Consider the following 55949-nt stretch of genomic DNA (forward strand, 5'->3'; position numbering starts at 1 on the left):
TCTCCAGTTCCAGCAGCCCGAGCAGGGTGTGCATGCGGTTGGCGTGCTCGTGGTCCTGGGCGCGCAGGGCGTCGATCAGCCCGCGCGTGGAGTCCAGTTCGCGCCCCAGCTGCTCCAGTTCGGTGCGGTCGCGCAGGGTCGCGACGGCGCCGCCGTCATCGGTGGGCATGCGGTTGGCGACCAGCACGCGCTGGCCGCGCACGGTGAGCAGGTCGGTGCCGGTCGCCCGGCCGGCCAGGACGTCCGTCGTACGGCCCGTGCCGAGCGCCTCGTCGGGGGTCTGCCCGACGGCCTCGTCGCCGATGCCGAGCAGCCGCCGCGCCTCGTCGTTGAGCAGGCGGATACGGCCGCCACGGTCGAGGGCGACCACGCCCTCGCGGATGCCGTGCAGCATCGCCTCGCGCTCCGCGAGCAGCGCCGAGATGTCGGAGAAGGCCAGGTCCCGGGTCTGCCGCTGGACTCGCCGGGAGATCAGCCAGGCGGCCAGCGCGCCCACCGCGAGAGCGCCGCCGGCGTACGCGAACAGGCCCGGGATCGCGCTGATCAGCCGCGCCCGCACGCTGTCGTAGGCGATACCGACCGAGACCGCCCCGATGATGCGGTGGTGCGGGTCGTACAGCGGTACCTTGCCGCGGGCGGAGCGGCCCAGGGTGCCCTTGTCGATCTCCATGACCTCGTGACCGGCCAGGGCGTCCCTAGGGCTCGTGGAGACGTGGTGACCGATCTCCTCGGGGGTCGGATGCGACCAGCGCATGCCGCGGTGGTCCATCACCACGATGTACTCGGCGTGCGTGGCGTGCCGGATCCGCTCCGCCTCCCGTTGCACCGGGCCGCTCGTGCTCGGCGGGGTGGTCAGGACACCCTCGGCGATCTGCGGATCCTGGGCCGTGGTCTCGGCGATGGCGAGCGCGCGGCGCATCGCCTCCTGGTCCAGCTGCTTGCTCAGCGGCGCCAGGAACAGCCCGGTCGCGAGCACCGCGACCCCCGCGGCGATCACCACCTGCATCAGCAGCACCTGTGAGAACACCCGCCGCGGCAGACCGAGGCGCAGACGGCGTGCGGGGGGAGTGGGACTCATACCCACGACGGTACGTGCGGTGGCCCGACGCGCCCCAGGGGGTGTGGTGGGGATCTCTTGACCCGTTCTTGAAAGAGGCGGTCACCGAAGGAAGGCGGTCGCTCAGCTCGCCAGCGCCGTCGGCCTCAGCTCGCGGACGGACACGACGTCCATCCGGGCCGGCGTGCCGAGCACCGCCGCGCCGCAGCTCTCCGGACGGGGCGGCAGCGCCGCACCCTGCGCCACGGTCACCCGCCAGCGGCGGCCGTCGGCGTGCCCGACGGTGACCTCCCAGCGCGGCGCGGCCCCGTCGGTCCGTACGACGCTCAGCAGCCCCGCCCGGTACTCGCCCGCCACCGACCGGACGGCCAGCTCGGCCGCCTGACCGGGCCGTTCCCAGGCGGAGCAGCCGCGGCACCCCTCGACCACCACGCGCCCCTCCTGCGCGCCGTGCAGCGCCTCCTTGATGGTGTGCGCCTCGGCGCGGCCGTAGGCGTAGCCGTACGGCAGGACGAGCACGGTCGGCGAGAAGCGATGTCCACCCAGATGGGTGACCTCCCAGACGCCGCGCACCCCGGAGGCGCACAGTTCGGCGGCGAGGGGACGGCCCAGAAGGGCGCAGCAGCGGTCGCGCTTGCCGTTGGTGCACACGAGCGCGAGCGGGTCGCCGCGGTACGGGCGCCCGTCGAGCGCGGTGCCGAAGGAGTGGTGGTCACCCGCTCCGAGGGCGGCGAAGTCGAGGTCGAGCAGGCGGCGCGGATCGCGGGTCGTGGCGCCGTGCAGCCACACGCGGCCGGGCACGGTGTGGGCGGCGTACACCTGCCGGACGGCGGGTGTGCCGGGGTCGGCGTGGCGCCCGGGGCGCCGGATGAGCGCGAGGCGTACGCCGGTGCCCTCGGCGGCCGCCTCCAGCGCCCGCCCCACCGCCGGGTCCAGGTGGCTCGAAGTGAGCGCCTTGGCGCCCCACGGACCGGGCTGTTCCAGCAGCAGCCACGTCGTTGCCGTGGCCGCCGTACCGGAGACGGGCTCGTCGAGGCTCCGGGAGACGGTCGCACACGTACTCACAGAGGTGAGCCTAACCTGACTCTCCCCGGGGCGACTTCCGGCCGTGGTCGTGTCCTACTCCGGGAGGGTGTCGGGGCCGGGCTGCTCCGGCAGCGGCAGCGGCTGCGGAGGCCGCGGGCCGACGTACTGGCCCACGGGGCGCATGCGCAGCGGGCGCTCGCCGTACTCCTCCATGGCGTGTGCGATCCAGCCCGCCGTCCGGGCGACGGCGAAGATCGTCTCGCCGGCGGTGGCGGGCATGCCGCTGGACGCGGTGAACACCGCCAGGGCCAGGTCGACGTTGGCGTGCAGCGGGGTGTGCCGGGCGGTCGTGGCGACGACGTCCCGGGCGGCGAGCAGGGCGGACTCCGCGCGCGGGACCTGTTCCAGCAGGCCGAAGAGCACGCTCGCCCGCGGGTCCTCGCCGGTGTACAGCCGGTGGCCGAGCCCCGGGACCCGGCGGCCCGCGCGCAGTTCGTCGGCGATCACCGGGACCGCCGTGCCCTGGTCGAGCACGTCGAGCAGCATGCGGTGGGCGGTGCCGCTCGCGGCGCCGTGCAGCGGGCCCTCCAGGACGCCGAGCCCGGCCGAGACGGCCGCGTAGGCGTGCGCGCGGGCCGAGGCGGCGACCCGGACCGCGAGCGTGGAGGCGGCCAGATCGTGGTCGGCGAGGAGGGCGAGAGCGGTGTCCAGGACGCGCAGGGACGCCTCGTCGGCGGGGCGGCCGGTCAGCCGGCCCCAGAGCCGCCGGGCGAGCGGGCCGTCGTCCTTGTGGTCGCGCCGGACCGGCGGCAGCGCGTCGACGAGCGTGGGGATCAGGATCCGCGCGGTGTTCAGCACTGCGTCCTCGGACAGGTCGAAGCGCAGCGGGTCCTCGGCCGCCGCGGCGACGGCCGCCACCCGCAGCCGGTCGGTGGGGGAGGCGTGCTCGGACAGCGCGTCCACCGCTCGGCGCGCGACGTCGACGGTGGGGCGGGGTGCGGAGAGGGTCACGCCAGGGGTGAGCCGGCCGGTCCACAGCCACTCCGCGACCTCCTCGTAGGAGTGACGGAGCGCCAGCTCGACGGCGTCCACGCCCCGGAAGTAGTACCGGTCCTGCTCGATCAGCGTGATGCGGGTGCGGACGGACAGGTCCCCGCCGGAGCCCGGGGTGCCGGCCGCCTCCCGGCGGTGGCGCCGGGCGAGGGCCTCGACCTCCTTCGCCTCGAAGGTGCTGGCACGGCCGCCGGGCTCGCGCCTGCTGCTGAGCAGGCCGCGGCTGACGTACGCGTACACCGTCTCCGGCTTCACGCCGAGCAGTTCGGCGGTCTCCTTGGTGGTCAACCTGCGCCCGGGACGGCCGGGAGCGGGTTCGTGATCGCGCATGGGGGTCACCGTAGCCGCCTCTGCACATGTTGAGCGGATCGAGTTGATTCAATCAATATTGACAAGCAAATAGTCAAGCATGGACAGTCGGATCAAGTCCAGGGAGGAGAACCATGACCATCGACAGGACCGCGACCCCGCTCATCGACGCACCGCGCGGACTCGCCGGCGTCGTCGTCACCGAGACCGAGATCGGTGACGTCCGGGGGCGCGAGGGCTTCTACCACTACCGCCAGTACTCGGCCGTCGAACTCGCGCGGACCCGCGGCTTCGAGGACGTCTGGCATCTCCTGGTCCACGGCACGCTCCCCGACGCGGAGCGCCGCGCCGCCTTCACCGCCGAGACCGCGGCGCTGCGGCGGCTGCCCGAGGAGGTCCGCGCTGTGCTTCCCGCGATCGCCGCGGCGAGCCGCGTCTCCGGCCCGCTGGCCGGGCTGCGCACGGCCCTGTCCCTGCTGGGCTCGGCACGGGGACTGCGACCGGTGTACGACATAGACGCCGACCGGCGCCGCGCCGACACCCTGGCCGTGTGCGCGGCCGTACCCACGCTGCTCACCGCGCTGTACCGGCTGGGGGAGGGCCTCGACCCCGTCGAGCCGCGCGAGGACCTGCCGTACGCGGCCAACTACCTGTACATGCTCACGGGTGAGGAGCCCGAGCCGCGGCGGGCGCGTGCGGTCGAGCAATACTTGATCTCAACCGTTGATCATGGATTCAATGCATCAACCTTCACGGCCCGCGTCATCGCCTCCACCGGAGCCGACGTGGCCGCTTGCCTGACCGGAGCCGTGGGTGCCCTGTCCGGGCCGCTGCACGGAGGCGCGCCCAGCCGGGCCCTGGACACCCTGGACGCCATCGGCACGCCGGACAGGATCGACCCCTGGATCCGCGAGCGGGTGCTCGCCGGCGACCGGATCATGGGCTTCGGACACGCCGTCTACCGCACGGAGGACCCCCGTTCGCGGATGCTGCGGGAGATCGCGCAGAGCTTCGGCGGTCCGCGCGTGGATTTCGCGGTGGAGGTCGAACGCCGGGTCGAGGCGATCCTCGCCGAGCTGAAGCCCGGCCGCGAACTCCACACCAACGTCGAGTTCTACGCCGGCGTGGTCATGGAACTCTGCGGACTGCCCCGCGAGATGTTCACCCCCACCTTCGCCGAGGCGCGCGTGGTGGGCTGGAGCGCCAACATCCTGGAACAGGCGGCCGACTCGAAGATCATCCGTCCGGTCGCGCGGTACGTGGGGCCGACGCCGCCGGTCGCGGTGCCGGCCGCCGGCTGACGCACCCGCCCCAGGGGCCCCTCCTATCCTGGACCGGCAGTCGGTCCGCACGAGAGAGGTCGCCCGTTGGGGAACAGCCCGGTGAACAGCCCGGACAGCAGTCGTAGCCCGCAGCAGATCCCGGTCGTCGTGCTCGCCGGTTTCCTCGGCTCCGGGAAGACCACGCTCCTCAACCACCTGCTGCACCGCAGCGGAGGCAGCCGGATCGGGGCGATCGTCAACGACTTCGGGGCCATCGAGATCGACGCCATGGCCGTCGCGGGAGCCCTCGGCGACTCGACCGTCTCGCTCGGCAACGGCTGCCTGTGCTGTGCCGTCGACGCGAGCGAGCTCGACCTCTACCTGGACCGGCTCGCCGACCCCGGCACCGGCATCGACGTGATCGTCATCGAGGCCAGCGGGCTCGCCGAGCCGCAGGAACTCGTGCGGATGGTGCTGGCCGCCGAGCACCCGAGGGTTGTCTACGGCGGCCTGGTGGAGGTCGTGGACGCCGCCGAGTTCGACGACACGCGCGCGAAGCACCCCGAGATCGACCGGCATCTGGCCCTCGCCGACCTCGTCGTCGTCAACAAGCTCGACCGCGTGGACGACGCCGACCGGGTGCTGGACCTCGTCCGCGCGCTCACCGACCGCGCCGCCGTCGTCCCCGCCACCTACGGCCGTATCGACCCCGAGTTCCTCTTCGACTGCAAGCCGAGCGAGGAGCGCATCGGGCAGCTGTCCTTCGACGACCTCCACGAGCACACCGGGGGCGAGGAACACGCCGGTCATCTGCACACCGGCTACGACAGCCTGTCCTTCATCTCCGAGGTCCCCCTGGAACCCCGCCGGCTCATGCGGTTCCTGGACAGCCGCCCCGAGGGGCTGTACCGCATCAAGGGGTACGTCGACTTCGGGCCGTACGACACCCTCAACCGGTACGCCGTGCACGCCGTCGGCCGGTTCCTGCGCTTCTACCCGGAGCCCTGGGGCGCCGCCGGCGACCGTCTGACCCAGCTCGTGCTGATCGGCTCCGGCATCGACACCGAGGCCCTCGGCCAGGAGCTCAAGGGGTGCCGGAACGACGCCCCACACGCCGACGAACACGGCATGTGGGGCGTCCTGCGCTACGTACCCGGCCCGCACGGGACGGACCTGGAGGATCCGCCCGCCTAGAGCACCGGTCCCGCGACCACCGCCACCGTCTTCGGCAGCGACGTGCCCGAACCGTCCCGGCGCGGGTCCAGCTCCGGCAGCTCCGCCGGGGTGCCGTTCTTCTGTGCCGCGCGCGCGGGAACCACGCCCGCCCAGGCCAGCGACAGGCAGTCCTCGCCCTTCAGGAACCGCTGGCAGCGCACGCCGCCCGTGGCCCGGCCCTTGCGCGGGTACTGGTCGAACGGGGTCAGCTTGGCGGTCGTCTGCACCGAGTCGTCCAGCGTGCCGCGCGAGCCCGCGACCGTGAACACCACCGCGTCGGCAGCCGGGTCGACCGCCGTGAAGGAGATGACCTTCGCGCCCTCGGAGAGCTTGATGCCCGCCATACCGCCCGCCGGGCGGCCCTGCGGGCGCACGATGGACGCCTGGAAGCGCAGCAGCTGGGCGTCGTCGGTGATGAAGACCAGGTCCTCCTCGCCGGTGCGCAGCTCCACCGCGCCGACGATCCGGTCACCCTCCTTCAGTGTGATGACCTCCAACTCGTCCTTGTTGGACGGGTAGTCGGGCACCACGCGCTTGACGATCCCCTGCTCGGTGCCGAGCGCCAGGCCCGGGGACGACTCGTCCAGCGTGGTCAGGCAGACCACCGTCTCGTCGTCCTCCAGGGAGACGAACTCCGCCAGCGGCGCGCCTCCGGAGAGGTTCGGCGCGGCCGCCGTCTCCGGCAGCTGGGGCAGGTCGACCACGTTGATCCGCAGCAGCCGGCCCGCCGAGGTGACCGCGCCGATCTCGCCGCGCGCGGTCGCCGGGACCGCGGAGACGATCACGTCGTGCTTGACGCGCTTGGCGCCCTCCTGCTCCGGGAACGGCTCGGCGGTCGCCGTACGGGCCAGCAGGCCCGTCGAGGACAGCAGCACCCGGCACGGGTCGTCGGCGACCTGCAGCGGCACCGTGGCCACCGGGGCGCCCGCGGACTCCAGCAGGACCGTACGCCGGTCGGTGCCGAACTTCTTGGACACGGCGGCCAGTTCGGCCGAGACCAGCTTGCGCAGCTCCGCGTCGGACTCCAGGATCCGGGTCAGCTCCGCGATCTCCGCGGTGAGCCTGTCCTTCTCCGCCTCCAGCTCGATGCGGTCGTACTTGGTGAGGCGGCGCAGCGGCGTGTCGAGGATGTACTGCGTCTGGACCTCGCTCAGCGAGAAGCGCCGCATCAGGCGCTCCTTGGCCTGCGCGGAGTTCTCGCTGGAGCGGATCAGCCGGATGACCTCGTCGATGTCGACCAGCGCGGTCAGCAGACCCTCGACCAGGTGCAGCCGGTCGCGCCTCTTGCCGCGCCGGAACTCGCTGCGGCGCCGGACCACGTCGAAGCGGTGGTCGAGATAGACCTCCAGCAGCTCCTTCAGGCCCAGCGTGAGCGGCTGGCCGTCCACCAGCGCGACGTTGTTGATGCCGAAGGACTCCTCCATCGGGGTCAGCTTGTACAGCTGCTCCAGGATCGCCTCCGGCACGAAGCCGTTCTTGATCTCGATGACCAGGCGCAGGCCGTGCTCACGGTCGGTGAGGTCCTTGACGTCGGCGATGCCCTGGACCTTCTTGCCGTTGACCAGGTCCTTGATCTTCGCGATGACCTTCTCGGGGCCGACCGTGAAGGGCAGTTCGGTGACGACCAGGCCCTTGCGGCGGGCGGTCACCGTCTCGATCGAGACCGTCGCGCGCATCTTGAAGGTGCCGCGGCCCGTCGCGTACGCGTCCCGGATGCCGTCCAGGCCGACGATCCGGCCGCCGGTGGGCAGGTCCGGGCCCGGGACGTGCTTCATGAGCGCGTCCAGGTCCGCGTTCGGGTGCCTGATCAGGTGGCGGGCGGCGGCGATGACCTCGCGCAGGTTGTGCGGCGGCATGTTCGTCGCCATGCCGACCGCGATGCCCGAGGAGCCGTTGACCAGCAGGTTCGGGAAGGCGGCGGGCAGCGCCACCGGCTCCCGCTCCTGGCCGTCGTAGTTCGGCGCGAAGTCGACCGTGTCCTCGTCGATCGACTCGGTCATCAGGCTCGTCGCCTCGGCCTGCCGGCACTCGGTGTACCGCATGGCGGCGGGCGGGTCGTCGTTGCCCAGCGAGCCGAAGTTGCCGTGGCCGTCGACCAGCGGCACGCGCATGGAGAACGGCTGGGCCATGCGCACCAGGGCGTCGTAGATCGACGCGTCGCCGTGCGGGTGCAGCTTGCCCATGACCTCGCCGACGACACGCGCGCACTTCACATAGCCGCGGTCGGGGCGCAGGCCCATCTCGTTCATCTGGTACACGATCCGGCGGTGCACCGGCTTGAGGCCGTCACGGGCGTCCGGCAGGGCGCGCGAGTAGATGACCGAGTACGCGTACTCGAGGTAGGAGCCACGCATCTCGTCCACGACGTCGATGTCGAGGATCCTCTCCTCGAACGAATCGTCGGGCGGCGGGGTCTTCGTGCTGCGGCGGGCCATCGCTGCCGGCTCCTTGCTACTGAAGCGTTTGATGGATCTGACGCGGACCATTGTGGACCGCGGCACTGACAACCCGGGCCATGGCCCGGTCTTCCGCGGTCCGCCCGGCACCGCAAGGCACACCGGACCGGCACCGCACAGTGCCCGCCGGCCGTCCTGCGGGCACGCGAGTCGCAGGTTACGGGATCCGCTGTGGGCGTACGTCCCGCCGGAACTTCGCCGAGGCCCCGCACGGTTTGCATACAGTGGCAGGAACGGCAGGAAAACCGCGGTTTTCACAACCGCCTCCGCTCGCGAAGGGATGTACATGCCCATGGGTCACACGACCACAGCCGAGGCAGGCTCCGGGGGCCTGACAGCGACCGAGCATCGCCTGGCCAACGGTCTGCGCGTGGTGCTGTCCGAGGACCACCTGACCCCGGTGGCGGCGGTCTGCCTCTGGTACGACGTCGGCTCCCGCCACGAAGTCAAGGGGCGCACCGGCCTGGCTCACCTTTTCGAGCACCTGATGTTCCAGGGCTCGGCGCAGGTCAAGGGCAACGGTCACTTCGAGCTCGTACAGGGCGCCGGCGGCTCGCTCAACGGCACGACCAGCTTCGAGCGCACCAACTACTTCGAGACCATGCCCGCGCACCAGCTGGAGCTCGCCCTCTGGCTGGAGGCCGACCGGATGGGCTCGCTGCTGGCCGCCCTGGACGACGAGTCCATGGAGAACCAGCGGGACGTCGTCAAGAACGAGCGCCGCCAGCGCTACGACAACGTGCCCTACGGCACCGCCTTCGAGAGGCTGACCGCCCTGTCGTACCCGGAGGGCCACCCCTACCACCACACGCCGATCGGCTCGATGGCGGACCTGGACGCGGCCACCCTGGAGGACGCCCGCCGGTTCTTCCGCACCTACTACGCGCCCAACAACGCGGTGCTCTCCGTGGTCGGCGACATCGACCCCAAGCAGACCCTCGCCTGGATCGAGAAGTACTTCGGGTCGATCCCGTCCCACGACGGCAAGCCCGCACCCCGCGAGGGCTCCCTGCCGGACGTCATCGGCGAGCAGAAGCGCGAGGTCGTCGTCGAGGAGGTCCCGGCGCGCGCCCTGATGGCCGCCTACCGGCTGCCGCACGACGGCACGCGCGCGTGCGACGCCGCCGACCTCGCCCTGACCATCCTCGGCGGCGGCGAGTCCTCCCGCCTGTACAACCGGCTGGTGCGCCGCGACCGTACGGCCGTCACGGCCGGCTTCGGCCTGCTGCGCCTGGCCGGCGCTCCCTCCATGGGCTGGCTGGACGTGAAGACCTCCGGTGACGTCGAGGTGCCGGTCATCGAGACCGCCATCGACGAGGAGCTGGCCCGGTTCGCCGAGGAGGGCCCCACGCCCGAGGAGATGGAGCGGGCCCAGGCCCAGCTGGAGCGCGAGTGGCTGGACCGGCTGGGCACGGTCGCCGGCCGGGCCGACGAACTGTGCCGCTACGCCGTCCTGTTCGGCGACCCGCAGCTCGCCCTCACCGCCGTCAAGCGCGTCCTCGAGGTGACCGCGGAGGAGGTCCAGGAGGTCGCCAAGGCCCGCCTGCGTCCCGACAACCGCGCGGTCCTGGTCTACGAGCCGAAGTCCCCGGAGCAGGCCCCGGACGCCGACGTCCCCGAGGACCCGGAGCAGGAAGCCACCGTAGAGGCCGGTAACGAGAACAAGGAGACGGCCAAGTGACCGAGCTCGCCACCATGGACTTCCATCCCCAGCCGCAGGCCGGCGAAGCCAAGCCCTGGGCGTTTCCGGCCCCCGAGCGCGCCGCGCTCGACAACGGCCTGACGGTGCTGCGCTGCCACCGCCCCGGCCAGCAGGTCGTCGCCGTCGAGGTGCTGCTGGACGCGCCCCTGGACGCCGAGCCGGCCGGCCTGGACGGCGTCGCCACGATCATGGCGCGGGCCTTCTCCGAGGGCACCGACAAGCACTCCGCCGAGGAGTTCGCCGCCGAGCTGGAGCGCGCGGGTGCCACGCTGGACTCGCACGCCGACCACCCCGGCGTCCGGCTCAGCCTGGAGGTCCCGGCCTCCCGCCTGGCCAAGGGCCTCGGCCTGCTCGCCGACGCGCTGCGCGCGCCCGCATTCGCCGACAGCGAGGTGGAGCGGCTGGTCCGCAACCGCCTGGACGAGATCCCGCACGAGCTGGCCAACCCCTCCCGCCGGGCCGCCAAGGAGCTCTCCAAGGAGCTGTTCCCGCTGGTCTCGCGCATGTCGCGTCCCCGCCAGGGCACCGAGGAGACGGTCGAGAAGATCGACGCCGACGCCGTACGCGCCTTCTACGGCCGGCACGTACGCCCCGCCACGGCCAGCGCGGTCGTGGTCGGCGACCTCACCGGCGTCGACCTGGACGCGCTGCTCGGCGACACGCTGGGCGCCTGGACCGGCACCGCGGGCGAGCCGCGGCCCGTGCCTCCGGTGACCGCCGACGACACCGGGCGCGTGGTCATCGTGGACCGGCCCGGCGCCGTGCAGACACAGCTGCTCATCGGCCGCGTCGGTCCCGACCGGCACGACCGCGTGTGGCCCGCCCAGGTGCTCGGCACCTACTGCCTCGGCGGCACGCTCACCTCCCGCCTGGACCGCGTCCTGCGCGAGGAGAAGGGCTACACCTACGGTGTGCGCGCGTTCGGCCAGGTCCTCAGGTCCGCGCCGGACGGCACGGGCGCGTCGATGCTCGCCATCAGCGGTTCCGTGGACACCCCCAACACCGGCCCGGCGCTGGAGGACCTGTGGAAGGTGCTGCGCACCCTCGCGGCGGAGGGCCTGACCGACGCCGAGCGGGACGTGGCCGTGCAGAACCTCGTCGGGGTGGCGCCGCTGAAGTACGAGACCGCGGCGGCCGTGGCGAGCACGCTGGCCGACCAGGTCGAGCAGCACCTGCCCGACGACTTCCAGGCGACGCTGTATCAGCAGCTGGCCGCGACGGGCACGGTGGAGGCCACGGCGGCCGTCGTGAACGCCTTCCCGGTGGACCGCCTGGTGACCGTCCTCGTCGGCGACGCCTCCCAGATCAAGGCGCCGGTGGAGGCGCTCGGCATCGGTGAAGTGACCGTGGTGGCGGCCGAGTAGAGCGCGCCGTCGCGGCGGCCGGGTGCGCCCGGGAGGCCGCACGCGCGCGTGGGGCCCTGACGGTCTACGGACCGTCAGGGCCCCTGCCGTTTCCCAGCCCTACCCCAGATGCCCGATTTGAGGCGGAGGTTGCCTGTCTGCCCTGTGGCATGCGCTACAAAAGCCCGGATCGGTTTGGGGTTCCCAAGCTGGCTTACGTAGCGTCGCCCAGGCTGTTCGTCGGGCAGTGCGCCGCACCCGCGGCACCGGACAGTCATCGCCGAGTCCCCGTACGGCGCGAGCCAGGGGAGCCGGGGACCCACGCAGTCCCTGGGGTGAATCGGGCGCCAGCGCGAGCCGCGAGGGAGCCCGTAGGAGACCTTCCTGCTCCGAACCCGTCAGCTAACCCGGTAGGCGAGAGGGAAGGAAAGGACCAGCCACTCCATGGCGTTCATGTGCGCCACCGGGAAGCACCGCAAGCCCGGCCGGGTCAAGCGCACCACCGCTCAGGCGGCGGGCATCGCGGCCCTCACCACCACCGGTGTCATCGGCACCCTCGCCGCCTCCCCGGCGCTCGCCGCCGAGAACACCGTGGAGCAGACCGGCCTCACACCGGTCCTCACCCTGAGCGACGACGTGGCCGAGCACATCGCCGCGCAGGCCGCCGCGCAGCGGCAGGCCGCCGAGCAGAAGGCGGCCGAGGAGGCCGCCGCCAAGAAGGCGAAGGAGGAGCGCGAGGCCAGGGCCCGCGCCGCCCGGGAGGCCGAGCGCAAGCGCCTGCTGAACACCTTCGTCGCCCCGATCACGAACTCCTACGTCTCCACCGGCTACCGGGCCAGCAGCTCCCTGTGGTCCTCCGGCTCGCACACCGGCATCGACTTCCACGCGGCGAGCGGCACCCCCGTGCACGCGGTCGGCGCCGGCACCGTCGTCTCCACCGGCTGGGGCGGCGCGTACGGCAACCAGATCGTGATCAGGATGGCCGACGGCATGTACACCCAGTACGGCCACCTGTCGTCCATCGGCGTCTCGGTGGGCCAGCAGGTCACCCCGGGCCAGCAGATCGGCCTGTCCGGCGCGACCGGCAACACCACCGGCCCGCACCTGCACTTCGAGGCCCGTACGACCCCCGACTACGGCTCGGACGTCGACCCCGTCGCCTACCTCCGCAAGCACGGCGTGAACGTCTGACGCCCCCGCGCGCGGCATGCGAAGCCCCGGCTCACCGAGCCGGGGCTTTCGTCGTTTTTCACGGCCGCGACCCGGCCCGCTGACCAAAAAATATCCATGGATTCCGACCCGCCGTCGGAAATTCCGGCTCATTGGAATAGAGTCACGGAACACGCGTCCATCGTCGACGTTTCACGGGGATTAAGGCGGAGGTCGGTCATGCGTATTCCGGCGCACTCGGTGTGCACGGCCATCCGGGACGACATCGTCGCGGGTGTCTACGAGCGCGGCGGCCGGCTGACCGAGGAAGTCCTCGCCCGCCGCTACGGCGTCTCGCGCGTCCCCGTCCGCGAAGCCCTGCGCACCCTGGAGGCTGAGGGCTTCGTGGTGACCCGCCGGCACGCGGGCGCGTGCGTGGCCGAGCCGACCGAGCAGGAGGCCGCCGACCTGCTGGAGATGCGCCTGCTGCTGGAGCCGCTCGGGGCCGCCCGGGCCGCCCAGCGGCGCACCGAGGCCCATCTGAAAGTGCTGCGCGGCCTGGTCAGGCTGGGCCAGGAGCGGGCCAGACGGGGACACAGCGAGGATCTGCGCTCGCTGGGCGGCTGGTTCCACGAGACGCTCGCCCAGGCCTGTGGCAGCCCCTCGCTGACCACGATGCTCACCCAGCTGCGGCACAAGATCGCCTGGATGTACGCGGTGGAGGCGCCGCCGAGCCCGGTGGACTACTGGGCGGAACACGGCGCCATCGTCGACGCGGTGGCGCGCGGCGACGGCGAGCGTGCGCGGGCGCTCACGGCGCTGCACACCGAGCGCGCGACGGCCGTGCACCGGCTGCGCTTTTCCGGGGCCGGCGAGCGTGTGAGGACTTCGCAACACGCCGTAAACATGTCGGGCCTCCGGCATTAACACGGACGCCGTATACAAAGAAGAGTAATTCGGCTGCGCCGTATTTTCGCTGCCCTGATTCCGGTGTGCGCGCAATGAGCCCGGAAACACAGAGCCGCGCCGCCCGAAAAGGCGACGCGGCTCCGGCGTATCAGCGTGCTGCTGTTCAGACCGTCTCGGGCAGTTCCTCGAGGCCCTCGGCGACCAGCTTGGCCAGACGGTCCAGGGCGACGTCCGCGCCCTCGGCGTCGGAGGCCAGCACGATCTCTTCGCCGCCCTGGGCGCCCAGGCCCAGGACGGCCAGCATGGAGGCCGCGTTGACGGGGTTGCCGTCGGCCTTGGCGATCGTCACCGGGACGCCTGCGGCCGTGGCGGCTCGGACGAAGATGGAGGCGGGGCGGGCGTGGAGGCCCTCGGCCCAGCCGACGTTGACGCGGCGCTCAGCCATGTGTTGCTGCCCTTCAGTCTTCAGGGTTGTCTAGACCAGTTTCCCATATCGCGAAGCGTGCCCGGAGCGGACCTTCGTCCGCCCCGGTGTGGCGCCGGAACCGCGGCCTCGGTTCCGGCTTCCGTCCTCCACAGACTGCCCTGCGCCGTTGTCGGACGCGAGCCGTACTCTGGGGCCCATGCAGACCTCGGCGGACCGGCAGGACCGGCACCAGTACCCCGCCCACTGGGAGGCGGACGTGGTGCTGCGCGACGGTGGTACCGCGCGCATCAGGCCCATCACCGTTGATGACGCCGACCGCCTGGTCAGCTTCTACGAGCAGGTCTCGGACGAGTCGAAGTACTACCGCTTCTTCGCGCCGTACCCCAGGCTCTCCGCCAAGGACGTCCACCGCTTCACGCACCACGACTTTGTGGACCGGGTGGGACTCGCGGCCACCATCGGCGGCGAGTTCATCGCCACCGTACGCTATGACCGCATCGGCGCCGACGGCATGCCCGCCACCGCGCCCGCCGACGAGGCCGAGGTCGCCTTCCTGGTGCAGGACGCCCACCAGGGCCGCGGCGTCGCCTCCGCCCTGCTGGAGCACATCGCGGCCGTCGCCCGCGAGCGCGGCATCCGCCGCTTCGCCGCCGAGGTGCTGCCCGCCAACACCAAGATGATCAAGGTGTTCACGGACGCCGGCTACACCCAGAAGCGCAGCTTCGAGGACGGCGTCGTCCGTCTGGAGTTCGACCTCGAACCCACCGACCGCTCCCTCGCCGTGCAGCGCGCGCGGGAGCAGCGCGCCGAGGCCCGTTCGGTGCGGCGCCTGCTCATGCCCGGCTCGGTGGCGGTCGTCGGCGTCGGCCGCGCCCCCGGCGGCGTCGGCCGCAGCGTCCTCGGCAACATCCGGGACGCCGGCTACGGCGGCCTGCTGCACGCCGTGAACAAGGCCTTCCCGGAGGACCTCGGCGAGGTCGACGGGGTGCCGGCGTACCGGTGCGTGCGGGACATCGGCGGTCCGGTGGACCTCGCCGTGGTCGCCGTGCCGGCCGAGCACGTGCCCGCCGTGGTCGCCGAGTGCGGAGAGCACGGAGTGCAGGGGCTCGTCGTGCTCTCCGCCGGGTACGCCGAGAGCGGGCCCGAGGGGCGCGAGCGGCAGCGGGCCCTCGTGCGGCAGGCACGCGCGTACGGCATGCGGATCATCGGCCCGAACGCCTTCGGGATCATCAACACCGCGCCCGACGTCCGGCTGAACGCGTCCCTCGCCCCGGAGATGCCCCGCCCCGGCCGCATCGGCATGTTCGCCCAGTCCGGCGCCATCGGCATCGCCCTGCTGTCCCGGCTGCACCGGCGCGGGGGCGGGGTCACGGGGGTCACCGGCGTGTCCACCTTCGTCTCCGCCGGCAACCGCGCGGACGTCTCCGGCAACGACGTCCTCCAGTACTGGTACGACGACCCCGAGACCGACGTCGCCCTCATGTACCTGGAGTCCATCGGCAACCCCCGCAAGTTCACCCGCCTCGCGCGCCGGACGGCGGCGGCGAAGCCGCTGGTCGTGGTGCAGGGGGACGGTTCCGCGCCGCCGGGGCACGCGGTCCGCGCCACCCGGCTGCCGCACGCCACCGTCTCCGCCCTGCTGCGGCAGGCCGGGGTGATCCGGGTCGACACGATCACCGAGCTGGTGGACGCCGGACTGCTGCTCGCCCGGCAGCCGCTGCCGGCGGGGCCGAGGGTGGCGATCCTGGGGAACTCCGAGTCGCTGGGCGTGCTGACGTACGACCGGTGTCTGGCGGAGGGCCTGCGGCCTTCGCGTCCGCTGGACCTGACGACCGGGGCGACGGCGCAGGACTTCCATCGGGCGCTGGGCGCCGCGCTGGCCGACGAGACGTGCGACTCCGTCGTGGTGACGGCGATCCCCGCGATCGGGGAGGCGTCGCCGGGGGACGCGGAGCTGGCCGAGGCGTTGCGGTCGGCCGCGGCTGCCGTTCCGGGGAAGCCGGTGCTGGTGGTGCACGTGGAGCTCGGGGGGCTCGCGGAGGCGCTGTCGGCTGCGGCCAGTACCGCACCCGCGGCCGTTGAAAAGGCGCCCCGCACCGAGGGCGGTGCCCATCGCCCCGCGGATCGACCGCCCACCGCGACAGCGGAAGCGGCCAGCCCTCCGGAGGGCACGCACCTCATCCCCGCCTACCCCGCCGCCGAACGCGCGGTGCGGGCGTTGGCCGAAGCCGTCAGATACGGGCAGTGGCGGCGGGAGGCGGCCGATCCCGGGAAGGTGCCCGAGTACGACGACATCGACGAGAAGGGGGCCGCGCGGCTGATCGGCGAGCTGCTCGCGCGGGGGGAAGGGCTCACCATCTCCGACGCGGAGACCTGCGAGCTGCTCGGCAAGTACGGCATCCCCGTGCGGCGCGCGCTGCCCGCGCCCACCCCCGACACCGCCGCCGAAGCCGCCCGCACTCTCGGCTACCCCGTCGCCCTCAAGGCCACCGCCCCGCACCTCAGGCACCGCGCCGACCTGGGCGGCGTACGCCTGGACCTCGCGGACGAGGAGCAACTGCGCCGGGCGTACGCCGAGTTGGCCGAGCTGTTCGGCAAGCCGGAGGAGCTGCGCCCGGTGGTGCAGGGCATGGCACCGCGCGGCGTCGACACCGTCGTACGGGCCGTGATCGACCCGGCGGCCGGGGCCGTGCTGTCCTTCGGGCTGGCGGGGGCCGCCTCCCAGCTGCTCGGGGACATGGCGCACCGGCTCGTCCCGGTCACCGACCGGGAGGCGACCTCGCTGGTGCGGTCGATCCGTACGGCACCGCTGCTCTTCGGCTGGCGCGGCTCCACACCCGTCGACACCCCGGCGCTGGAGGAGCTGCTGCTGCGGGTGTCCCGGCTGGTCGACGATCACCCGGAGGTGGTCGCCGTCACCCTCGAACCGGTCGTCGTCGCCCCGCACGGCGTGAGCGTCCTCGGCGCCACGGTACGGCTCGCGCCCCCGCCCGCCCGCGACGACCTCGGGCCGCGCACGATGCCGGCCTACTGACCGGGGAGGGGGACCGGATGGAGATCGCCGGCCGGCGGCTGCCGGAGGGCAGCTGGTGGGACTGGGAAGTGATCGTCTGGGACGGCGGGCAGCTGCGGCCGGCCACCGGGTACGACCTCACCCATCAACACGGCCTGGAGATCGTCTTCACCGCCCCCGGCTTCGTCTCGTGCCCCTCCGCCTTCCAGGACCCCGTCTTCCGTCAGCCCGCCGCCGAGGAGACGGCACGGCTGCGGCGCGCGCTGGGCGAAACACCGCCCGTCGTGGTCGCGTTCGAGGCGGACGGCGGTGGACCCGATCCCGTCTCCTGCCTGATCGCCGCGGAAGGGCTGGACGTCCTGCCGGGGCTCGTCGCACGGCGCTCACGCGTGCGTGCCCAGGCCGCTCCCGGTCTGCGCGACTGGCCCGGACCCCCCTTGCCCACGGATTAGGATGGACGCCATGGCCAAGACCAGTACGACGACCCAGGGGCTGCGCGCGGCGATCGAGCGCAGCGGCTACTACCCGGCCCTCGTGGCCGAGGCGGTGGAGGCCGCTGTGGGCGGCGAGCCCATCCAGTCGTACCTGGTCCACCAGGAGACGACGTTCGACCAGAACGAGGTGCGGCGGCATGTGACCGTGCTCGTTCTCACCGGCAACCGCTTCATCGTCAGCCACACCGACGAGCAGGCCGCCGACAGCACCTCCCCGACGCCGTACGCCACCACCTCCACCGAGTCCGTGAAGCTCGGCCGGATTTCGTCGGTCGTGGTCAGCCGGGTGGTCGCCAACCCCGAGCAGTACACGCCGGGCACCCTGCCCCGCGAGGTCGTGCTGACCATCGGCTGGGGCGCTGTCAGCCGCATCGACCTGGAGCCCGCCGCCTGCGGCGACCCCAACTGCGACGCCGACCACGGCTACACGGGCAGCTCCACGGCGGACGACCTCAGCCTGCGCGTCAGCGAGGCCGGGGACGGCCCGGAGACGGTGCGCCAGGCGCTCGCCTTCGCCCAGGCCATCTCGGAGGCGACCGCGGACATCGCCCGCTGATGTCCCAGCTCTCCGCCTGGGACCACCCGGAACCGCTCGCCCTGCACACCGCGCCGCTGCCCGAGTACGGCACCGGCTCCCTCGCCGATCTGCTGCCCACCCTCGCCGCCGGCCTGGGCGTCCCCGGACTGACCGCCACGATTCCCGAGCTGACCGCGGCCGACCGGGTCTGCGTCCTGCTGATAGACGGGCTCGGCTGGGAGCAGCTGCGGGCGCACGCCGACGAGGCGCCCTTCCTGACCTCGCTGCTCGGCACCTCGCGCGGCGGCACCGGCCGGCCGCTCACCGCCGGCTACCCGGCGACCACCGCCGTCTCCCTCGCCTCCGTCGGCACCGGCCTGCCGCCCGGGGTCCACGGCCTGCCCGGCTACGCCGTGCGCAACCCGGGCACCGGCGAGCTGATGAACCAGCTCCGCTGGCAGCCGTACACCGATCCGCGCGCCTGGCAGCCGTACCCCACCGTCTTCCAGCTGGCCCAGGCGGCCGGGGTGCACGCCGCCCAGGTGACCTCGCCCATCTTCGAGCACACCCCGCTCACCAAGATCGCGCTCAGCGGCGGCAGCTTCCACGGACGGCTCAGCGGCGAGGAGCGCATGGACCTCGCGGCCGAGCAACTGGCCGCCGGGGACCGTTCGCTGGTCTACACGTACTACTCCGAGCTGGACGGCGCCGGACACCGCTACGGCGTCGCCTCCGACACCTGGCGCGGCCAGCTGATGTACGTCGACCGGCTCGCCCAGCGCCTCGCCGAGCAACTGCCGCCGCGCAGCGCGCTCTACGTCACCGCCGACCACGGCATGGTCGACGTCCCGTTCGACGACGAGCACCGCATCGACTTCGACACCGACTGGGAGCTGCGCGCCGGGGTCGCCCTGCTGGGCGGCGAGGGCCGGGCGCGGCACGTGTACGCGGTGCCGGGCGCCGAGAACGACGTGCTGACCGTGTGGCGCGAGGTGCTCGGCGAGCAGTTCTGGGTGGCCTCGCGGGACGAGGCGATCGCCGCGGGCTGGTTCGGGCCGCACGTCGACGAGCGGGTGTACCCACGGCTCGGGGACGTGGTCGCGGCCGCGCACGACGACGTCCTGATCATCGCGTCGGAGCGGGAGCCGAAGGAGTCGTCGCTGGTCGGCAACCACGGTTCGATGACGCCCGCCGAGCAGCTGGTCCCGCTGCTCGAAGTACGCTCCTGACGCCCCCCTTTGTGACTACTCGCCGAAAGGTGCTCAACTCCTCATGCCCGAGCTGGTGTTCTTCTCCGGAACGATGGACTGCGGGAAGTCGACGCTGGCTCTGCAGATCGAGCACAACCGCTCCGCGCGCGGTCTCGTCGGCATGATCTTCACCCGGAACGACCGCGCGGGCGAGGGCAAGCTGTCCTCCCGGCTCGGCCTGGTCACCGACGCGGTGGAGGTCGCCGACGACCAGGACCTGTACGCCTCCCTCGTGGACCACCTCTCGCAGGGCCGCCGGGCCGACTACGTGATCGCGGACGAGGCGCAGTTCCTCGCGCCCGAGCAGATCGACCAGCTCGCGCGCGTGGTGGACGATCTCGGCCTGGACGTGTACGCCTTCGGGATCACCACCGACTTCCGCTCCAAGCTCTTCCCCGGCTCGCAGCGGCTGGTGGAGCTGGCCGACCGCATCGAGGTGCTCCAGGTGGAGGCGCTGTGCTGGTGCGGCGCCCGGGCCACGCACAACGCCCGCACGATAGGCGGCGAGATGGTGGTGGAGGGCGCCCAGGTGGTCGTCGGCGACGTCAACCAGGCGGCCGGCGAGATCGGCTACGAGGTGCTGTGCCGGCGCCACCACCGCCGCCGGATGACCGCCGCGACGGCCCGCGCGGCGGCCCTGTCGCCGGACGTCCTGCCGGTCTCGTCCAGCTGACTCCGACGCGTGGCACCGGCTGACCGGAGTACTCAGCGCGGGCTCTCGATCACCGAGAACTCCGCGCCCTCCGGGTCCGCCACCGTCGCCACCCGGCCGTGCGGGCTGTTCTGCGGCTGTCTGATGACGCGGCCGCCGAGGTCCGCCACCTGCCGTACCGTCGCGTCGGCGTCGGCGACCTCGAAGTACGTCTGCCAGTGCGGTCCGCGGTCGCGGGGCAGGCCATGGCCCACGCCGTGCAGTCCGGCCACCGGGCGGCCCGCGAGAAGGAGGGTCACGTAGTCGAAGTCGGCGGAGACCATCGGCTCCCGCTCGTAACCGAACACGGTCGCGTAGAACTTGGAGACGCTCTCGGTCTCGAAGGTCACCAGCTCGTTCCACGAAGGTGTGCCGGGCACTCCCGTGAGCGCGGTGCCGAGGTGCGCGGAGCCCTGCCAGATGCCGAACACCGCCCCGGAGGGGTCCGAGGCGATGGCCATCCGTCCGGCCTCGGCGGCGTCCAGCGGCCCGACCGCCACGGTGCCGCCGCACTCCCGTACCGTGTCGGCCGTCTGGTCCACGTCGTCCGAGGCGAGGTAAGGCGTCCAGGCGATCGGCAGCCGCCGGTCCGGCGGCAGCTGTCCCATGCCCGCCACCTCGCACCCGTCGAGCAGCGCCCGCACGTACGGGCCGAGCTGCTGCGGGCCCGGCCGGAACTCCCAGCCGAACAGCTCGCCGTAGAACTCCTCGGTCGCGGTCAGTCCGTGCGCCATCAGGCTCACCCAGCAGGGCGTGCCGGGCGCACGCCGCGCGTGCGGGCCGGCCGGCTCCCGTGCCTCCGTCATCGATCACTCTCTCCCCGGCCCCTCGCGGTGGCCATGTCGCTTCCGCTCCCCGGAAGGGGTCTCCCACGCCGGCGGCGGGTACGCCCGTGCCGGTGCCCGCATCCTCCACGCCGCGACGGGACTTACTGCGCCGACGCTCGGCGACACCTCCGGGAGGATGCCCGGTCTGCCGTCTTTCGCCGCTTCCTGACGATGGCCGGCGGGTGTCCGCCGTCTCTACAGCACGTGCTCGATCCCATACGCCTTGTGACCAAGCCTGTCCGGCCGAGCAGAGTAGCCGGACCTGGACGCCGCGGCCACCCCTGGCGTATGCATGGCGCCATGACAGCCATCATCACCGCATCCGATCTCGCACATGAGCTCGCCGGGGACCGCCCTCCGGTGCTGCTGGACGTGCGCTGGCAGCTGAGCGTGGCGAAGGCGGCGGGCGCGCCGGCCTTCGACGGGCGGGCCGAGTACGCGGCCGGGCACATCCCGGGCGCGGTCTTCGTCGACCTGGACCGGGAACTGGCCGGAGAGCCCGGCAAGAGGGGCCGGCATCCGCTGCCGGACCTCGTGGAGTTCGGTGCCGCGATGCGCCGCGCGGGCGTGTCGGCCGGCCGGCCGGTCGTCGTGTACGACGGCGGCCAGGGCTGGGCGGCCGCGCGCGCCTGGTGGCTGCTGCGCTGGACGGGTCACCCGGACGTGCGGGTTCTCGACGGCGGATTGCCGTCCTGGCAGGGCGAGCTGTCCACCGAGGTGCCGGCCGTGGCCGAGGGCGACTTCCGGCCGGCGCCGGACGCCTCGGGTCTGCTGGACGCGGATGCCGCGGCGGCCCTGGCCCGCGCGGGCGTGCTGCTGGACGCGCGGGCGGGGGAGCGGTACCGCGGTGAGGTGGAGCCGATCGACCGGGTCGGCGGGCACATCCCGGGCGCGGTGTCGGCGCCGACGACGGAGAACGTGGGCCCCGACGGCCGCTTCCTGCCCGCGGCGGAGCTGCGGGACCGCTTCAAGGCCCTGGGCGTCTCCTCGGACGCCGAGGTGGGCGTGTACTGCGGTTCGGGCGTCTCCGGCGCGCACGAGGTCCTCGCGCTCGCGGTGGCCGGCATCCCGGCGGCCCTGTACGTCGGTTCCTGGTCGGAGTGGTCCTCGGACCCGTCCCGGCCGGTGGCGGTCGGCGCGGACCCGCAGTAGCGGCAGCCGGGCAGCGCGGCACGCGCGCGTGTGGCCGGAAGGCCGGGCACGCACGCGTGCAGCCGGAAGTGGGGGGCACGCACGCGTGCCCCCCCACTTTTCCGTTTCCCTACGGCGGGTTACTCCTGCTTCTTGCGGCGCGTGCCGAACACGATCTCGTCCCAGCTGGGCACGGCGGCGCGGCGGCCGGGGCGGACGCCGTCGGCCTCGGCCTGCCGGTCGGTGGCACCGATCAGCCGGTCGCGGTGGCTGCCCACGGAGCGGGGCATGAGGACGTCCGCGTAGGCCGAACCGGCCGAGGCGGCGGGGGCCGGCGGGTCCTCGGCGGCCGGTTCGCCGGCGGGTTCCTCCGGCGTCTCCGCCGGGCGCTCCGGGACCACCAGGTCACCCCGGAAGCTCGGTACCGCCTCCAGCAGGCTGGTCAGCGAGTCGCGTTCGCCCGTGCTCTCCTCGGGAGGCTCGGACGCCTGCGCGGGCAGGGTCGGCCGCTCCCGGTCGCCCCGGTCCAGCGCGCGGTCCATCGAACGCTCGCGTGGCAGGCGGGCGATGCGCGGCACGAACGGGAAGCTCGGCTCGGGCACGGCGAGGTCGTCGGACTCGCCGATCAGCGAGCGCGCCTCGTCGTCCACGGCCTGGACGAGCCGCCGGGGCGGGTCGTACGTCCAGCTCGCCGAGTGCGGTTCGCCCGCGACCCGGTAGACGAGGAGCACCTCCCACGTGCCGTCGTCGCGGCGCCAGGAGTCCCACTGCACGGTGTCCTTCTCGGCGCCGCGCAGCAGCAGCCGCTCCTGCACGGCCTCGCCGAGCAGCGGACCCGAGTTCTCGCCGGGGCGGCGGACCGGCGTCTTGCGGGCACGCTCGGCCATGAAGGCGCGCTCGGCGAGCACGGGGCCCTCGAAACGCCGGACCCGGTCCACGGGGATGCCGGCGAGTTGCGCGACCTCCTCCGCGGTGGCACCGGCACGTATACGCGCCTGGATGTCACGGGGGCGGAGATGGCTCTCGACCTCGATCTCGATCTGCCCGAGGCGCGGCCGGTCGCCGCGCACTGCGGCGCGCAGCCGTTCGTCGATCGGAAGGGTGTACTCCGTTGCGTCGGCAGCCTTGAGCACCAGCCGTGTGCCGTCATTCGAGACGGCCACGACACGCAGTTCGGGCATGGGGACCTCCCGGGTGGTGCCTGCCGACGTCACGTGCGTCGCTGCTTCCGCTAGTCGAGTGTGGCCTGCCCGGGTGCAGCCTGCCACAACCTTGCCGAGTTGCCCGGCGTGTCGGGCACGGGCCCTGGTCCGCCGTTATGGCACGGTTACCTGTTCGCAACGCTAAGTGACCAAATTCGTCACCCTGTGCAACTAGCCCCCTCCCGGCGGTCCTTCAAGGCCGCGGACACCCTGGTGGGGACCGGACCCAGGGCTCGCAACAGTACTCCATTTGGACCATGTGCGTGGATGGGCGCGCCGCCCAACTTATGGCAAGGCTTGCGACTTGGCCGTCGGCGACCGGTTCTGCCGATCATGAACGTGGCGAACTTCACGCAATCCCCAGAAACGGAACTAATGGTTTCCGCTGTACGTCCCCATCTCGTGCAGTCGGTAGCCCGATGTCGATCAAGTACGGGAAAGGCGGGCAGGTTCCGGGTATGCGTGAAACGCCCGATGCGGGTCGCAAGCGGATCGACCTGAGTGTCCCCCAGGTCGCGGGCAGTGCCCTTGCGGCCGTCGTGGCGGCCGGACTCGCGTCGTACTTCGGGGTGTAGGGCACGATCCTCGGGGCGGGAGTCGTCAGTGTCGTCGCCACCTGCGGGGGCACGCTGTTCCAGCACTTCTTCAAGCGGACCGGGGAGCAGCTGAGGGAGGCGACCGCCGTGGCGCGGCCGAGGGAGGCGACGGTCGCGGCCCGGCCCCGGGAAAAACTGCCACCGGCTCCGGGCGAGTTCACCGAGGGCACCGTCTACCGCGCGCGGGTGAAGAGCCGGCGTCGGCCGGTGATCGCGGCCGCCGTCGTGTTCGGGGTGACGATGGCCGGCATCACGACGTATGAACTGGCGTCCGGCAACAGCTTCAGCGGCGGCACGGGCACCACGGTCAGCGACGCGGTGACCGGTCGGGGCTCCTCCTCCGCCGGCACGTCCGGCTCTCCCGCCAAGTCCGACGAGGCACCGGTGCCTTCGGGCACTCCGTCCCGCGAGTACGCGCCCGATGCCGGTGGCGGTACGGCCCACAGCTCGACGCCGGCACCCGGCCACTCCCCGGGCGGGGAGACGAGCGACGGCCCGATCCCGTCCCCGACTCCCACGCCCAGCGGGTCCGTTGACACGCCTACGACCCCAGAACCCTCCGCAAGTAGTCGTTCTGGAACAGCCGTTCCGGGTCAAGGCGGTCCCTCAGCGCGGTGAACTCGTCGAAGCGCGGGTACACGCGCGCGAAGTACTCGGCGTCCCGCGTGTGCACCTTGCCCCAGTGCGGCCGGCCCTCGTGCGCGGTGAAGATCCGCTCGGCGGCGGTGAAGTAGGCCTGGTACGGCGTCCCCCGGAACATGTGGACGGCGATGTAGGCGCTGTCCCGGCCCGAGGCGGTGGACAGCGTGATGTCGTCGGCCGGAGCGGTGCGCACCTCGACGGGGAAGCTGACCCGCAGCCCCGAGCGTTCGACCATGGACTTCAGCTCGCGCAGCGTCTCCGCCAGGGCCGCGCGCGGGACGGCGTACTCCATCTCCGCGAAGCGCACCCGGCGCGGCGAGGTGAAGACCTTGTAAGGGATGTCCGTGTAGGTCCGCGCGGACAGGGCCTTGCTGGAGATCCGCGCGATGGCGGGAACGGTGGCGGGGGCGGCGCGGCCGACCCACTGGGCCACCTGGAAGACGCCGTTGGAGAGGAATTCGTCCTCGAACCAGCCGGCCAGCTGCCCCACGGGCTGCTCGGGACCGGCGCTGCGGTTGTTCCGCTTGGTGTTGGTGTTGCCGGTGTGCGGGAACCAGTAGAACTCGAAGTGCTCGTTCTCCGCCCAGAGTTGATCGAACTCGGCGAGGACCCGGTCGAGGGGCATCGGCTCCTCGCGCGCGGTGAGCAGGAAGACCGGCTCCACGGCGAAGGTGATCGCGGTGACGATGCCGAGGGCGCCGAGACCTATTCGGGCGGCCGCGAAGATCTCCGGGTTCTCCTTCTCGGAGCAGGTGAGCACCGAGCCGTCCGCCGTGACGAGTTCGAGTCCCTTGATCTGCGCGGCGATCGAGCCCGACTCGCGGCCCGTGCCGTGCGTGCCGGTGCTGGTGGCCCCGGAGACGGTCTGCTCCATGATGTCGCCCATGTTGGTGAGGGACAGCCCCTCGCGCGCCAGCGCCGCATTGAGTCTCTTGAGCGGGGTGCCGGCCTCGACCGTGACCGTCATGGATTCACGGTCAATCTTGCGAATGCCCGTCAACAGTTGAGGGCGGATCAAGACACCGTCGGTGGCGGCTATGGACGTGAAGGAGTGACCGGTCCCGACCGCCTTCACCTTCAGGCCGTCCTCGGCGGCCCGCCGCACCGCAGCGGCCAGCTCCGCCACCGACGCCGGCGCGACCTGCCGGGCGGGCCGGGCGGAGACGTTGCCGCCCCAGTTACGCCAGGTGCCGTTCTTCCCGCTCGCTGTGCTGCTCAACGGTGCCTCCCCGACCCGAGGCCGGCCTGCGCAGCCGGCGGTACCCGAGGAAACCGACCGCGACCGCGACGGCCCCGGACACGGCCGGAACCCCGTACCCGGCCCGCGCCCCGGCCGAGTCGATCACCGAGCCGGCCGCGGACGAGCCGAGCGCGACCCCGACCGCGAGGCCGGTGCTCACCCAGGTCATGCCCTCGGTGAGCTGCGCGCGAGGTACGTGCTCTTCGATGAGGGACATCGTCGTGATCATCGTCGGTGCGATGGACAGCCCCGAAACGAACAGCGCCACGGCCAGAAGCGGCAGGTTTCCGACCAGTAGGAGGGGGATCATACTCACGGCCATCGCCGCCACGCCCAGCAGCCAGCGGCGTTCCGGCGCCCCGGCGAACCGCACCAGCCCGAAGACCACCCCGGCCACGCAGGAACCGGCCGCGTACAGCGCCAGCACCACGCTCGCGGCGCCCTTGTGGCCGCGCTCGTCGGCGAAGGCGACGGTGACCACGTCCACCGACCCGAAGATCGCGCCGGTCGCCACGAAGGTGGCCACCAGGACCTGCAGCCCGGCCGAGCGCAGGGCCGTGCCGCCGCCGTGGTGCTCGCGCGGGTGCGGCTCCGGCTCGGTGGCGCGCTGGGCGGTGAGCCAGAAGACGCCGACGGCCAGGAAGCAGGCGGCGAGCAGCGGCCCGGCCTCCGGGAACCAGGTGGTCGACAGCCCGATGGAGATGATCGGGCCGAAGATGAAGCAGACCTCGTCGACGACCGACTCGAACGAGTACGCGGTGTGCAGCTTGTCGGTGCCCCGGTACAGCGCCGCCCAGCGGGCCCGGATCATCGCGCCGAGGCTCGGCACGGAGCCGATCCCGGCGGCGCAGGCGAACAGCACCCAGTCCGGCCACCGGAAGTGCGCGGCGAGCAGCAGCCCGGCCGCCGCCGTGAGCGCCACCAGGGTCGCGGGACGCAGCACCCGGCGCTGGCCGTGGCGGTCGACCAGCCGGGAGATCTGCGGCCCGATCGCCGCGGCGGACAGCGCGATGGTGGCCGACAGCGCCCCCGCGAGCCCGTACCGCCCGGTCAGCTGCGAGATCATCGTGACCACGCCGATGCCCATCATCGACAGCGGCATCCGGCCGAGGAATCCCGCGGCGGAGAACGCCTGGGTGCCGGGTTCGGCGAACAGGGCTCTGTAGGGGCTGGGCACGTGGTCTCCGAAGCGGCTCGGTAAGGCGCGAATGCGGCTGATACAGCTTACGAGTTAGGTGACCCTAATCGCACCTCGTTTGACCGCCGGAAAAACCGGCATAAACCGACTGGAATCCGACTCGTCACCCCGCTGTTTCCCGGCCGTCAGCAGCGGGTGGCAGGATCGAGACATGCCAGACGCGCTCGATGCCACCCCGTACGACGCCCTGCTCCTGCTCTCCTTCGGCGGCCCCGAAGGCCCGGACGACGTGGTCCCGTTCCTGGAGAACGTCACGCGCGGGCGCGGCATCCCGAAGGAACGCCTGAAGGAAGTCGGGCAGCACTACTTCCTGTTCGGCGGGGTCAGCCCCATCAACGACCAGAACCGCGCCCTGCTGGACGCCCTGCGCAAGGACTTCGCCGAGCACGGCCTTGACCTGCCGGTCTACTGGGGCAACCGCAACTGGGCGCCGTATCTGACGGACACTCTGCGCGAGATGGTCGCCGACGGCCGCCGCCGCATCCTGGTGCTCGCCACCAGCGCCTACGCCTCCTACTCGGGCTGCCGTCAGTACCGCGAGAACCTGGCCGACGCGCTGGCCGCCCTGGAGGCGGAGGGCCTGCCGCTGCCGAAGATCGACAAGCTGCGGCACTACTTCAACCATCCCGGCTTCGTCGAGCCCATGATCGACGGCGTCCTGCGCGCCCTCGAAGACCTCCCCGAGGACGTCCGCGCGGGCGCCCACATCGCCTTCACCACCCACTCCATCCCGACCTCCGCCGCCGACACCTCCGGCCCCGCCGAGACCCACGGCGAGGGCGGCGCCTACGTCGAGCAGCACCTGGACGTGGCCGAGCTGATCGCCGGCGCCGTCCGTGAGCGCACCGGCGTCGACCACCCCTGGCGGCTGGTCTACCAGTCGCGTTCCGGCGCCCCGCACATCCCGTGGCTGGAGCCGGACATCTGCGACCACCTCGAGGAACGGCACGCGGCGGGCGTCCCGGCCGTGGTCATGGCGCCCATCGGGTTCGTCTCCGACCACATGGAGGTCCTCTACGACCTCGACACCGAGGCCAAGGCCAAGGCCGAGGAGCTCGGCCTGCCGGTGCGCCGCTCGGCCACCGTGGGCGCCGACCCGCGGTTCGCCGCCGCCGTCCGTGACCTGATCACGGAGCGCGCCGCCGTGGAGCGCGGCCAGGACGTCACCCCGTGCGCCCTGGGTGCGCTGGGCGCGAGCCACAACCTCTGCCCGGTCGGCTGCTGCCCCGCCCGTGCGCCCCACCCGGCCGCCGCCGGCGCCGACAGCCCCTACGCGTGAGGAGACCCGTGACCGACCCCCTGCACCGGGAACTGCTGGAGCTGGCCCGGGAGGCCGCCCGCCGCGCCGGTGAGCTGCTGCGGGACGGCCGGCCGGCCGACCTGGCCGTGGCGAGGACCAAGTCCAGTCCGATCGACGTCGTCACCGAGATGGACATCGCGGCGGAGAAGCTGATCACCGATCTGATCTCCGGCAGCCGGCCCGACGACGGCTTCCTCGGTGAGGAGGGCGCCTCCGTGGCGGGCACCAGCGGCGTCCGCTGGGTGATCGACCCGCTCGACGGCACGGTGAACTACCTGTACGGGCTGCCGACCTGGGCGGTGTCCATCGCCGCCGAGCAGGACGGCGAGAGCGTCGTCGGGGTCGTCGCCGCTCCGATGCGCGGCGAGACGTACCACGCCGTGCGCGGGGGCGGGGCGTGGGCGACCGGCGCGTGGGAGGGCGAGCGGGCGCTCGCCTGCCGTCCCGCGCCTCCGCTGGACCAGGCGCTGGTCTCCACCGGCTTCAACTACGTCGCCGAGGTCCGCGCACACCAGGCCGAGGTGGCCGGCCGGCTGATCCCGCTGCTGCGGGACATCCGGCGCGGCGGCTCGGCTGCGGTCGACCTGTGCGATGTGGCCTGCGGCCGGCTCGACGGGTACTACGAGCGGGGTCTCAACGCGTGGGACTTCGCGGCGGGTGACCTGATCGCCCGGGAGGCGGGCGCGCTGGTCGGCGGGCGGCCCGGGGAGCGGCCGTCGCGAGAGCTCACCGTCGCCGGGTCGCCGGAGGTGTTCGAGCGGCTGCAGGGGCTGCTGGAGGAGTTCGGGGCCTGGCACGACTGAACCCGGCCGCCCCCGGCCGTTGAACGCAAAGGGACCCCGGCGCTGGATTCGCCGGGGTCCCTTCTTGCGCTTTCGGGCCGATCAGACGCGTGACGCGCCGACCTCCACACCGTGTTCGGCGGCGAGGCGTCGCAGGTCGTCGAGCTCTGCCTGCTCCACTTCGACGAGGAAGTCGTCACCCTCGTCACGAGCCCGCGACAGGTCGGACTCGGTCGCCCTTATGCGCTGCAGAAGTCCTGCGGTGAAAGCGTCCATGCTGCGCCCCCTCGTCCTGGGTCGTGGGTCGGTGGCACGGGGGTGTGCCTGTTGGGAAAGGGGCGATCACGTCTCTCACGGGTGCCCAGCGCTGCCCTGCTGGGCGGCGACGGTGCCGGACACCCGCGCCCACTCTGCGGAAGCGGATCGCGGAGTACCGCATGGTGCTGCGGCACATGCAGAGCGTGATCGCGGGGTGTAAAGCCGTCCTCCCCCCGCTCCCTCACCCGGAAACCTCAACCGGAGGAGAAAATCTCGTATTCCCGCCCCGGAGCGCGGATCTGTGCGGTCCACAACCCGCCTTACAGCCGACTTACGGCCGAAAAGGGCAGGATGGAGGTCACACCCCACGAACGCCCCTGCCCGCACGCGCCCACGGCGCGCTACGCGGGTGGACATGAGGAAGGACAAGCGACGTGCGCGTACTCGTCGTCGAGGACGAGCAACTGCTCGCCGATGCGGTGGCCACCGGACTGCGCCGGGAGGCCATGGCCGTCGACGTCGTGTACGACGGTGCGGCCGCCCTGGAGCGCATCGGCGTCAACGACTACGACGTGGTCGTCCTCGACCGCGACCTCCCGCTGGTGCACGGCGACGACGTCTGCCGCAAGATCGTCGAGCTGGGCATGCCCACACGCGTGCTCATGCTCACGGCCTCCGGTGACGTCAGCGACCGGGTCGAGGGCCTGGAGATCGGCGCCGACGACTATCTGCCCAAGCCCTTCGCGTTCAGCGAGCTGATCGCCCGCGTGCGCGCCCTCGGCCGTCGTACGAGCGTTCCCCTGCCGCCGGTCCTGGAGCGCGCCGGCATCAAGCTGGACCCGAACCGCCGCGAGGTCTTCCGCGAGGGCAAGGAGATCCAGCTCGCGCCCAAGGAGTTCGCGGTGCTGGAGGTGCTCATGCGCAGCGAGGGCGCGGTGGTCTCGGCCGAGCAGCTGCTGGAGAAGGCGTGGGACGAGAACACCGACCCGTTCACCAACGTCGTGCGGGTGACCGTGATGACCCTGCGGCGCAAGCTGGGCGAGCCGCCGGTGATCGTCACCGTCCCCGGCTCCGGCTACCGGATCTGATCCGCCATGGCCGCCACCCCCGCGCCGCCCCAGGCGCCACCGAAACCCACCTGGGACCCCAGGAGGCCGCAGCCCCCGTTCCCGTGGCTGCGCCCCACCATCCGCATACGGCTCACGCTGCTCTACGGCGGCATGTTCCTGATCGCCGGCATCCTGCTGCTGTCGATCATCTACCTGCTGGCCGCGCAGGCGATCAGTACGGGCAACCAGCCGCTGTTCAAGATCGTCAGCGGCACGAACATCCGGGTCACCAGCGACAACTGCCCCGCGATCACCGCGATCAACTCCAACCCGGTGCCGCTGTCGGACTTCAACGAAGTGATCGCCCACTGCGTGGACCAGCAGCGCCAGGCCGCCCTGGACGACCTGCTCAGCCGCTCGCTGCTGGCCCTGCTGGGCCTCGCCGTGATCGCGTTCGCGTTCGGTTACGCGATGGCCGGCCGCGTGCTGTCCCCGCTCGGCCGGATCACCCGCACCGCCCGCCAGGTGGCCGGTTCCGACCTGTCCCGCCGGATCGAGCTGGACGGCCCGGACGACGAGCTGAAGGAGCTGGCGGACACCTTCGACGACATGCTGGAGCGGCTGCAACGGGCCTTCACCGCCCAGCAGCGCTTCGTCGGCAACGCCTCCCACGAGCTGCGCACCCCGCTCGCGATCAACAGAACGCTTCTCGAGGTCCATCTGTCGGACCCGAACGCACCGGTGGAGCTGCAGCAGCTGGGCAAGACGCTGCTGGCCACGAACGAGCGCAGCGAGCAGCTGGTCGAGGGCCTGCTGCTGCTCGCCCGCAGCGACAACCAGATCGTCGAGCGGGGGCCCGTCGACCTGGCCGAGGTCGCGACCCAGGCCGTCGACCAGGTGCACGCCGAGGCCGAGGCCAAGGGCGTGAAGATCCGCGGCGAGCGCAGGCCGGCGGTGGTGCAGGGCAACGGCGTACTGCTGGAGCGGATCGCGCTGAACCTGGTGCAGAACGCCGTCCGGTACAACGTGGCCGAGGACGGGTGGGTCGAGGTGACTACCGAGGTCCAGCACGGGCAGGCGGTACTGACCGTCACGAACACCGGGCCGGTGGTGCCGGCGTACGAGATCGACAACCTCTTCGAGCCCTTCAGACGGCTCCGTACGGAGCGCACGGGCAGCGACAAGGGCGTCGGCCTCGGCCTGTCCATCGTCCGGTCCGTGGCCCGCGCGCACGGCGGCCACATCGTGGCGCAGCCCCGCGAGGGAGGCGGTCTGGTGATGCGGGTCACCATGCCGTTGTGATCCATGACGGGGTCACGGGGGCACGGAATCGACACACGCGGAGGATGTTCGCTTCACGCGGAATTTTTCATCCGCCGAATGAGCTTGCCCTTGTGTGATCGATCACATGCACGGATTTTCAGCCATGTACTCTCTGTGATCATGAAACATGGCGGAAAGCCGGGAAAGTCCCAGTTTTCAGGGCTCATGATCACGGGAAGTACACGGTGAGGCGCCTTTGAGGTGCGGCATTCGAACCGTGTACGGTCCTCACCGCCATCCAAGCCGATCACTCTTGAGGGGTCGGGTTGGGTGTCGATTGAGTAACAGACCTTGATGTGAGGCAAAATCTCCGCCTCAGGTCGGGCACAAGTCCGGCCTCTCACGCGTTACGTGCGCTGGAGACACCGCAGACACCCAGAGGGGGAGAGCGATATGGCAACCGATTACGACACTCCACGCAAGACCGACGACGACGTCGACTCGGACAGTCTGGAAGAGCTGAAGGCCCGGCGGAACGACAAGTCCACCTCGTCGGTGGACGTCGACGAGTTCGAGGCCGCCGAGGGCCTCGAACTGCCCGGCGCCGACCTCTCGAACGAGGAACTGGCCGTCCGGGTGCTGCCCAAGCAGCAGGACGAGTTCACCTGCATGAGCTGCTTCCTGGTGCACCACCGCAGCCAGCTGGCCCGTGAGAAGAACGGTCAGCCGATCTGCCGCGACTGCGACTGAGGTCGGGTCGGCCATGACTGGCTCGACCCCTCCTCGGAAGCGCCGCTTCCCCCTAGGGAAAGCGGACGAAGGGCCGTCCGACGGCCCGCACGGCGCGCGTGACGACGAGCGGGGCGCACCAGGAGTGGTGGCCCCGCTCGAACCGGCGACCGACCGGGCGGACCACCCGGCGCCGGAAGAACACCCCGCGCCCGTCGCCCGGCGACGGGCCGCGGTGATGGGTGAAAAGGCCCGTGACATGGCCCGGCAAGGGGTCCGTAGGGGCGGCAGCCGCGCCCGCGCGGGCCTGGCCTACCTCGCGGACCGGATCATCGAGATCGCCCCGCGTATCCCCGTACGCGACCTCGCGACCCTGCGCCGGCAGTTCCCGGGCCTCGGACCCGAAGAACTCGCCGACAAGCTGGTGGCGGGCGCGGCGGCCGGCACCTCGACGGTCGGAGCCGGGATCGGAGCGGCGGCGATGCTGCCGGTGCCGCCCGCGATGCCGACCGAACTGGCCGCGGAGATCACCGGGGTCGCCGCGATCGAGCTGAAGCTCGTCGCCGAACTGCACGAGGTCTACGGCGTACGACCGCCGGGGAACCTCAAGACCCGCAGCACCGCGTATCTGTCCTCCTGGTCGGGGGAGCGCGGGATCGACGTGATGAAGCCGTCGACGTACGACGCGGCCCTCAGCGTCCGCATGAAGCGCGAACTGCGCCAGCAGATCATGAAGCGGATGGTCCGCGACCTGCCCAACCTCATGCCGTTCATGGTGGGCGCCGCGGTCGGCGCGGTCATGAACCGCCGGGACACCAGGAGGCTCGCCGCCCACGTCCGGGCCGACCTGCGCAAGATCCAGGTCCCCTGGGAGGAGCTGGCCGGGCTGCCGCCGCTGGAGGAGCCGGCGGAACCGCTGAACCTGCGCGACCTTCCCGAAGAGCTCTAGGCGTTCGCCTTGCGCGCCGCCTCGATCGCCGCCGCCAGCCGCTCCGGCTCGCGCGTCGACAGATACAGGTACGGCGTCGGGTCCTCCGGGTCCGTGACCTCCACCCGCAGCGCCGTGGGGATGTAGGCGCGCAGCAGCAGGAAGGCGCGGGTGTCGGCCTTGTACGTCCGCCAGGCGCGGGCCTCCTCCGCGTCCAGCACCTCCGCCTCGCCCAGCGCCGCCACCGGGATCTTCGCCTCGCCCGCGATCAGCGAGTCGCCCACGATCCGGATGCGCTGGGAGCCGTACGCGCTGGCGACCACCGCCGCCGCGGCCGTGCCGCCGACCAGGCCGCCGAGCAGCGGCAGGGTGCCGAAGGGAAGCAGGATCAGGGCGAAGGAGACGCCCACCAGGAAGCTGATCAGCCACCACGAGCGGGGGGCGGTGAGGCGTTCTTCGTAGGGGGTGGCGGAGAGCTGCATGAAGCCAAGCTTGGCACGGCATCCGGTCAGGGCCGACGCGCGGGTAAGGTCTGCGCCTGTGAGTGGTAGTTCCGCAAGCCTTCAGCCCCCAGCCGACGCGGTGAAACCGGTACGGCACCCCGACGCGCCCGCGCCCGGAGACCTCCTCGGCGCCCACTACGAACACTGTTTCGGCTGTGGCCCCGGGCAGTCGCACGGACTGCACCTGGAGGCACGGGCCGGCGAGGGTGTCTCGCTGACCGCCGAGTTCACCGTCCAGCCCGCCCACCAGGGCGCCCCGGGCCTCGCGCACGGCGGAGTGCTGGCCACGGCCCTCGACGAGACCCTCGGCTCGCTGAACTGGCTGCTGCGGACCATCGCCGTGACCGGCCGGCTGGAGACCGACTTCGTGCGGCCCGTGCCCGTCGGCACCACGCTGTACCTGGAGGCCGAGGTCACCGCCGTCGCCGGGCGCAAGATCTACTCCACCGCCACCGGACGCATCGGCGGCCCCGACGGGCCCCTCGCGGTCCGCGCCGACGCCCTCTTCATCGAGGTCAAGGTCGACCACTTCATCGACCACGGCCGCGAGGAGGAGATCCGGGCCGCCATGAGCGACCCGGACCAGATCCGCCGCGCCCGCGCCTTCGAGGTGAACCCGTGAGCCGCGGCCCCCTGAACGTGCTGCTCCGGCGTGTCGACCCCGACGTACCGCTTCCGGCGTACGAGCACCCGGGGGACGCCGGAGCCGATCTGCGCACCACCGAGCCGTGCGAACTGGGGCCCGGGGAGCGCGCCGTTCTCCCCACGGGGGTGTCGATCGCCCTGCCCGAGGGGTACGCGGCCTTCGTGCACCCGCGCTCCGGTCTCGCCGCTCGCTGCGGTGTCGCCCTCGTCAATGCCCCGGGGACGGTTGATGCCGGGTACCGTGGGGAGATCAAGGTGATCGTGGTGAATCTCGACCCGCGTGAGAGTGTGCGGTTCGAGCGCTTCGACCGGATTGCCCAACTGGTCGTCCAGCAGGTCGAGAGGGTCCGCTTCCAGGAGGTCGCGGAGCTTCCCGATTCGACGCGGGCCGAAGGGGGCTTCGGGTCCACCGGCGGCCATGCCGCGGTGGGCGGCGAGAGCGGCACAAGCGGTCAGGCCGCCGAGGGCGGTCCGACGGGTGGGAATCGATACGCTTCGGTCGTATCCGACCGGGAAGGACAGTGACGTGTTCGGACGTCGCAAGAAGAAGGGTGCCGCCGAGGACGCGGCCGGCGAGGCCGAGCAGGTCGTCGACAGCGTCGACACCGAGGCGGACGAGGAAGTGGAGGCCGAGCGCGAGCGCGTCCGGCTGGAGCCCGGGCCCCGGCCCGACGGGCCGTGGGACAGCAGCGAGGTGCGCGAGCCGGGTGAGGGCCGCGTCGACCTCGGTGGTCTTTTCGTCCCGGGCGTCGACGGCATGGAGCTGCGGGTCGAGGTCGCCGGTGACGCGATCGTCGCCGCGACCGTCGTGCTGCGCGACAGCGCCATCCAGCTCCAGGCCTTCGCCGCGCCCAAGCGCGAGGGCATCTGGGGCGAGGTCCGCGAGGAGATCGCGTCCGGCATCACCCAGCAGGGCGGCATCGTCGACGAGGTCGAGGGCCCGCTGGGCTGGGAGCTGCGCGCTCAGGTGCCGGTGCAGCTGCCGGACGGCACGGGTGGTTTCCAGGTCGTGCGGTTCGTGGGTGTGGACGGCCCGCGCTGGTTCCTGCGCGGTGTGATCTCCGGGCAGGGCGCGGTGCAGCCGCAGGCCGCCGGGCTGCTGGAGCAGATCTTCCGTGACACCGTCGTGGTCCGTGGTGAGGGGCCGATGGCGCCCCGCGACCCGATCGTCCTGAAGCTGCCGAACGATGCGCAGATGGTGCCGGAGGGTGTCCAGCAGGACGAGTCCTCCCGGTTCTCGGGCGGGATGGGCCAGCTTCAGCGCGGGCCGGAGATCACCGAAGTCCGCTAGGCGCTCCGCCGGGTTCAGCGGGGATGCACGGGCCGTGCCTCTGAGGGGGTGCGGCCCGTTGTCGTGCGGTTCGTGGGTGTGGACGGCGGAGCAGATCTTCCGCGACACCGTCGTGGTCCGTGGTGAGGGGCCGATGGCGCCCCGCGACCCGATCGTCCTGAAGCTGCCGAACGACGCGCAGATGGTGCCGGAGGGTGTCCAGCACGACGAGTCCTCGCGGTTCTCGGGCGGGATGGGCCAGCTTCAGCGCGGGCCGGAGATCACCGAAGTCCGCTAGGCGCTCCGCCGGGTTCAGCGGGGATGCACGGGCCGTGCCTCTGAGGGGGTGCGGCCCGTTTGTTGCGGGGTCCCGCCGTTGTGGATTCGCCGCCGCTGCGGAGTGCGGGTTCGTCGTGGTTGCCCGCGCAGTTCCCCGCGCCCCTTTCGGGGCGCCATACTGGCGCCCGATCGATGGGGGAGGCGGTATGGGCGGTCGGGTGGTCACCGAGACCATGGTTCGGGTCGAGGACGTCCACAAGTCGTTCGGGCGGGGTGCGGCGGCCGTTCACGCCCTGCGCGGGGTCTCGCTGGAGGTGCGGCGCGGTGAGCTCGTTGCGCTCAAGGGGCGTTCGGGATCCGGGAAGACCACCCTGCTGAACATCGTCGGCGGGCTCGACACGCCCGACCGGGGCCGGGTCGAGGTCGACGGGCGGCAGCTGGGGGAGCTGGGCGAGAGCGAGCTGCTGCGGCTGCGCCGGGACCGGATCGGGTTCGTCTTCCAGTCCTTCGGGCTCATCCCGATCCTCACCGCGGCCGAGAACGTCGGCGTACCGCTCAGGCTGCGCCGTGCCGACCCGCGCGAGCGTGAGGAACGGGTCGAGCTGCTGCTCTCCCTCGTCGGGCTGGCGGGGCACGCCGCCCAGCGGCCCGGCGAGCTGTCCGGCGGACAGCAGCAGCGGGTCGCCATCGCCCGCGCCCTCGCCAACAGGCCGGCCCTGCTCATCGCCGATGAACCGACCGGCCAGCTCGACGCCGAGACCGGGCACGCCGTCATGGAACTGCTCCGGGCCGTCGTACGCAGTGAGCGGCCGGCCTCCTCCGACCACGACGGACCCCCGTCCGCCCTGGTCGCCACGCATGACGCCACCCTCCTCGACCTGGCCGACCGGGTGCTGGAACTGCGCGACGGCGAGATCGTCGAGCACTGAACCGGCCGGCCCGCCCGCCTCTCATCAGGGATGCGTCAAAGTTGTCCGCCGCAGGCCTCCCTGTCCCGTTTGCCGTGATTGTTGGCCGTAAGGTCGACGCTGCGTACGCAGCAGTCACGGGAAGACAATGGGGCCATGGCACGCGGCAAGCTTCGGATCTACCTCGGTGCGGCACCGGGTGTGGGCAAGACCTACGCGATGCTGTCGGAGGCACACCGCCGTGTGGAGCGGGGCACCGACTGTGTCGTGGGCTTCGTCGAGCACCACGACCGGCCGCGCACCGAGGTGATGCTGCACGGTCTGGAGCAGGTGCCGCGCAGGCAGCTGGAGTACCGGGGCAGCCGCTTCGGCGAGATGGACGTCGATGCCGTGCTGCGCCGCGCCCCGGCCGTCGCCCTGGTGGACGAACTCGCCCACACCAACGTCCCCGGCTCCCGCAACGCCAAGCGCTGGCAGGACGTGGAGGAGCTGCTTTCCGCGGGGATCGACGTGGTCTCGACCGTCAACATCCAGCACCTGGAGTCACTCGGCGACGTCGTGGAGTCGATCACCGGGGTGCGGCAGCGCGAGACCGTGCCCGACGAGGTGGTACGGCGGGCCGACCAGATCGAGCTGGTCGACATGTCCCCGGAGGCGCTGCGCCGTCGTATGGCGCACGGCAACATCTACAAGCCGGACAAGGTCGACGCGGCCCTGTCCAACTACTTCCGCCCCGGAAACCTCACCGCCCTGCGCGAGCTGGCGCTGCTGTGGGTGGCGGACCGGGTCGACGAGTACCTGAACGCCTACCGCAGCGAACACCGGGTCTCCAAGATCTGGGGCTCTCGCGAGCGGATCGTCGTCGGGCTGACCGGCGGGCCCGAGGGCCGCACCCTGATACGGCGTGCCGCGCGGCTCGCGGAGAAGGGCGCCGGCGGCGAGGTGCTGGCCGTGTACATAGCCCGCAGCGACGGGCTGACCTCCGCCTCCCCGAAGGAGCTGGCCGTCCAGCGCACCCTGGTGGAGGACCTCGGCGGCACCTTCCACCACGTGGTCGGCGACGACATACCGGCCGCCCTGCTCGACTTCGCGCGGGGCGTGAACGCCACCCAGATCGTGCTGGGCTCCTCGCGCCGCAAGGCCTGGCAGTACATCTTCGGGCCCGGCGTCGGCGCCACGGTCGCCCGCGAGTCAGGTCCCGACCTCGACGTCCACATCGTCACCCACGAGGAGGTCGCCAAGGGTCGCGGACTGCCCGTGGCCCGGGGCGCACGGCTCGGGCGGGCCCGGATCATCTGGGGCTGGGTGGTGGGCCTGGTGGGCCCCGCGGTCCTCGCGGTACTGCTGAACAGCGTCGCCCTCGGCCTCGCCAACGACATGCTGCTGTTCCTGGCGCTGACGGTCGCGGCGGCCCTGCTGGGCGGGCTCTTCCCGGCGCTGGCCTCGGCGGCCTTCGGCTCGCTGCTGCTGAACTACTTCTACACCCCGCCCCTGCACCGGCTCACCATCGCCGACCCCAAGAACATCGTCGCCATAGCGATCTTCTTCGGTGTCGGCATGTCGGTCGCCTCGGTCGTGGACCTCGCCGCCCGGCGCACCCACCAGGCCGCCCGGCTGCGCGCCGAGTCGGAGATACTCTCCTTCCTCGCCGGGAACGTGCTGCGCGGCGAGACCAGCCTGGAGGAGCTGCTGGAGCGGGTCCGGGAGACCTTCGCGATGGAGTCGGCCGCGCTCCTGGAACGGGCGAGCGACACCGAGCCGTGGACCTGCGCCGGGCGCGCCGGATTCGGGCGCCCGCTGGAGCGGCCGGAGGACGCCGACGTCGACATGCCGGTCGGCGACCACATGGCCCTCGCACTCACCGGGCGGGTGCTGCCCGCCGAGGACCGCCGGGTGCTCGCCGCCTTCGCGGCGCAGGCCGCCGTCGCCCTGGACCGCCGTCGCCTTCGGCAGGAGGCCGACCAGGCCCGTGCGCTCGCCGAGGGCAACCGCATCCGCACCGCCCTGCTCGCGGCCGTCAGCCACGACCTGCGCACCCCGCTGGCCGGCATCAAGGCGTCGGTGTCCTCGCTGCGCTCCGACGACGTCGAATGGTCCGAGGAGGACCGGGCGGAGCTGCTGGCCGCGATCGAGGAGGGCGCCGACCGGCTGGACCACCTCGTCGGCAACCTGCTCGACATGTCCCGCCTGCAGACCGGCACGGTCACCCCGCTGATCCGCGAGATCGACGTGGACGAGGTCGTGCCGATGGCGCTCGGGGGCGTCCCGGAGGGCAGCGTCGAGCTGGACGTGCCCGAGAGCCTGCCGATGGTCGAGGTCGATCCCGGGCTGCTGGAGCGGTCCGTGGCCAACCTGGTGGAGAACGCCGTCAAGTACAGCCCGAGGGACCGTCCCGTGCTGGTCTCCGCCAGCGCCATAGCCGACCGCGTCGAGGTGCGCGTGGTGGACGGCGGGCCGGGCGTGCCGGACGAGGCCAAGGACCGGATCTTCGAGCCGTTCCAGCGGTACGGTGACGCCCCGCGCGGTGCCGGGGTGGGCCTCGGCCTCGCGGTCGCCCGCGGTTTCGCGGAGGCCATGGGCGGCACCCTCGACGCCGAGGACACGCCGGGCGGCGGACTCACGATGGTCCTGAGCCTTCGCGCGGCAGGATCGCGTCCCGGGGCCCTCGTTGCGGGCCGGGACATCGCAGAACCGGAAAGGCAGGCCTCATGACCCGGGTGCTCGTGGTCGACGACGAGCCGCAGATCGTGCGCGCCCTCGTGATCAACCTCAAGGCACGCAAGTACGAGGTCGACGCGGCGCCCGACGGCCGTACCGCCCTCGAACTCGCCGCCTCGCGGCACCCCGACGTGGTCGTGCTCGACCTGGGTCTGCCGGACATGGACGGCGTCGAGGTGATCCGGGGCCTGCGCGGCTGGACCCGCGTGCCCATCCTGGTCCTGTCCGCCCGGCACTCCTCGGACGAGAAGGTCGAGGCGCTGGACGCGGGCGCCGACGACTACGTCACCAAGCCCTTCGGCATGGACGAGCTGCTGGCCCGGCTGCGGGCCGCCGTCCGCCGGGCCGAGCCGGTCGGGCCGGGCGAGGACGACATGACGACCGTGGAGACCGAGGGCTTCACCGTCGACCTGGCCGCCAAGAAGGTCAACCGCGCCGGCAAGGACGTCCGCCTCACCCCGACCGAGTGGCACCTGCTGGAGGTGCTGGTCCGCAACACCGGCCGCCTGGTCGGCCAGAAGCAGCTGCTGCAGGAGGTGTGGGGGCCGTCGTACGGCACCGAGACCAACTACCTGCGCGTGTACATGGCCCAGCTGCGGCGGAAGCTGGAGACGGACCCCTCGCACCCGAAGCACTTCATCACGGAACCGGGCATGGGCTACCGGTTCGAGAAGTGAGCGGGCCGCGAAGTGAGCTGGGCTACGGTGCTGTCGGTGTGCCCCGGTACGCTTCAGGTATGAGTGCTGTTCCTCGTTCCGAAAAGCCGGCCGGCCGGTTCCGGCGCATGCTCGACCGGCTCTCCTCGTCGCAGGAGGACCTGGAGTCCGAGGAGCTGCGTGAGGACGCCGACGCCGCGGGCTGTACCAAGATCGGCGACTGCCACGACCGGCAGATCGTCACCGTAACTGGTACGTTGCGCACGGTCACCTTGCGTCCCCGCGCCGGGGTCCCTGCCCTGGAGGCCGAGCTGTTCGACGGCTCCGCCGCGCTGGACGTGGTGTGGCTCGGCAGGCGTTCCATCGTGGGCATAGAACCCGGGCGCAAGCTGATCGCATCGGGCCGGATCTCGATGAGCCGGGGCCGCCGGGTGCTGTTCAACCCGAAATACGAACTGCGACCCCTCGGACGGGAGTAGCCGGTGACGTCCCTCGACAAGCCGACCGAAGGCACCGACCAGAGTCCGCCCGACGGAACCGGTGATGCCCGTGCGGTGACCGAGGCCGCGCTGTTCGACGCGTTCGGCGGCGTCCGCGGCATGGTCGAGACGGTCGTGCCGGGCCTGCTCTTCGTCGCGATCTTCACGGTCAACAAGGACCTGCACGTGTCGGCGATCGCCGCGCTGATCGTGTCCCTGGTCCTGGTCGTGGTCCGGCTCGCCATGAAGGACACCGTCAAGCACGCCTTCAGCGGTGTCTTCGGCGTGGCCTTCGGTGTCGTCTTCGCGATGTTCACCGGCAACGCCAAGGACTTCTACCTCCCCGGCATGCTCTACACGCTGGGCCTGGCGGTGGCGTACATCGCCACGACCCTGGCCGGTGTGCCCCTGATCGGCCTCATCCTCGGCCCGGTCTTCAAGGAAAACCTCTCCTGGCGCACCCGCAACCCCGGCCGCAAGAAGGCGTATGCGAAGGCGAGTTGGGCCTGGGGCCTGATCCTGCTCGCCAAGTGCGCGATCCTCTTCCCGCTCTACTGGTGGTCCGACACCACCAGGCTCGGCTGGGTCCTGGTCGCCCTGAAGATCCCGCCGTTCCTGCTGGCGGTCTGGCTCACCTGGATCTTCCTCGCGAAGGCGCCCGCGCCCATCGACGTCTTCGCCGAGATGGAAGCCGAGGAGAAGGCCGAGCAGGAGCGCAAGGCGGCACTGGCCACCGAGAGCGGTGAGTCGACCGGGGGCCGGCACCGCCGGGAGGCCTGACCGACGACGGCACCGCGGCTTCGGCACCGCGGCTTCGCAGCGGCCCGGGGCCCGCAGAGGTCCCGGGCTGTTCGCATGGCGGGGCGCGGCTTGCCGCCACAGGAGCCCGCGCACGGGACGGGCCCGGTGGATCCTGCGATCCCCGGGCCCTCGGCGTGGCAGTGTGCCGGCTAGCCCTGCGTGTCCTCGCGCCGTACCGACAGCAGCTCCTCCGAGCAGGAGCGCAAGGCGGCACTGGCCACCGAGAGCGGTGAGTCGACCGGGGGCCGGCACCGCCGGGAGGCCTGACCGACGACGGCACCGCGACTTCGGCACCGCGGCTTCGCAACGGCCCGGGACCCGCAGAGGTCCCGGGCTGTTCGCATGGCGGGGCGCGGCTTGCCGCCACAGGAGCCCGCGCACGGGAAGGGCCCGGTGGATCCAGCGATCCCCGGGCCCTCGGCGTGGCAGTGTGCCGACTAGCCCTGCGTGTCCTCGCGCCGTACCGACAGCAGCTCCTCCAGCTGCTCCTCGCGGGCCTGGGCGGCCACGAAGAGGAGTTCGTCGCCCGGCTCCAGGGAGTCCTCCTTGGACGGGGTCAGGACCCGGGTGCCGCGGATGATCGTGACCAGGGAGGTGTCCTCCGGCCACTGGACGTCGCCCACCTGGGTGCCGGCCAGGGCCGACTCCTCGGGCAGGGTCAGCTCGACGAGGTTGGCGTCGCCGTGGCTGAAGCGGAGCAGCCGGACCAGGTCGCCGACGCTCACCGCCTCCTCGACCAGGGCGGACATCAGACGCGGGGTGGAGACGGCCACGTCCACGCCCCAGGCCTCGTTGAACAGCCACTCGTTCTTCGGGTTGTTGACGCGGGCGACGACGCGCGGGACGCCGTACTCCGTCTTGGCGAGCAGCGAGACCACCAGGTTGACCTTGTCGTCGCCGGTCGCGGCGATGACGACGTTGCAGCGCTGGAGCGCCGCCTCGTCCAGGGACGTGATCTCGCAGGCGTCGGCCAGCAGCCACTCCGCCTGGGGCACCCGCTCCACCGAGATGGCGGTCGGGGCCTTGTCGATCAGCAGGACCTCGTGACCGTTCTCCAGCAGCTCGCCCGCGATCGAGCGGCCGACGGCGCCGGCTCCGGCAATGGCGACCCTCATCAGTGACCGCTCTCCTCTTCCGGGCCCTCGGCGAACGCCGCCTCGACCTTCTCGACGTCGTCCGACCGCATCATCACATGCACGAGGTCGCCCTCCTGCAGCACCGTCTGCGAGGTCGGCAGGATCGCTTCGCCGAGGCGGGTCAGGAACGCCACGCGGACGCCCGTCTCGTCCTGCAGCTTGCTGATCTTGTGCCCGACCCACTTCGGGGAGGCGTGCACCTCGGCGAGCTGCACCCCGCCGGTGGGGTCGCGCCACAGCGGCTCGGCACCGGAGGGCAGCAGCCGGCGCAGCATCTGGTCGGCGGTCCAGCGGACCGTCGCCACGGTGGGGATGCCCAGGCGCTGGTAGACCTCGGCGCGGCGCGGGTCGTAGATACGGGCGGCCACGTTCTCCACCCCGAACATCTCGCGGGCCACGCGCGCGGAGATGATGTTGGAGTTGTCACCGCTGGAGACGGCGGCGAAGGCACCGGCCTCCTCGATGCCCGCTTCGCGCAGGGTGTCCTGGTCGAAGCCCACACCGGTGACACGGCGGCCCCCGAAGCCCGGGCCCAGCCGACGGAAGGCGGTCGGGTCCTGGTCGATCACGGCGACCGTATGGCCCTGTTGCTCCAGGGTCTGGGCGAGAGCGGAACCCACTCTCCCGCAACCCATGATGACGATGTGCACGACCGTCCTTCCGAGGTCAAGAGTCATTGACTTGGCCTTAACAGGTTCTCAGACCGAGGCCCAAAGCTACACACGGGCGGCGGGGCGTCGGCACCCCCCTGCGCGGGTTGCCGTGATCACGGTCCGCGATCATGCGCGTGAGCAGCGTCAGCGATCGGTGTCGACGGCCACCGGGGCCGGGCGCCGGCGCGTGATGCTGCGCACGCTGCACAGGGTCAGGATTCCGAGGCCGAGCAGGGCGAGCGTCGCCCCGATGAGCTCCGCGATGGCGGGCATGGGTCCTCCGAGGTGCGATGACAAGCGGGGTTTGCCATCTAGGCACGGGGAGCGCGCGGACCGCGGAATCCGCAGTTTCATGCGCCCCTGATTTCACTCGTGAGGCAGATCCCGGGCACCGGGTGGGCGGCTGCCTGTTCGAAGGCCTACGATCCTCTCTCGTGTCCAAACTGACCGACGTGCCCAAACGGATTCTGATCGGGCGCGCACTGCGCAGTGACCGGCTGGGCGAAACGCTCCTGCCGAAGCGCATCGCACTGCCCGTCTTCGCCTCCGACCCGCTGTCCTCCGTCGCCTACGCGCCGGGGGAGGTCCTGCTGGTCCTGTCCATCGCGGGCGTGTCGGCGTACCACTTCAGCCCGTGGATCGCCGTCGCGGTCGTGGTGCTGATGTTCACGGTCGTCGCCTCCTACCGGCAGAACGTCCACGCCTACCCGAGCGGCGGCGGTGACTACGAGGTCGCCACCACCAACCTCGGTCCCAAGGCGGGCCTCACCGTGGCAAGCGCCCTGCTCGTGGACTACGTCCTCACCGTCGCCGTCTCCATCGCCTCCGGCATCGAGAACCTCGGCTCCGCGATCCCGTTCGTGGTCGAGCACAAGGTGCTGTGCGCCACCGCCGTGATCGTGCTGCTGACGCTCATGAACCTGCGCGGTGTGAAGGAGTCCGGCAAGCTCTTCGCGATCCCGACGTACGTGTTCGTCGGCGGCGTCTTCATCATGATCGTGTGGGGCGCCGTACGCGGCCTGGTCCTCGGCGAGACCATGCACGCGCCGACCGCGGCGTTTCACATCAAGGCCGAGCACCAGGGCCTCGCGGGCTTCGCGCTCGTGTTCCTCCTGCTGCGGGCCTTCTCCTCCGGCTGTGCCGCGCTCACCGGTGTGGAGGCCATCTCCAACGGCGTCCCGGCCTTCCGCAAGCCCAAGTCGAAGAACGCGGCGACCACGCTCGCGATGATGGGCCTGCTGGCCGTCACCATGTTCTGCGGCATCATCGCCCTCGCCATGTCGACCAAGGTGCGCATGGCCGAGAACCCGGCCACCGACCTGATCCACAACGGTCACCCGCTCGGCTCCGGCTACGTCCAGAACCCGGTGATCTCGCAGGTCGCCGAGGCCGTCTTCGGCAAGGGGAGCTTCCTGTTCGTCGTCCTCGCGGCGGCGACGGCCCTGGTCCTGTTCCTCGCGGCGAACACGGCCTACAACGGCTTCCCGCTGCTCGGTTCGATCCTGGCCCAGGACCGCTACCTCCCGCGGCAGCTGCACACCCGCGGCGACCGCCTCGCCTTCTCCAACGGCATCGTGCTGCTCGCGGGCGCCGCGGCCCTGCTGACCGTCATCTACGGCGCGGACTCCACACGGCTGATCCAGCTGTACATCGTCGGCGTGTTCGTGTCCTTCACGCTCAGCCAGACCGGCATGGTCCGGCACTGGAACCGCCACCTCGCGGTCGAGCAGGACCAGGCCAAGCGCCGCCACATGATGCGCTCCCGCGCGATCAACGCCTTCGGCGCCTTCTTCACCGGCCTGGTGCTCGTCGTCGTCCTGGTCACGAAGTTCACGCACGGCGCCTGGGTGGCGCTGCTGGGCATGTGCATCTTCTACGTGACGATGACCGCGATCCGTAAGCACTACGACCGCGTCGCCGAGGAGATCGCGGCCCCCGAGGGCCCGGCCGACGACATGGTCCGCCCGTCCCGGGTGCACTCGGTGGTGCTGATCTCGAAGATCCACCGCCCCACCCTGCGCGCCCTGGCCTACGCCAAGCTGATGCGCTCGGACACCCTGGAGGCGCTGACGGTCAACGTCGACCCGGCCGAGACCAAGGCGCTGCGCGAGGAGTGGGAGCGGCGCGGCATCGACGTACCGCTGAAGGTCCTGGACTCGCCCTACCGCGAGATCACCCGCCCGGTGATCGAGTACGTGAAGAGCCTGCGCAAGGAGTCGCCGCGCGACGCGGTCTCCGTGATCATCCCCGAGTACGTGGTCGGCCACTGGTACGAGCATCTGCTGCACAACCAGAGCGCCCTGCGCCTGAAGGGCCGCCTGCTGTTCACGCCCGGCGTGATGGTCACCTCCGTGCCCTACCAGCTGGCGTCCTCCGAGGTGGCGAAGGTGCGGGCCCGCAGGCGGCAGGAGTGGAACGCCCCGGGTGCGGTGCGACGGGGTCCGGCGGCGGAGCGGCCGAAGGAGGCGTCGACGGCCAAGGACTGAGCCCGGACCGATCCGGGACGGAGCCGGGGCCTCGGCCTGTGGTGAACGGCCGGACGACAGCCACGTAGACTGGTGGGCTGTTGTCCGGCCGTTTCCCGTTCCCGATCTGGAGTCACCCCGCCATGCAGGCAGAAGAGAAGAAGTCGCTGGTCGGGGAGGAGTACGAGGTCGAGATCGGCCCCGTCGCCCACGGCGGCCACTGCATCGCCCGCACGGCCGAGGGCCAGGTGCTGTTCGTCCGGCACGCGCTGCCCGGCGAGCGAGTGGTGGTGCGGGTCACCGAGGGCGAGGAGGGCGCCCGCTTCCTCCGCGCGGACGCCGTACGGATCCTGGAGCCCTCCAAGGACCGCATCGAGGCGCCCTGCCCCTTCGCCGGGCCGGGCCGCTGCGGCGGCTGCGACTGGCAGCACGCCAAGCCGGGCGCCCAGCGCCGCCTCAAGGGCGAGGTGATCGCCGAGCAGCTCAAGCGGCTCGCGGGCCTCACGCCCGAGGAGGCCGGCTGGGACGGCACGGTGGTGCCGGCCGAGGGCGACAAGCTGCCGGCCGGCCAGGTCCCGCAGTGGCGCACGCGCGTCCAGTACGCCGTCGACGCCGAGGGCCACGCCGGGCTGCGCCGCCACCGCTCGCACGAGATCGAGCGCATCGACCACTGCATGATCGCGGCGGAGGGCGTCAGCGAGCTGGGCATCGAGCGGCGGGACTGGACCGGCATGGAGTCGGTCGAGGCGATCGCGGCGACGGGCTCGCAGGACCGGCAGGTGATCCTCACGCCGCGCCCGGGCGCCCGTCTGCCCCTGGTCGAACTGGACAAGCCGGTGTCGGTCCTGAGGGTCGACGAGAAGTCCGGTGGCGTCCACCGCGTCCACGGCCGCCCCTTCGTCCGCGAGCGCGCGGACGGCCGTACGCACCGGGTCGCGGGCGGCGGCTTCTGGCAGGTCCACCCGAAGGCGGCGGACACCCTGGTGACGGCGGTCATGCAGGGCCTGCTCCCCCGCAAGGGCGAGATGGCCCTGGACCTCTACTGCGGCGTGGGGTTGTTCGCGGGCGCGCTGGCCGACCGGCTCGGTGAGAAGGGCGCGGTCCTCGGCATCGAGTCCGGCAAGCGTGCGGTGGAGGACGCGCGGCACAACCTCGCCGACTTCCCGCGCGTGCGCATCGAGCAGGGCAAGGTCGAGTCGGTCCTGCCGCGCACGGGCATCACCGAGGTCGACCTGATCGTCCTCGACCCGCCCCGCGCCGGCGCCGGCCGCGCCACGGTCGCCCACCTCTGCTCCCTCGACGCCCGCCGCATCGCCTACGTCGCCTGCGATCCCGCCGCGCTGGCCCGGGACCTGGCGTACTTCCGCGAGGGCGGGTACCGGGTGCGGACGCTTCGGGCGTTCGATCTGTTTCCGATGACGCATCATGTGGAGTGCGTGGCGATTCTGGAGCCTGCGGTGAAGGGGCTCTGACCTGCGCTTTTTGTAGGTTTCTCAGGCGAGGCCGGGCGCGCTCGACCTGTTTCCCGAAGTTCACCGCGTGGAGCATGTTGTAGGTTCCCGCCACGTGTCTCACCTGCGGTTTCGCAGCGTGGGCATTGGTCCGGAACGCTCTGTCTCAGCTCGGTAAGAGACGGGTTCGGGAAATGTCTTGACGCTCGGTCGACGCTGTTTCTGACGGAGCGTGAAGTGGTCGTCCTGGATCAGGTAGCGCGGGTCAATCGACTTGTCGGGCTTAACCCGTTGAGCAGCGCGTTGGGGTTGTTCTTTGGGCTCGGGCTATACGGCGACAGGTCTCGGGTTGACGTGTGCTGATTGCGCTGGCCTCGTTACCCTGTGTCGTGGGGAGTGCCGAGGTATGCGGAGGACAGGGATGACCACGGGGGGATGCGGTGCGTCGAACAGCTGCAGTGGAGCGGGGAATTGCGTGCGCCGATGCGCTCTTCTCCATGGAGGGCATCCCGGAAGGAGCCGTCGTACCGGAGCCGGAGGGTGAGGCGGCGACTGAGGCGGCGGTCGAGCGACTCGGCAGCCGGTTCGTGCGACTGGACGGTCAAGTACGGCACGCGCTGAGACGTACCCGAGACCACGCGGGGAATCTGTCGAGCGACCGTCTCCAGGGACTCTCGGAGATCGTGCTGTTCGACCTGCTCCGCGGCACGCACGCCTCCCAGGCGGCCCGGGTGCAGGTGACGGACACCTTGTACACCGTCCTGCACGCGGCCTGACCCCGGCTGTGCCTGTAGGCCGTCACCCGGATCGCGCCGGGCGGCGTCTCACTCGTGGCCGGCCGTGAGCCGGTCGATGACGCGGTCCACATCGATGTGGTGGTGCTCGGTGCCCGGCGGCACCAGCGCCTCGGACCGGCGCAGGAAGTCCGTGACCACGAGGGCGTGGATCGCGAGAAGCGCCGCCCCGGTGCGGGTCCTGAAGAGGATGCGGACCGACTCCGGACGGCGGCGGTGCCGCGGGATGACCACCACGTCTCCGATTCCCGTGGGCCGGTGGAGTCCGTCCGCGAGCAGCGACCGGGCGAAGACCCAGTCGACGGAAGGGGCCGTAGGGGCGCCCATGGACAGGCGCACGGCATACGGGTCGGCCACGTCGTAACGGAGTGCGGCGGGGAGCGGTACCCACGCTTCGCCGGCCACGCTGATATGGACTTCCGTGGGGAAGACGATCGAGCACGCATCCGCGGAATCGGAAAGAGGGATTCTCACTCCGCCCCCTGTATCTGACTGTTCGTACGGTTGTGGACGACCGTAAGCCGCGGCTGCTCCGTTGCCTTGCCGACAAGTGCACCGGGGGTTGTCCGAAAAGGCACTTGTGTGGCACGCGTGTTTCCGGAGTGCACGGATTCCGCTCGCCCCTCGCCCTTTCCGCTTCACGCCGGTGACAACGTCTACGCCCCGCCGAACCCGCTGCGCGGTGTCGCCCAGGGCGCCGGGACGCTGTCCGACTTCCTGGCGACCCTCTCCGGTCCAGTGGTCCTCGTCGGCTACTCCTACGGCGGGGGATCACCAACGCGGGGTGAAGAGCCGGTGTCCGGACATTCAGGACGACGCCGCGCTGCTGGACGCGTCCCGACACCCTGGACCACCCGCGGATGACCAGGCTCTGGACGAGGGCTGCTCGCCCCCGGAGAGGCCCTGGGCGGGGGAACCACCGGCGTCACGCGTCGGAGCGGTGGCGAGGGGTGAGCCTCGAATCCGACCGGTTCGCCTTCGACCGGGGACGGACGGCGCCGGGGTATCGCCCGAGGAGGCGGCGATGCATCTGATCCCGGGCTCCGAGACCGACTGACGCAACGACAGTAAGGGGCCAGGGCCGAACACGGCCTTGGCCCCTTCCGCGCGCCGCCGGTACAGCCGCGTACGGGACTACGCGCACGCCCGCTCCACGGCCCGTCCGAGTCGTACGACGGCATCCGCAGCGCCCTCCAGCAGGCCGAGGTCCTGTTCCTGGAGGGCGATCACCAGCGCGGTCTGCGGCAACGCCCGGGGCAGCGCGGCCGGGAGCGCCTCGGCGGTGGCGCGGTCCAGGCCCGCCACCGGCTCGTCGAGCAGCAGGATCCGAGGGCGCCTCAGTACGGCGCGGGCCGTGGCGAGGCGCCTTCGCTGCCCTAGGGACAGCAGACGGCCGCCAGGACCCACCGGCGTCTGCAACGGAAGCGCCGACAGGCCGACCACTTTCAAAGCGGCCCGCAGTGCGGCGGCGTCGGCCGACGGTGCCGCCTGACGGAGGTTGGCCGCGATCGTGTCGTCGGCCAGCCAGTCGTCTGCCTCGACGAGGGTGAGCGTCTCGGCGGCGGCCTCGGCGGACAGGTCGTGCAAGGGAGTGCCGTCGAGGAGGACGGTGCCGGCGGGCGCCGGTTCGCGCCCGGCGAGTTGGCCGAGCAGGGTCGACTTCCCGCTGCCATTGGGGCCGGTGATCAGGACGAGGGCGGGACCCGCGGCGGTCAGGGTGAGTGCCGTGAGGGAGCCGACGAGCGGAAGGCCGACCACGTCGAGGATGCCCTCGGTCGCCTGCTGCCGGCCCGCCGGGTGCGCCTCGGTGGCGAGGGGGGCCAGCCGCCCGGCCGCGTCCTTGGCCTGAGTCAGGTGCTGCGCCAGTCGCGGAAACCGTTCCAGCAGCTCCCATCCGGCGGCTATGAGCAACACCTCGCCGACTGCCACCGCGATCGGCTGGGCCGGGGCGGCGCGCAGGGCGATGACCAGGACCGCCGCCTGGCCGAGCGCGGCGAGGAGACGCAGTGCCAGGCGGCCCTGCCGCTCGGCCCGGGCCGCGGCCCACTCGGCGGACTCGACCGCCGCCATGGCGCTCGTGGCCGTTCGCCGTGCCAACGGCACCGCGTCCAGGCACCGCAGCTCGTTGAAGGCCGTCCGGCTGCCCAGCAACACGGTACGCAGCGCGGCCCTGGCTGCGGCGGCGTCGGCGAGGTGGGTGCGCGCGCGGAAGTGGAAGCGGCGGACGCAGGCGAGGCCGACCACCCAGACGGCCAGTTCGGTCAGGCCCAGGATCGGCATCGCCCACAGCAGCAGGACATCGACCAGGCCCGCGGTCGCGAGCGCGGCCGTCAGCGGGGCGAGGGCGTTCGTCGGCAGGCCCGCGACGGTCTCCACATCGGCTGTGAGCCGGGTGAGCAGCGTTCCGTCGCGCTCGGCGCGCAACTGACGGGGCGTCAGACCGGCGGCGCCGCGTGCCAGCAGGGCCCGCAGGGCCACCTGGGTGTCCAGCAGGGTCCGGTGGTTGACCAGGCGTTCCAGGTAGCGCAGACCGGTGCGGGTGAGGGCCAGGGTCCGGACCGCACCCGAGGGATACATCCAGGACCACGTGGTGTTGGCCTGGAGGGTGACCACAGCACACGTCGTCAGGAACCAGCCGGACACCCCGAGCAGCGCGGCCCCGCTGACCTCCGCCGCGGCGGCGCACAGCACGCTGGTCAGCAGGGCGCGGCGGGAAGCCGCCGTACGCAGCAGCCGCCATGCGCTGATCCCGTTCACCGGCTTCATAGGGTCCTCCCGTGGTCCAGCCTGACGACCTGGTCCGCAAGCGTCAGCAGCGCGGGGCTGTGGGTGGCGAGCAGGACCGTACGGTCGCGGGCCAGCGTGCGCAGCGCGGACAGGACGCGCCGCTCCGCCTCCGGGTCCAGGTGCGCGGTGGGTTCGTCCAGGCACAGCAGCGGCGCGTCTCGCAACAACGCCCTTACCAGGGCGAGCTGTTGGGACTGGCCGGAAGGCAGGCCGGAGCCGCGTTCGCCGAGCGGGGTGTCCAGTCCCCGCGGCAGCGCGGCGAGGAGGTCCTCGAAGCCGAGGGCGGCGATGGCGTCCAGCAGGTCGTCGTCGTTCGCGGTGGGCCTCGCCAGCAGCAGGTTCTCTCGCAGAGTGCCCGGCAGCAGGTGCGCGGGCTGGCCCACCCAGGCGACCCGGCTGGGGGCGGCGGGAATGGGCCGGCCGTCCAGCACATGGAACGCGCGTCCGCCGCGCGGCGTGTACAGCCCGGCCGCGACGGCGAGCAGCGTGGACTTCCCGGCCCCGCTGGGACCCGTCACCGCGAGGCACCGCCCCGGCGCAAGGCGCAGCTCGAGCCCCTCCAACGCCGCTGCTCTTCGCCCATGGTGATGATCCGTCACCATTGCCAGGTGCAGTCCGGGCGGCGCGGTGGCACGTCGTGGAGCCGGTGGCACCGCGGTGACCTCACGCCCCGCGTCCAGCACCTGGCCCAGCAGGCCCGCCGCGGCACTCGCCCGCGCGCGGGCGTGGTACCCGGCGGCCAGTTCCCGGGCCGGCGCGAAGTAGGCGGGCACCAGGACCAGCACGAACAGGGCGGCGGACAGGCTCATGTGGGCCGGTACGACGGGCAGGGACAGATAGTCGAGCAGCGCCAGTCCGCAGTAGGTCGCCACCACGGCGAGGGTGCCGGTGATGAGCAGTTCGACCCACGCGGTCGACAGGAAGGCGATGCGCAGCACCTTCTCGGTGCGTCCGGCGACCTCCCGGTCGTTCCGGGCCAGCTCGTCGGCCGCCCGGTCGTGCGCCCCGAGCCCGACCAGGGTGGGCAGGCCGCGCAGGTGGTCCAGCAGCCGGGCGCGGTGGCCGCGGATCGCGGATCCCGGCCGGGGTCATCCACACCAGCCACTTGAGGAAGCGCCGCGAGTCGAACAGGCGGCGCCGCATACGCAGGACCACGCCCGCGAAGGCCGTGCCGAACATGAGCAGCGCGGTGAAGTACATCGCGCGGAAGCCGTAGAAGGTGGTCCACATGTTGGGGCGTTCACCGGGCGGGGTCAGCAGCAGGCCCGGCGTGTTCGTCTTACCGCTGAGGTCCTGGGCGATGGCCGAGCCGAGGTAGGGGATCTCGACGTGCAGCCTGTTCTCGCCCTTGTCGGTGTCGGGGACGACGAACAGGTTGTAGCCGTTGTTGTCGCTCTCCCAGTTGCCCTCGAACGCCTCCAGCTTGGGCAACTGGTGCTGACCCATGAAGACCGCTGTGCCATCTCCCACGTACAGCTGAATCGGCATCAGCACGCCCAGCACACCGAGCGCGATGGACAGACAGCGGCGGGCCATGGGCTGGGCGTGCACCCGGTTCCTCACCAGATACCAGGCGGAGATCCCGCCGACGAACCAGGCGGCACTGATCAGCACGGCCAGCAGCATGTGCGGGAAGCGGTGGGCGAAGGCGGGATTGAGCAGGATGCCGGCCCAGTCCCGGGCGTGGAACTGGCCGTCGGCCTTCTCGTAGCCGACGGGGTCCTGCATCCAGCTGTTGGCCGACAGGATCCAGGTGGTGGACAGCAGCGTGCCGAAGGCGACCATCCAGCTGGCCAGGGCCATGGTGCGGGGGCGGACCCGTCCGTCGCCGTACAGCATCAGGCCGATGAACCCCGCCTCCAGGAAGAAGGCGGTGATCACCTCCATGCCGATCGTGACCCCGATGACCGGACCGACGGCGTGGGCGTAGACACCCCAGTTGAGGCCGAACTCGAACGTCATCACCGTGCCGGCGACGACGCCCAGGCCGAAGCCGACGGCGAAGATCTTCTTCCAGAACCGGAAGATCTGCAGATACAGGGGGTTGCCCGTGCGCACGTAGACCGAGTACACGACCGCGAGGAGCACGGACAGGCCGACGGTGAGCGCGGGGAAGGTCATATGGAAGATCGCGGTGATCACGAACTGCCATCGGGACAGTTCGACGACGGTTGCGGAAGCCATGGGTACTCCGGGGAGGCAGAGGGGACTGCCACGCTAGGCAGCCGACCGGGTACGGCGATTGCCTCTCAGCGCCCGTGCAGTGGCCCCACGCTGCACAGTCGCGGACGGAAAGGCGGCAGCTCACCCCGGGGGCCGCAGGAGGGCACTGAGGGACCAGCACCGCTGCACGCACGGACAAGGGGCATCGCCCGAGCCGTGCCTACATTTCCGGCATCCACACAGCTCGCCGGAACGAAGAGGCGCCCATGCAGTTCGGAATCTTCTCGGTGGGGGACGTCACCCCCGACCCGACCAACGGCCGTACCCCCTCGGAGCACGAGCGCATCAAGGCGATGGTCGCCATCGCGCTCAAGGCGGAGGAGGTCGGCCTGGACGTCTTCGCCACCGGCGAGCACCACAACCCGCCGTTCGTGCCGTCGTCGCCGACCACGATGCTCGGCTACATCGCGGCCCGCACCGAGAAGTTGATCCTCTCCACGGCCACGACGCTGATCACCACCAACGACCCGGTGAAGATCGCCGAGGACTACGCGATGCTCCAGCACCTGGCCGACGGCCGGGTGGACCTGATGATGGGGCGGGGCAACACCGGCCCGGTCTACCCCTGGTTCGGTCAGGACATCCGGCAGGGCATCAACCTCGCCAAGGAGAACTACGCGCTGCTGCGCCGGCTGTGGCGCGACGACGTCGTCGACTGGGAGGGGACGTTCCGCACTCCCCTGCAGGGTTTCACGTCCACGCCCCGCCCGCTGGACGGCGTACCCCCGTTCGTGTGGCACGGCTCGATCCGCTCGCCCGAGATCGCCGAACAGGCCGCCTTCTACGGCGACGGCTTCTTCCACAACAACATCTTCTGGCCCGCCGACCACACGCGACGGATGGTCCAGCTGTACCGGCGCAGGTACGCCCACCACGGTCACGGCCGGCCCGAGGAGGCCATCGTCGGCCTCGGCGGCCAGGTGTTCATGCGGAAGAACTCCCAGGACGCCGTACGCGAGTTCCGCCCTTACTTCGACAACGCGCCGGTCTACGGCCACGGGCCGTCCCTGGAGGACTTCACCGAGCAGACCCCGCTGACGGTGGGCTCCCCGCAGCAGGTCATCGAGCGGACGCTGTCCTTCCGTGAGACCGTCGGCGACTACCAGCGGCAGCTGTTCCTGATGGACCACGCGGGCCTGCCGCTGAAGACCGTGCTGGAGCAGCTCGACATCCTCGGCGAGGAGGTCGTACCGGTGCTGCGCAAGGAGTTCGCGATCGGCCGCCCGGCCGACGTGCCGGATGCGCCCACCCACGAGTCCCTGCGGACCGCGCTGGAGGTGGCCGCCGCGTGAAGCTCGTCGCCGTCTCGGCGGGGCTGAGCACCCCGTCGTCCACCCGCCTGCTCGCCGACCGGCTCGCCGAGTCGGCCCGCGCCGACCTGGCCGCCGAGGGCCACGATGTGCGGACCGAGGTCATCGAGCTGCGTGAACTGGCCGTCGCCGTCGCCAACCACCTCGTGACCGGATTCCCGCCGCCCCAGCTGGCGTCCGCGATCGACGCGGTGACGGGCGCGGACGGCCTGATCGCCGTGACGCCCGTGTTCACCGCCTCCTACAGCGGGCTGTTCAAGTCCTTCTTCGACCTCATCGACCCGGACGCCCTCACCGGCACGCCGGTCCTGATCGCGGCGACGGGAGGGACGGCCCGCCACTCCCTGGTCCTGGAGCACGCGCTGCGCCCGCTCTTCGCCTACCTGCGAGCCGGTGTCGTCCCCACCGCGGTGTACGCGGCGTCCGAGGACTGGGGGTCCGGCGGCGACGACTACACCGAGGGCCTGCCCGCCCGCATCCAGCGGGCGGCCGGTGAACTGGCCGTCGCCATGGCGGCCCGCCCGGCGTCGGAGACGACGCCCGACGACGAGGTCACCGCCCTCGAACGGCAGCTCTCCGACCTGCGCTTCGACTGAGGCCCCGCGGTCCCCCCGTATCTCCGCCCCGTATCCCGGATCTAGTGCGTTCACTCGATGCGCCACCCCGTGCCCCGCTGGCACGGTGTCCGCAGCGCACACCGGCTGAAGGGCGGAGATCATGTCGGACGTTTCGGTGAAGGGAACGCGGAAGCGGCCCCCGGGCATCTTCTACACCACGGACGGGGTGCCCAGGGAGCGAAGACGGACCTACTGGCGGGACGCGGTGGCCCACACCTTCGGAGCCGTGGACGTCAAGCTCGCCGAGGAGGTGTTCTCCGGCACGATCCATGCGTCACCGACGGGCCGGACGCGGGGCGTCACGGTGGACAGCGAGGCCCTGCAGACCGTGCGCACACCGCGCCTCATCGCGGGGTCCACAGGCGACGACCACGTGGTCGTGATGCTGCTGACCAGCGGGCTCGCCCGGGTCGAGCAGGACGCGCGCGACGCGTATGTCGAGCCCGGGCAGCTCTTCGTCTACGACCGGGCGCGTCCCATGCGGCTGACCTTCCCCGACACCTTCCAGACGAAGGCCCTCGTCCTGCCCCGGCACCTCCTGAGTCTGAGGGAGTCGGACCTGCGCCGGATCACGGCCTCTCCCCTCGACTCCACGACGCCCCTCGGCGACCTGCTGTCCCCCTTCCTGTCCCGGCTCGTGGACACCGCGGGCGCGTATCCGCAGCACGTCGGCGACCTGATCACCCGCAACGTCCTGGACCTGCTCACGGTGCTGGCCGACGAGCGACGCGGCGGTGACACCACGGGCACGCCGAGCGCGGCCCGCGTGCTGCTGATGCGGGTCCAGGCGTACATCGACCGTCACCTGGCGGACCCCGACCTGACCGCGGAGGCCATCGCCCGGGCCAACCGGATCTCCCTGCGCTACCTGTACAACCTCTTCCAGACCGAGGGCACCACCGTCCGCCGGTGGATCCAGGGCCGCCGGCTGGAGCAGTGCCGACGCGAGCTGGCCCGCCGGGACGCGGCGAGACGGACCATCGCCGCGGTGGGCCGACGGTGGGGCTTCGTCAGCGCCGCCCACTTCAGCCGGGCGTTCCGGGCCGCCTACGGGATGTCCCCCGTCGAGTGGCGGGACTCCGCGGCACTCGAGCGTCGCACGCACACGTCGCCACCGGGCGCCTGAACGCTCCGCTCGAAGTGCCGCGCCATGCCGTCGCTCGTCCACGGCCGTCGTCGTGGCTGGTCGCGCAGTTCGCCGCGCCCCTTGGCGGCGCTGCCGAGCCGTAGCCGACG

At 71.8% G+C, this 55949-nt stretch carries 51 protein-coding genes, 1 pseudogene and 1 riboswitch (1 of these 53 only partly in view); of the genes and pseudogenes, 33 read left to right on the top strand and 19 right to left on the bottom strand.

The genetic code is table 11. From position 1 onward, the window contains the following. The 3 genes from ACQPXS_RS33480 to ACQPXS_RS33490 form a co-directional block, all read right to left on the bottom strand. A protein-coding gene (locus ACQPXS_RS33480) for an ATP-binding protein (RefSeq protein WP_433453091.1) crosses the window boundary here: on the bottom strand, positions 1-1078 show its 5' portion. Its footprint begins 602 nt before the window's first position; 1078 of the gene's 1680 nt are visible here — the first part of the coding sequence; the start codon lies at positions 1076-1078; its stop codon lies off the left edge, out of view. A 102-nt stretch (positions 1079-1180) separates the two neighbouring features. Next, positions 1181-2122 (bottom strand): sucrase ferredoxin, encoded by a 942-nt coding sequence (locus ACQPXS_RS33485; protein ID WP_433453093.1) that lies wholly within the window; start codon positions 2120-2122, stop codon positions 1181-1183. A 54-nt stretch (positions 2123-2176) separates the two neighbouring features. Next, positions 2177-3466: a citrate synthase gene (locus tag ACQPXS_RS33490; RefSeq protein WP_433453095.1), complete on the bottom strand. Its 1290-nt coding sequence runs from the start codon at positions 3464-3466 to the stop codon at positions 2177-2179. 113 nt (positions 3467-3579) lie between these two features. On the opposite strand from ACQPXS_RS33490, the gene ACQPXS_RS33495 reads away from it, so the two are divergent. Together ACQPXS_RS33495 and ACQPXS_RS33500 are read left to right on the top strand one after the other, a co-directional pair. Further along, the gene (locus ACQPXS_RS33495) at positions 3580-4746 is read left to right on the top strand and encodes a citrate synthase (RefSeq protein WP_433453097.1); all 1167 of its coding nucleotides are present in this window, start codon (positions 3580-3582) and stop codon (positions 4744-4746) included. Between the two features lie 81 nt (positions 4747-4827). Further along, positions 4828-5901, top strand: coding sequence for a CobW family GTP-binding protein (locus ACQPXS_RS33500; protein WP_433453099.1), 1074 nt, complete (start codon positions 4828-4830; stop codon positions 5899-5901). Here ACQPXS_RS33500 and ACQPXS_RS33505 read toward each other — a convergent pair. Then, positions 5898-8357 (bottom strand): DNA gyrase/topoisomerase IV subunit A, encoded by a 2460-nt coding sequence (locus tag ACQPXS_RS33505; protein WP_433453101.1) that lies wholly within the window; start codon positions 8355-8357, stop codon positions 5898-5900. The genes ACQPXS_RS33500 and ACQPXS_RS33505 overlap by 4 nt on opposite strands. 307 nt (positions 8358-8664) lie before the next feature. Between ACQPXS_RS33505 and ACQPXS_RS33510 the strand changes: the two genes are divergently transcribed. The 4 genes from ACQPXS_RS33510 (at position 8665) to ACQPXS_RS33525 (ending at position 13499) form a co-directional block, all read left to right on the top strand. After that, positions 8665-10059 carry a M16 family metallopeptidase gene (locus tag ACQPXS_RS33510; protein ID WP_433453103.1) on the top strand — a complete coding sequence of 465 codons (1395 nt, stop codon included), beginning with the start codon at positions 8665-8667 and terminating at the stop codon, positions 10057-10059. Further along, positions 10056-11444 (top strand): M16 family metallopeptidase, encoded by a 1389-nt coding sequence (locus tag ACQPXS_RS33515; protein WP_433453104.1) that lies wholly within the window; start codon positions 10056-10058, stop codon positions 11442-11444. The genes ACQPXS_RS33510 and ACQPXS_RS33515 overlap by 4 nt, the downstream gene beginning before the upstream one ends. Before the next feature lie 247 nt (positions 11445-11691). After that, a riboswitch (cyclic di-AMP (ydaO/yuaA leader) is annotated at positions 11692-11855 on the top strand. Between the two features lie 12 nt (positions 11856-11867). Further along, positions 11868-12614, top strand: a complete 747-nt coding sequence (locus ACQPXS_RS33520; protein ID WP_433453105.1) for a M23 family metallopeptidase — start codon at positions 11868-11870, stop codon at positions 12612-12614. Positions 12615-12812: 198 nt separating this feature from the next. Beyond that, a complete protein-coding gene (locus ACQPXS_RS33525; RefSeq protein WP_351805953.1) occupies positions 12813-13499 on the top strand; it encodes a GntR family transcriptional regulator in 687 nt (228 codons plus the stop codon). Positions 13500-13644: 145 nt separating this feature from the next. Here the strand turns inward: ACQPXS_RS33525 and ACQPXS_RS33530 are convergent, their stop codons facing one another. After that, entirely contained in the window at positions 13645-13926 is a 282-nt protein-coding gene (locus tag ACQPXS_RS33530) for an HPr family phosphocarrier protein (protein WP_053655224.1), read from the bottom strand. Between the two features lie 178 nt (positions 13927-14104). On the opposite strand from ACQPXS_RS33530, the gene ACQPXS_RS33535 reads away from it, so the two are divergent. The 5 genes from ACQPXS_RS33535 to ACQPXS_RS33555 are packed head-to-tail and all read left to right on the top strand — an operon-like array spanning position 14105 to position 19855. Further along, positions 14105-16942 (top strand): GNAT family N-acetyltransferase, encoded by a 2838-nt coding sequence (locus tag ACQPXS_RS33535; RefSeq protein ID WP_433453107.1) that lies wholly within the window; start codon positions 14105-14107, stop codon positions 16940-16942. 17 nt (positions 16943-16959) lie between these two features. Further along, positions 16960-17373 carry a hypothetical protein gene (locus ACQPXS_RS33540; RefSeq protein WP_433453108.1) on the top strand — a complete coding sequence of 138 codons (414 nt, stop codon included), beginning with the start codon at positions 16960-16962 and terminating at the stop codon, positions 17371-17373. 10 nt (positions 17374-17383) lie between these two features. Beyond that, positions 17384-17971: a DUF5998 family protein gene (locus ACQPXS_RS33545; protein ID WP_351805959.1), complete on the top strand. Its 588-nt coding sequence runs from the start codon at positions 17384-17386 to the stop codon at positions 17969-17971. After that, entirely contained in the window at positions 17971-19161 is a 1191-nt protein-coding gene (locus tag ACQPXS_RS33550; RefSeq protein ID WP_433453109.1) for an alkaline phosphatase family protein, read from the top strand. Before ACQPXS_RS33545 ends, ACQPXS_RS33550 begins: the two co-directional genes overlap by 1 nt. 43 nt (positions 19162-19204) lie before the next feature. Beyond that, complete coding sequence (locus ACQPXS_RS33555; protein ID WP_351805963.1) at positions 19205-19855, top strand: thymidine kinase; 651 nt, start codon at positions 19205-19207, stop codon at positions 19853-19855. 32 nt (positions 19856-19887) lie between these two features. Here ACQPXS_RS33555 and ACQPXS_RS33560 read toward each other — a convergent pair whose 3' ends face one another. Then, a complete protein-coding gene (locus ACQPXS_RS33560) occupies positions 19888-20679 on the bottom strand; it encodes a VOC family protein (RefSeq protein WP_433453111.1) in 792 nt (263 codons plus the stop codon). A 321-nt stretch (positions 20680-21000) separates the two neighbouring features. Between ACQPXS_RS33560 and ACQPXS_RS33565 the strand changes: the two genes are divergently transcribed. Then, positions 21001-21852, top strand: coding sequence for a sulfurtransferase (locus ACQPXS_RS33565; protein WP_433453113.1), 852 nt, complete (start codon positions 21001-21003; stop codon positions 21850-21852). A gap of 119 nt (positions 21853-21971) precedes the next feature. Here the strand turns inward: ACQPXS_RS33565 and sepH are convergent, their stop codons facing one another. The 4 genes from sepH to ACQPXS_RS33585 all read right to left on the bottom strand — a co-directional run bounded on the left by sepH (position 21972) and on the right by ACQPXS_RS33585 (position 26688). Beyond that, on the bottom strand, positions 21972-23012 hold the full coding sequence (sepH, locus tag ACQPXS_RS33570) for a septation protein SepH (protein WP_433453114.1): 1041 nt from the start codon (positions 23010-23012) through the stop codon (positions 21972-21974). A 790-nt stretch (positions 23013-23802) separates the two neighbouring features. After that, the gene (locus ACQPXS_RS33575) at positions 23803-24168 is read right to left on the bottom strand and encodes a hypothetical protein (protein ID WP_433453116.1); all 366 of its coding nucleotides are present in this window, start codon (positions 24166-24168) and stop codon (positions 23803-23805) included. Positions 24169-24170: 2 nt separating this feature from the next. Next, complete coding sequence (locus ACQPXS_RS33580; protein WP_433453117.1) at positions 24171-25490, bottom strand: D-arabinono-1,4-lactone oxidase; 1320 nt, start codon at positions 25488-25490, stop codon at positions 24171-24173. Beyond that, positions 25450-26688, bottom strand: coding sequence for an MFS transporter (locus tag ACQPXS_RS33585; RefSeq protein ID WP_433453119.1), 1239 nt, complete (start codon positions 26686-26688; stop codon positions 25450-25452). Before ACQPXS_RS33585 ends, ACQPXS_RS33580 begins: the two co-directional genes overlap by 41 nt. 172 nt (positions 26689-26860) lie before the next feature. On the opposite strand from ACQPXS_RS33585, the gene ACQPXS_RS33590 reads away from it, so the two are divergent. Both ACQPXS_RS33590 and ACQPXS_RS33595 read left to right on the top strand, forming a co-directional pair. Beyond that, complete coding sequence (locus ACQPXS_RS33590; protein ID WP_433453120.1) at positions 26861-27988, top strand: ferrochelatase; 1128 nt, start codon at positions 26861-26863, stop codon at positions 27986-27988. A gap of 8 nt (positions 27989-27996) precedes the next feature. Continuing rightward, entirely contained in the window at positions 27997-28812 is an 816-nt protein-coding gene (locus ACQPXS_RS33595) for an inositol monophosphatase family protein (RefSeq protein WP_351805981.1), read from the top strand. An 81-nt stretch (positions 28813-28893) separates the two neighbouring features. On the opposite strand, the gene ACQPXS_RS33600 is transcribed toward ACQPXS_RS33595, so the two are convergent. Next, complete coding sequence (locus ACQPXS_RS33600) at positions 28894-29067, bottom strand: hypothetical protein (protein WP_023546087.1); 174 nt, start codon at positions 29065-29067, stop codon at positions 28894-28896. 416 nt (positions 29068-29483) lie between these two features. Here ACQPXS_RS33600 and ACQPXS_RS33605 point away from each other — a divergent pair, with 416 nt between their 5' ends. From ACQPXS_RS33605 to ACQPXS_RS33620, 4 genes are all read left to right on the top strand, one after another. Beyond that, positions 29484-30137, top strand: coding sequence for a response regulator transcription factor (locus tag ACQPXS_RS33605; RefSeq protein ID WP_023546086.1), 654 nt, complete (start codon positions 29484-29486; stop codon positions 30135-30137). A gap of 6 nt (positions 30138-30143) precedes the next feature. Next, positions 30144-31400 (top strand): sensor histidine kinase, encoded by a 1257-nt coding sequence (locus ACQPXS_RS33610; RefSeq protein WP_433453123.1) that lies wholly within the window; start codon positions 30144-30146, stop codon positions 31398-31400. A gap of 414 nt (positions 31401-31814) precedes the next feature. Next, a complete protein-coding gene (locus tag ACQPXS_RS33615) occupies positions 31815-32111 on the top strand; it encodes a DUF4193 domain-containing protein (RefSeq protein WP_003997302.1) in 297 nt (98 codons plus the stop codon). A 13-nt stretch (positions 32112-32124) separates the two neighbouring features. Continuing rightward, positions 32125-33039: a hypothetical protein gene (locus ACQPXS_RS33620; RefSeq protein WP_356305080.1), complete on the top strand. Its 915-nt coding sequence runs from the start codon at positions 32125-32127 to the stop codon at positions 33037-33039. On the opposite strand, the gene ACQPXS_RS33625 is transcribed toward ACQPXS_RS33620, so the two are convergent. Continuing rightward, positions 33036-33500, bottom strand: coding sequence for a DUF3093 domain-containing protein (locus tag ACQPXS_RS33625; protein WP_433453124.1), 465 nt, complete (start codon positions 33498-33500; stop codon positions 33036-33038). The genes ACQPXS_RS33620 and ACQPXS_RS33625 overlap by 4 nt on opposite strands. A gap of 58 nt (positions 33501-33558) precedes the next feature. Between ACQPXS_RS33625 and ACQPXS_RS33630 the strand changes: the two genes are divergently transcribed. The 9 genes and pseudogenes from ACQPXS_RS33630 to ACQPXS_RS33670 all read left to right on the top strand — a co-directional run bounded on the left by ACQPXS_RS33630 (position 33559) and on the right by ACQPXS_RS33670 (position 41256). Further along, complete coding sequence (locus tag ACQPXS_RS33630; protein ID WP_365330857.1) at positions 33559-34143, top strand: PaaI family thioesterase; 585 nt, start codon at positions 33559-33561, stop codon at positions 34141-34143. Then, positions 34140-34691: a dUTP diphosphatase gene (gene dut / locus ACQPXS_RS33635; protein ID WP_351805993.1), complete on the top strand. Its 552-nt coding sequence runs from the start codon at positions 34140-34142 to the stop codon at positions 34689-34691. Before ACQPXS_RS33630 ends, dut begins: the two co-directional genes overlap by 4 nt. Before the next feature lies 1 nt (position 34692). Next, positions 34693-35457: a DUF3710 domain-containing protein gene (locus ACQPXS_RS33640; RefSeq protein ID WP_356305088.1), complete on the top strand. Its 765-nt coding sequence runs from the start codon at positions 34693-34695 to the stop codon at positions 35455-35457. Positions 35458-35545: 88 nt separating this feature from the next. Further along, positions 35546-35734, top strand: a pseudogene (locus ACQPXS_RS33645) (DUF3710 domain-containing protein); the annotation flags it as partial. A gap of 187 nt (positions 35735-35921) precedes the next feature. After that, on the top strand, positions 35922-36644 hold the full coding sequence (locus tag ACQPXS_RS33650) for an ABC transporter ATP-binding protein (protein WP_356305090.1): 723 nt from the start codon (positions 35922-35924) through the stop codon (positions 36642-36644). A gap of 135 nt (positions 36645-36779) precedes the next feature. Further along, on the top strand, positions 36780-39335 hold the full coding sequence (locus ACQPXS_RS33655) for an ATP-binding protein (protein ID WP_433453126.1): 2556 nt from the start codon (positions 36780-36782) through the stop codon (positions 39333-39335). Continuing rightward, a complete protein-coding gene (locus tag ACQPXS_RS33660) occupies positions 39332-40018 on the top strand; it encodes a response regulator (RefSeq protein ID WP_356305094.1) in 687 nt (228 codons plus the stop codon). Before ACQPXS_RS33655 ends, ACQPXS_RS33660 begins: the two co-directional genes overlap by 4 nt. Before the next feature lie 59 nt (positions 40019-40077). Continuing rightward, positions 40078-40476 (top strand): OB-fold nucleic acid binding domain-containing protein, encoded by a 399-nt coding sequence (locus tag ACQPXS_RS33665; RefSeq protein WP_351806002.1) that lies wholly within the window; start codon positions 40078-40080, stop codon positions 40474-40476. Between the two features lie 3 nt (positions 40477-40479). Then, positions 40480-41256 (top strand): DUF3159 domain-containing protein, encoded by a 777-nt coding sequence (locus ACQPXS_RS33670; protein ID WP_433453128.1) that lies wholly within the window; start codon positions 40480-40482, stop codon positions 41254-41256. Positions 41257-41714: 458 nt separating this feature from the next. On the opposite strand, the gene ACQPXS_RS33675 is transcribed toward ACQPXS_RS33670, so the two are convergent. From ACQPXS_RS33675 to ACQPXS_RS33685, 3 genes are all read right to left on the bottom strand, one after another. Next, complete coding sequence (locus tag ACQPXS_RS33675; protein WP_351806006.1) at positions 41715-42392, bottom strand: potassium channel family protein; 678 nt, start codon at positions 42390-42392, stop codon at positions 41715-41717. Further along, complete coding sequence (locus ACQPXS_RS33680) at positions 42392-43063, bottom strand: potassium channel family protein (protein ID WP_351806271.1); 672 nt, start codon at positions 43061-43063, stop codon at positions 42392-42394. Before ACQPXS_RS33680 ends, ACQPXS_RS33675 begins: the two co-directional genes overlap by 1 nt. Positions 43064-43210: 147 nt before the next feature. Continuing rightward, on the bottom strand, positions 43211-43339 hold the full coding sequence (locus ACQPXS_RS33685) for a hypothetical protein (RefSeq protein ID WP_356305307.1): 129 nt from the start codon (positions 43337-43339) through the stop codon (positions 43211-43213). A 161-nt stretch (positions 43340-43500) separates the two neighbouring features. Between ACQPXS_RS33685 and ACQPXS_RS33690 the strand changes: the two genes are divergently transcribed. The 3 genes from ACQPXS_RS33690 (at position 43501) to ACQPXS_RS33700 (ending at position 47758) form a co-directional block, all read left to right on the top strand. Next, the gene (locus ACQPXS_RS33690) at positions 43501-45552 is read left to right on the top strand and encodes an APC family permease (RefSeq protein WP_433453129.1); all 2052 of its coding nucleotides are present in this window, start codon (positions 43501-43503) and stop codon (positions 45550-45552) included. A gap of 122 nt (positions 45553-45674) precedes the next feature. Beyond that, the gene (locus tag ACQPXS_RS33695) at positions 45675-47003 is read left to right on the top strand and encodes a class I SAM-dependent RNA methyltransferase (protein ID WP_433453130.1); all 1329 of its coding nucleotides are present in this window, start codon (positions 45675-45677) and stop codon (positions 47001-47003) included. Positions 47004-47479: 476 nt separating this feature from the next. After that, complete coding sequence (locus tag ACQPXS_RS33700; RefSeq protein ID WP_433453131.1) at positions 47480-47758, top strand: hypothetical protein; 279 nt, start codon at positions 47480-47482, stop codon at positions 47756-47758. Between the two features lie 48 nt (positions 47759-47806). On the opposite strand, the gene ACQPXS_RS33705 is transcribed toward ACQPXS_RS33700, so the two are convergent. The 4 genes from ACQPXS_RS33705 to ACQPXS_RS33720 all read right to left on the bottom strand — a co-directional run bounded on the left by ACQPXS_RS33705 (position 47807) and on the right by ACQPXS_RS33720 (position 52747). After that, complete coding sequence (locus ACQPXS_RS33705) at positions 47807-48181, bottom strand: SsgA family sporulation/cell division regulator (protein ID WP_433453132.1); 375 nt, start codon at positions 48179-48181, stop codon at positions 47807-47809. Positions 48182-48910: 729 nt separating this feature from the next. Further along, positions 48911-50542, bottom strand: coding sequence for an ATP-binding cassette domain-containing protein (locus ACQPXS_RS33710; protein ID WP_433453133.1), 1632 nt, complete (start codon positions 50540-50542; stop codon positions 48911-48913). Then, positions 50539-51165: an ATP-binding cassette domain-containing protein gene (locus ACQPXS_RS33715; RefSeq protein ID WP_433456057.1), complete on the bottom strand. Its 627-nt coding sequence runs from the start codon at positions 51163-51165 to the stop codon at positions 50539-50541. The genes ACQPXS_RS33710 and ACQPXS_RS33715 overlap by 4 nt, the downstream gene beginning before the upstream one ends. A gap of 61 nt (positions 51166-51226) precedes the next feature. Beyond that, positions 51227-52747 (bottom strand): cytochrome ubiquinol oxidase subunit I, encoded by a 1521-nt coding sequence (locus ACQPXS_RS33720; RefSeq protein ID WP_433453135.1) that lies wholly within the window; start codon positions 52745-52747, stop codon positions 51227-51229. 245 nt (positions 52748-52992) lie between these two features. Between ACQPXS_RS33720 and ACQPXS_RS33725 the strand changes: the two genes are divergently transcribed. The 3 genes from ACQPXS_RS33725 to ACQPXS_RS33735 all read left to right on the top strand — a co-directional run bounded on the left by ACQPXS_RS33725 (position 52993) and on the right by ACQPXS_RS33735 (position 55839). Then, positions 52993-54078, top strand: coding sequence for an LLM class flavin-dependent oxidoreductase (locus ACQPXS_RS33725; protein WP_225830399.1), 1086 nt, complete (start codon positions 52993-52995; stop codon positions 54076-54078). After that, positions 54075-54692 carry an FMN reductase gene (locus ACQPXS_RS33730; RefSeq protein WP_433453138.1) on the top strand — a complete coding sequence of 206 codons (618 nt, stop codon included), beginning with the start codon at positions 54075-54077 and terminating at the stop codon, positions 54690-54692. The genes ACQPXS_RS33725 and ACQPXS_RS33730 overlap by 4 nt, the downstream gene beginning before the upstream one ends. A gap of 121 nt (positions 54693-54813) precedes the next feature. Next, a complete protein-coding gene (locus ACQPXS_RS33735) occupies positions 54814-55839 on the top strand; it encodes a helix-turn-helix domain-containing protein (RefSeq protein ID WP_433453139.1) in 1026 nt (341 codons plus the stop codon). Positions 55840-55949: the final 110 nt, after the last annotated feature.

It is taken from the genome of Streptomyces sp. CA-142005, from assembly GCF_050942335.1.
Lineage (GTDB): Bacteria > Actinomycetota > Actinomycetes > Streptomycetales > Streptomycetaceae > Streptomyces.

What these genes read in the sequence shown, in the direction of transcription:
- ACQPXS_RS33490 (WP_433453095.1), bottom strand. Translation starts at nt 3,466, where the DNA reads ATGCGCGATCACGAACCCGCTCCCGGCCGTCCCGGGCGCAGGTTGACC.
- ACQPXS_RS33495 (WP_433453097.1), top strand. Translation starts at nt 3,580, where the DNA reads ATGACCATCGACAGGACCGCGACCCCGCTCATCGACGCACCGCGCGGA.
- ACQPXS_RS33505 (WP_433453101.1), bottom strand. Translation starts at nt 8,357, where the DNA reads ATGGCCCGCCGCAGCACGAAGACCCCGCCGCCCGACGATTCGTTCGAG.
- ACQPXS_RS33510 (WP_433453103.1), top strand. Translation starts at nt 8,665, where the DNA reads ATGCCCATGGGTCACACGACCACAGCCGAGGCAGGCTCCGGGGGCCTG.
- ACQPXS_RS33520 (WP_433453105.1), top strand. Translation starts at nt 11,868, where the DNA reads ATGGCGTTCATGTGCGCCACCGGGAAGCACCGCAAGCCCGGCCGGGTC.
- ACQPXS_RS33525 (WP_351805953.1), top strand. Translation starts at nt 12,813, where the DNA reads ATGCGTATTCCGGCGCACTCGGTGTGCACGGCCATCCGGGACGACATC.
- ACQPXS_RS33530 (WP_053655224.1), bottom strand. Translation starts at nt 13,926, where the DNA reads ATGGCTGAGCGCCGCGTCAACGTCGGCTGGGCCGAGGGCCTCCACGCC.
- ACQPXS_RS33535 (WP_433453107.1), top strand. Translation starts at nt 14,105, where the DNA reads ATGCAGACCTCGGCGGACCGGCAGGACCGGCACCAGTACCCCGCCCAC.
- ACQPXS_RS33540 (WP_433453108.1), top strand. Translation starts at nt 16,960, where the DNA reads ATGGAGATCGCCGGCCGGCGGCTGCCGGAGGGCAGCTGGTGGGACTGG.
- ACQPXS_RS33545 (WP_351805959.1), top strand. Translation starts at nt 17,384, where the DNA reads ATGGCCAAGACCAGTACGACGACCCAGGGGCTGCGCGCGGCGATCGAG.
- ACQPXS_RS33550 (WP_433453109.1), top strand. Translation starts at nt 17,971, where the DNA reads ATGTCCCAGCTCTCCGCCTGGGACCACCCGGAACCGCTCGCCCTGCAC.
- ACQPXS_RS33555 (WP_351805963.1), top strand. Translation starts at nt 19,205, where the DNA reads ATGCCCGAGCTGGTGTTCTTCTCCGGAACGATGGACTGCGGGAAGTCG.
- ACQPXS_RS33560 (WP_433453111.1), bottom strand. Translation starts at nt 20,679, where the DNA reads ATGACGGAGGCACGGGAGCCGGCCGGCCCGCACGCGCGGCGTGCGCCC.
- ACQPXS_RS33565 (WP_433453113.1), top strand. Translation starts at nt 21,001, where the DNA reads ATGACAGCCATCATCACCGCATCCGATCTCGCACATGAGCTCGCCGGG.
- sepH (WP_433453114.1), bottom strand. Translation starts at nt 23,012, where the DNA reads ATGCCCGAACTGCGTGTCGTGGCCGTCTCGAATGACGGCACACGGCTG.
- ACQPXS_RS33590 (WP_433453120.1), top strand. Translation starts at nt 26,861, where the DNA reads ATGCCAGACGCGCTCGATGCCACCCCGTACGACGCCCTGCTCCTGCTC.
- ACQPXS_RS33600 (WP_023546087.1), bottom strand. Translation starts at nt 29,067, where the DNA reads ATGGACGCTTTCACCGCAGGACTTCTGCAGCGCATAAGGGCGACCGAG.
- ACQPXS_RS33610 (WP_433453123.1), top strand. Translation starts at nt 30,144, where the DNA reads ATGGCCGCCACCCCCGCGCCGCCCCAGGCGCCACCGAAACCCACCTGG.
- ACQPXS_RS33615 (WP_003997302.1), top strand. Translation starts at nt 31,815, where the DNA reads ATGGCAACCGATTACGACACTCCACGCAAGACCGACGACGACGTCGAC.
- ACQPXS_RS33620 (WP_356305080.1), top strand. Translation starts at nt 32,125, where the DNA reads ATGACTGGCTCGACCCCTCCTCGGAAGCGCCGCTTCCCCCTAGGGAAA.
- ACQPXS_RS33625 (WP_433453124.1), bottom strand. Translation starts at nt 33,500, where the DNA reads ATGCAGCTCTCCGCCACCCCCTACGAAGAACGCCTCACCGCCCCCCGC.
- ACQPXS_RS33650 (WP_356305090.1), top strand. Translation starts at nt 35,922, where the DNA reads ATGGGCGGTCGGGTGGTCACCGAGACCATGGTTCGGGTCGAGGACGTC.
- ACQPXS_RS33655 (WP_433453126.1), top strand. Translation starts at nt 36,780, where the DNA reads ATGGCACGCGGCAAGCTTCGGATCTACCTCGGTGCGGCACCGGGTGTG.
- ACQPXS_RS33660 (WP_356305094.1), top strand. Translation starts at nt 39,332, where the DNA reads ATGACCCGGGTGCTCGTGGTCGACGACGAGCCGCAGATCGTGCGCGCC.
- ACQPXS_RS33665 (WP_351806002.1), top strand. Translation starts at nt 40,078, where the DNA reads ATGAGTGCTGTTCCTCGTTCCGAAAAGCCGGCCGGCCGGTTCCGGCGC.
- ACQPXS_RS33675 (WP_351806006.1), bottom strand. Translation starts at nt 42,392, where the DNA reads ATGAGGGTCGCCATTGCCGGAGCCGGCGCCGTCGGCCGCTCGATCGCG.
- ACQPXS_RS33685 (WP_356305307.1), bottom strand. Translation starts at nt 43,339, where the DNA reads ATGCCCGCCATCGCGGAGCTCATCGGGGCGACGCTCGCCCTGCTCGGC.
- ACQPXS_RS33695 (WP_433453130.1), top strand. Translation starts at nt 45,675, where the DNA reads ATGCAGGCAGAAGAGAAGAAGTCGCTGGTCGGGGAGGAGTACGAGGTC.
- ACQPXS_RS33700 (WP_433453131.1), top strand. Translation starts at nt 47,480, where the DNA reads ATGGAGGGCATCCCGGAAGGAGCCGTCGTACCGGAGCCGGAGGGTGAG.
- ACQPXS_RS33710 (WP_433453133.1), bottom strand. Translation starts at nt 50,542, where the DNA reads ATGAAGCCGGTGAACGGGATCAGCGCATGGCGGCTGCTGCGTACGGCG.
- ACQPXS_RS33715 (WP_433456057.1), bottom strand. Translation starts at nt 51,165, where the DNA reads ATGGTGACGGATCATCACCATGGGCGAAGAGCAGCGGCGTTGGAGGGG.
- ACQPXS_RS33720 (WP_433453135.1), bottom strand. Translation starts at nt 52,747, where the DNA reads ATGGCTTCCGCAACCGTCGTCGAACTGTCCCGATGGCAGTTCGTGATC.
- ACQPXS_RS33725 (WP_225830399.1), top strand. Translation starts at nt 52,993, where the DNA reads ATGCAGTTCGGAATCTTCTCGGTGGGGGACGTCACCCCCGACCCGACC.
- ACQPXS_RS33735 (WP_433453139.1), top strand. Translation starts at nt 54,814, where the DNA reads ATGTCGGACGTTTCGGTGAAGGGAACGCGGAAGCGGCCCCCGGGCATC.